Annotated in this window: 52 protein-coding genes (1 of these 52 running past the window's edge); 19 read left to right on the top strand and 33 right to left on the bottom strand. The window is 60.7% G+C overall.

Annotated elements, in window-relative coordinates; genetic code table 11:
* Positions 1-159: 159 nt before the first annotated feature.
* Complete coding sequence (locus AC1DVF_RS01990; RefSeq protein ID WP_034152971.1) at positions 160-582, top strand: phasin family protein; 423 nt, start codon at positions 160-162, stop codon at positions 580-582.
* 10 nt (positions 583-592) lie between these two features.
* On the top strand, positions 593-1516 hold the full coding sequence (locus tag AC1DVF_RS01995) for a phasin family protein (RefSeq protein WP_320335958.1): 924 nt from the start codon (positions 593-595) through the stop codon (positions 1514-1516).
* A gap of 272 nt (positions 1517-1788) precedes the next feature.
* Here AC1DVF_RS01995 and AC1DVF_RS02000 read toward each other — a convergent pair whose 3' ends face one another.
* The 9 genes from AC1DVF_RS02000 to argS all read right to left on the bottom strand — a co-directional run bounded on the left by AC1DVF_RS02000 (position 1789) and on the right by argS (position 12341).
* On the bottom strand, positions 1789-2409 hold the full coding sequence (locus AC1DVF_RS02000; RefSeq protein WP_095187463.1) for a TetR/AcrR family transcriptional regulator: 621 nt from the start codon (positions 2407-2409) through the stop codon (positions 1789-1791).
* Positions 2410-2439: 30 nt separating this feature from the next.
* Entirely contained in the window at positions 2440-4122 is a 1683-nt protein-coding gene (gene phaC, locus AC1DVF_RS02005) for a class II poly(R)-hydroxyalkanoic acid synthase (RefSeq protein WP_257356858.1), read from the bottom strand.
* 139 nt (positions 4123-4261) lie between these two features.
* Positions 4262-5116, bottom strand: coding sequence for a poly(3-hydroxyalkanoate) depolymerase (gene phaZ / locus AC1DVF_RS02010; RefSeq protein ID WP_034152967.1), 855 nt, complete (start codon positions 5114-5116; stop codon positions 4262-4264).
* A gap of 146 nt (positions 5117-5262) precedes the next feature.
* Complete coding sequence (phaC, locus tag AC1DVF_RS02015; RefSeq protein ID WP_099757773.1) at positions 5263-6942, bottom strand: class II poly(R)-hydroxyalkanoic acid synthase; 1680 nt, start codon at positions 6940-6942, stop codon at positions 5263-5265.
* A gap of 258 nt (positions 6943-7200) precedes the next feature.
* The gene (locus AC1DVF_RS02020) at positions 7201-7578 is read right to left on the bottom strand and encodes a gamma-butyrobetaine hydroxylase family protein (RefSeq protein WP_093430072.1); all 378 of its coding nucleotides are present in this window, start codon (positions 7576-7578) and stop codon (positions 7201-7203) included.
* A 153-nt stretch (positions 7579-7731) separates the two neighbouring features.
* Complete coding sequence (gene hslU, locus AC1DVF_RS02025) at positions 7732-9069, bottom strand: ATP-dependent protease ATPase subunit HslU (protein ID WP_477781925.1); 1338 nt, start codon at positions 9067-9069, stop codon at positions 7732-7734.
* A 54-nt stretch (positions 9070-9123) separates the two neighbouring features.
* Entirely contained in the window at positions 9124-9654 is a 531-nt protein-coding gene (gene hslV, locus AC1DVF_RS02030; protein WP_016984593.1) for an ATP-dependent protease subunit HslV, read from the bottom strand.
* 232 nt (positions 9655-9886) lie between these two features.
* Positions 9887-10603: an SPOR domain-containing protein gene (locus tag AC1DVF_RS02035; RefSeq protein ID WP_007909385.1), complete on the bottom strand. Its 717-nt coding sequence runs from the start codon at positions 10601-10603 to the stop codon at positions 9887-9889.
* Between the two features lies 1 nt (position 10604).
* Complete coding sequence (argS, locus tag AC1DVF_RS02040) at positions 10605-12341, bottom strand: arginine--tRNA ligase (RefSeq protein WP_477781926.1); 1737 nt, start codon at positions 12339-12341, stop codon at positions 10605-10607.
* On the opposite strand from argS, the gene AC1DVF_RS02045 reads away from it, so the two are divergent.
* Positions 12340-12462 carry a hypothetical protein gene (locus AC1DVF_RS02045; RefSeq protein ID WP_256579857.1) on the top strand — a complete coding sequence of 41 codons (123 nt, stop codon included), beginning with the start codon at positions 12340-12342 and terminating at the stop codon, positions 12460-12462. The two genes, argS and AC1DVF_RS02045, sit on opposite strands and share 2 nt — an antisense overlap.
* Positions 12463-12555: 93 nt before the next feature.
* Here AC1DVF_RS02045 and AC1DVF_RS02050 read toward each other — a convergent pair whose 3' ends face one another.
* On the bottom strand, positions 12556-14775 hold the full coding sequence (locus tag AC1DVF_RS02050) for a primosomal protein N' (protein ID WP_093430074.1): 2220 nt from the start codon (positions 14773-14775) through the stop codon (positions 12556-12558).
* Positions 14776-15062: 287 nt separating this feature from the next.
* Between AC1DVF_RS02050 and rpmE the strand changes: the two genes are divergently transcribed.
* The 3 genes from rpmE to AC1DVF_RS02065 all read left to right on the top strand — a co-directional run bounded on the left by rpmE (position 15063) and on the right by AC1DVF_RS02065 (position 17557).
* Entirely contained in the window at positions 15063-15290 is a 228-nt protein-coding gene (gene rpmE, locus AC1DVF_RS02055) for a 50S ribosomal protein L31 (RefSeq protein ID WP_016984589.1), read from the top strand.
* A gap of 14 nt (positions 15291-15304) precedes the next feature.
* Positions 15305-16105 carry a thermonuclease family protein gene (locus tag AC1DVF_RS02060; RefSeq protein WP_186621298.1) on the top strand — a complete coding sequence of 267 codons (801 nt, stop codon included), beginning with the start codon at positions 15305-15307 and terminating at the stop codon, positions 16103-16105.
* A gap of 183 nt (positions 16106-16288) precedes the next feature.
* The gene (locus AC1DVF_RS02065; RefSeq protein ID WP_090280412.1) at positions 16289-17557 is read left to right on the top strand and encodes a malic enzyme-like NAD(P)-binding protein; all 1269 of its coding nucleotides are present in this window, start codon (positions 16289-16291) and stop codon (positions 17555-17557) included.
* A gap of 326 nt (positions 17558-17883) precedes the next feature.
* On the opposite strand, the gene AC1DVF_RS02070 is transcribed toward AC1DVF_RS02065, so the two are convergent.
* A complete protein-coding gene (locus AC1DVF_RS02070; RefSeq protein WP_427120006.1) occupies positions 17884-20328 on the bottom strand; it encodes a penicillin-binding protein 1A in 2445 nt (814 codons plus the stop codon).
* Positions 20329-20547: 219 nt separating this feature from the next.
* Between AC1DVF_RS02070 and AC1DVF_RS02075 the strand changes: the two genes are divergently transcribed.
* From AC1DVF_RS02075 to hemE, 11 genes are all read left to right on the top strand, one after another.
* On the top strand, positions 20548-21612 hold the full coding sequence (locus AC1DVF_RS02075) for a pilus assembly protein PilM (protein WP_093430076.1): 1065 nt from the start codon (positions 20548-20550) through the stop codon (positions 21610-21612).
* Positions 21612-22178, top strand: coding sequence for a PilN domain-containing protein (locus AC1DVF_RS02080; protein ID WP_095047205.1), 567 nt, complete (start codon positions 21612-21614; stop codon positions 22176-22178). Before AC1DVF_RS02075 ends, AC1DVF_RS02080 begins: the two co-directional genes overlap by 1 nt.
* Positions 22175-22798, top strand: a complete 624-nt coding sequence (pilO, locus tag AC1DVF_RS02085) for a type 4a pilus biogenesis protein PilO (RefSeq protein ID WP_095047206.1) — start codon at positions 22175-22177, stop codon at positions 22796-22798. The genes AC1DVF_RS02080 and pilO overlap by 4 nt, the downstream gene beginning before the upstream one ends.
* The gene (locus AC1DVF_RS02090; RefSeq protein ID WP_257356863.1) at positions 22795-23322 is read left to right on the top strand and encodes a pilus assembly protein PilP; all 528 of its coding nucleotides are present in this window, start codon (positions 22795-22797) and stop codon (positions 23320-23322) included. The genes pilO and AC1DVF_RS02090 overlap by 4 nt, the downstream gene beginning before the upstream one ends.
* Positions 23323-23335: 13 nt before the next feature.
* Positions 23336-25417: a type IV pilus secretin PilQ gene (locus tag AC1DVF_RS02095; RefSeq protein ID WP_477781927.1), complete on the top strand. Its 2082-nt coding sequence runs from the start codon at positions 23336-23338 to the stop codon at positions 25415-25417.
* A 4-nt stretch (positions 25418-25421) separates the two neighbouring features.
* The gene (aroK, locus tag AC1DVF_RS02100; protein WP_011332081.1) at positions 25422-25940 is read left to right on the top strand and encodes a shikimate kinase AroK; all 519 of its coding nucleotides are present in this window, start codon (positions 25422-25424) and stop codon (positions 25938-25940) included.
* Between the two features lie 152 nt (positions 25941-26092).
* On the top strand, positions 26093-27193 hold the full coding sequence (gene aroB / locus AC1DVF_RS02105; protein WP_093430081.1) for a 3-dehydroquinate synthase: 1101 nt from the start codon (positions 26093-26095) through the stop codon (positions 27191-27193).
* Between the two features lie 10 nt (positions 27194-27203).
* Entirely contained in the window at positions 27204-28793 is a 1590-nt protein-coding gene (locus tag AC1DVF_RS02110) for an AAA family ATPase (protein ID WP_186621287.1), read from the top strand.
* A gap of 350 nt (positions 28794-29143) precedes the next feature.
* Complete coding sequence (gltB, locus tag AC1DVF_RS02115; protein ID WP_093430083.1) at positions 29144-33589, top strand: glutamate synthase large subunit; 4446 nt, start codon at positions 29144-29146, stop codon at positions 33587-33589.
* Between the two features lie 33 nt (positions 33590-33622).
* On the top strand, positions 33623-35041 hold the full coding sequence (locus tag AC1DVF_RS02120) for an FAD-dependent oxidoreductase (protein ID WP_007909438.1): 1419 nt from the start codon (positions 33623-33625) through the stop codon (positions 35039-35041).
* 252 nt (positions 35042-35293) lie between these two features.
* The gene (gene hemE, locus AC1DVF_RS02125; protein ID WP_460130609.1) at positions 35294-36361 is read left to right on the top strand and encodes a uroporphyrinogen decarboxylase; all 1068 of its coding nucleotides are present in this window, start codon (positions 35294-35296) and stop codon (positions 36359-36361) included.
* Positions 36362-36538: 177 nt separating this feature from the next.
* Here hemE and AC1DVF_RS02130 read toward each other — a convergent pair whose 3' ends face one another.
* On the bottom strand, positions 36539-37813 hold the full coding sequence (locus AC1DVF_RS02130; RefSeq protein ID WP_460130610.1) for an MFS transporter: 1275 nt from the start codon (positions 37811-37813) through the stop codon (positions 36539-36541).
* A 118-nt stretch (positions 37814-37931) separates the two neighbouring features.
* Between AC1DVF_RS02130 and AC1DVF_RS02135 the strand changes: the two genes are divergently transcribed.
* On the top strand, positions 37932-38834 hold the full coding sequence (locus AC1DVF_RS02135) for a LysR family transcriptional regulator (RefSeq protein WP_460089584.1): 903 nt from the start codon (positions 37932-37934) through the stop codon (positions 38832-38834).
* Between the two features lie 104 nt (positions 38835-38938).
* Here the strand turns inward: AC1DVF_RS02135 and AC1DVF_RS02140 are convergent, their stop codons facing one another.
* Positions 38939-39376, bottom strand: a complete 438-nt coding sequence (locus AC1DVF_RS02140; RefSeq protein ID WP_093430086.1) for an excinuclease — start codon at positions 39374-39376, stop codon at positions 38939-38941.
* Between the two features lie 295 nt (positions 39377-39671).
* Between AC1DVF_RS02140 and AC1DVF_RS02145 the strand changes: the two genes are divergently transcribed.
* A complete protein-coding gene (locus AC1DVF_RS02145) occupies positions 39672-39875 on the top strand; it encodes a helix-turn-helix domain-containing transcriptional regulator (protein WP_093430087.1) in 204 nt (67 codons plus the stop codon).
* A gap of 110 nt (positions 39876-39985) precedes the next feature.
* Here AC1DVF_RS02145 and AC1DVF_RS02150 read toward each other — a convergent pair whose 3' ends face one another.
* The 20 genes from AC1DVF_RS02150 to AC1DVF_RS02245 form a co-directional block, all read right to left on the bottom strand.
* The gene (locus tag AC1DVF_RS02150; protein ID WP_093430088.1) at positions 39986-40789 is read right to left on the bottom strand and encodes a hypothetical protein; all 804 of its coding nucleotides are present in this window, start codon (positions 40787-40789) and stop codon (positions 39986-39988) included.
* 25 nt (positions 40790-40814) lie between these two features.
* Positions 40815-42041 carry a beta-ketoacyl-ACP synthase gene (locus tag AC1DVF_RS02155; RefSeq protein WP_477781928.1) on the bottom strand — a complete coding sequence of 409 codons (1227 nt, stop codon included), beginning with the start codon at positions 42039-42041 and terminating at the stop codon, positions 40815-40817.
* Entirely contained in the window at positions 42041-42769 is a 729-nt protein-coding gene (gene fabG, locus AC1DVF_RS02160; protein ID WP_099757785.1) for a 3-oxoacyl-ACP reductase FabG, read from the bottom strand. The genes AC1DVF_RS02155 and fabG overlap by 1 nt, the downstream gene beginning before the upstream one ends.
* Positions 42762-43226, bottom strand: a complete 465-nt coding sequence (locus AC1DVF_RS02165) for a hotdog family protein (RefSeq protein WP_257356868.1) — start codon at positions 43224-43226, stop codon at positions 42762-42764. The genes fabG and AC1DVF_RS02165 overlap by 8 nt, the downstream gene beginning before the upstream one ends.
* The gene (locus AC1DVF_RS02170) at positions 43223-44419 is read right to left on the bottom strand and encodes a beta-ketoacyl-[acyl-carrier-protein] synthase family protein (RefSeq protein ID WP_477781929.1); all 1197 of its coding nucleotides are present in this window, start codon (positions 44417-44419) and stop codon (positions 43223-43225) included. Before AC1DVF_RS02170 ends, AC1DVF_RS02165 begins: the two co-directional genes overlap by 4 nt.
* On the bottom strand, positions 44416-44883 hold the full coding sequence (locus AC1DVF_RS02175; protein ID WP_437182483.1) for a hypothetical protein: 468 nt from the start codon (positions 44881-44883) through the stop codon (positions 44416-44418). Before AC1DVF_RS02175 ends, AC1DVF_RS02170 begins: the two co-directional genes overlap by 4 nt.
* 93 nt (positions 44884-44976) lie before the next feature.
* A complete protein-coding gene (locus tag AC1DVF_RS02180) occupies positions 44977-45702 on the bottom strand; it encodes a class I SAM-dependent methyltransferase (RefSeq protein WP_477781930.1) in 726 nt (241 codons plus the stop codon).
* Positions 45699-46946 carry an NAD(P)/FAD-dependent oxidoreductase gene (locus tag AC1DVF_RS02185; protein WP_477781931.1) on the bottom strand — a complete coding sequence of 416 codons (1248 nt, stop codon included), beginning with the start codon at positions 46944-46946 and terminating at the stop codon, positions 45699-45701. The genes AC1DVF_RS02180 and AC1DVF_RS02185 overlap by 4 nt, the downstream gene beginning before the upstream one ends.
* Positions 46933-48096, bottom strand: coding sequence for a cation:proton antiporter (locus AC1DVF_RS02190; protein ID WP_477781932.1), 1164 nt, complete (start codon positions 48094-48096; stop codon positions 46933-46935). The genes AC1DVF_RS02185 and AC1DVF_RS02190 overlap by 14 nt, the downstream gene beginning before the upstream one ends.
* Positions 48093-50432: an MMPL family transporter gene (locus AC1DVF_RS02195; RefSeq protein ID WP_460130616.1), complete on the bottom strand. Its 2340-nt coding sequence runs from the start codon at positions 50430-50432 to the stop codon at positions 48093-48095. Before AC1DVF_RS02195 ends, AC1DVF_RS02190 begins: the two co-directional genes overlap by 4 nt.
* Complete coding sequence (locus AC1DVF_RS02200; protein WP_477781933.1) at positions 50416-51018, bottom strand: outer membrane lipoprotein carrier protein LolA; 603 nt, start codon at positions 51016-51018, stop codon at positions 50416-50418. The genes AC1DVF_RS02195 and AC1DVF_RS02200 overlap by 17 nt, the downstream gene beginning before the upstream one ends.
* A complete protein-coding gene (locus AC1DVF_RS02205; RefSeq protein ID WP_095047227.1) occupies positions 51015-51440 on the bottom strand; it encodes an acyl-CoA thioesterase in 426 nt (141 codons plus the stop codon). The genes AC1DVF_RS02200 and AC1DVF_RS02205 overlap by 4 nt, the downstream gene beginning before the upstream one ends.
* Positions 51433-52977 carry an HAL/PAL/TAL family ammonia-lyase gene (locus tag AC1DVF_RS02210; RefSeq protein WP_186621263.1) on the bottom strand — a complete coding sequence of 515 codons (1545 nt, stop codon included), beginning with the start codon at positions 52975-52977 and terminating at the stop codon, positions 51433-51435. Before AC1DVF_RS02210 ends, AC1DVF_RS02205 begins: the two co-directional genes overlap by 8 nt.
* Positions 52958-53905, bottom strand: coding sequence for an LpxL/LpxP family acyltransferase (locus AC1DVF_RS02215; protein WP_093430100.1), 948 nt, complete (start codon positions 53903-53905; stop codon positions 52958-52960). The genes AC1DVF_RS02210 and AC1DVF_RS02215 overlap by 20 nt, the downstream gene beginning before the upstream one ends.
* Positions 53902-54636, bottom strand: a complete 735-nt coding sequence (locus AC1DVF_RS02220; RefSeq protein ID WP_116255747.1) for a glycosyltransferase family 2 protein — start codon at positions 54634-54636, stop codon at positions 53902-53904. The genes AC1DVF_RS02215 and AC1DVF_RS02220 overlap by 4 nt, the downstream gene beginning before the upstream one ends.
* Positions 54637-54713: 77 nt before the next feature.
* A complete protein-coding gene (locus AC1DVF_RS02225) occupies positions 54714-56393 on the bottom strand; it encodes an ApeI family dehydratase (protein ID WP_477781934.1) in 1680 nt (559 codons plus the stop codon).
* Positions 56390-56935 carry a COG4648 family protein gene (locus AC1DVF_RS02230; protein WP_093430103.1) on the bottom strand — a complete coding sequence of 182 codons (546 nt, stop codon included), beginning with the start codon at positions 56933-56935 and terminating at the stop codon, positions 56390-56392. The genes AC1DVF_RS02225 and AC1DVF_RS02230 overlap by 4 nt, the downstream gene beginning before the upstream one ends.
* Positions 56932-57186 (bottom strand): acyl carrier protein, encoded by a 255-nt coding sequence (locus tag AC1DVF_RS02235; protein WP_064388843.1) that lies wholly within the window; start codon positions 57184-57186, stop codon positions 56932-56934. Before AC1DVF_RS02235 ends, AC1DVF_RS02230 begins: the two co-directional genes overlap by 4 nt.
* A 9-nt stretch (positions 57187-57195) precedes the next feature.
* Complete coding sequence (locus AC1DVF_RS02240; RefSeq protein WP_093430104.1) at positions 57196-57471, bottom strand: phosphopantetheine-binding protein; 276 nt, start codon at positions 57469-57471, stop codon at positions 57196-57198.
* Positions 57449-57671, bottom strand: partial view of a lysophospholipid acyltransferase family protein gene (locus tag AC1DVF_RS02245; protein ID WP_477781935.1) — the final stretch only. 590 nt of this gene lie beyond the right edge of the window; the window shows 223 of its 813 coding nt (coding positions 591-813); the start codon falls outside the window, past its right edge — the gene reads right to left on this strand; the stop codon is at positions 57449-57451. The genes AC1DVF_RS02240 and AC1DVF_RS02245 overlap by 23 nt, the downstream gene beginning before the upstream one ends.

The following is a 57671-nucleotide window of genomic DNA, read 5'->3' on the forward strand; positions in this document are numbered from 1 at the left end:
CCGCTATCGCGAGCAGGCTCACTCCTACATTTTTTTGCGCTGCACCCAAGCTTTTATGTCAGTTGTTAGGGTGCCGTTTCTAATTTATCTCCTTACTTTGTGCCTGAGCCCGACACTTTCGCGGGCAGTTCCTCAAACCTTCTGCGCGTGAGGTGCACCATGGCCAAAGTCATTTTGAAGAAAAAAATCGACGCTTCGACTTCTGCTCTGAGCGACGTCAAATCCTATGCCCGCAAGATCTGGCTGGCAGGCCTGGGTGCCTACGCCAAGGTCGGCCAAGAGGGCAGCGACTACTTTCAAGAGCTGATCAAGGCTGGTCAAACTGTTGAAAAGAAAGGCAAAAAAGCCGTCACCGAAAAACTCGAAGCGGCCAACGCCGAGATCGATGAAGCCAAGAGCGAAGTCAGCTCGTTCAAAGGTCGTGTCGAAGTTCAGCTCGACAAGGTCGAGAAGGCGTTCGACTCCCGTGTAGCAAGCGCCTTGAATCGTATCGGCATTCCGTCTAAACATGACGTTGAGACACTCTCTGCTAAGCTCGATGAGCTGACGGCATTGCTCGAACGCGTCGCGCGTAAATCTTAAGGAGAACGGGATGGCTGGTAAAAAGAACACCGATAAAGAAGGCAGCTCGTGGATCGGGAAAGTCGAAGACTACTCCCGCAAAATCTGGCTGGCTGGTTTAGGCGTGTACTCGAAGATCGACACTGACGGCAGCAAGCTCTTCGATACATTGGTCAAAGACGGCGAGAAAGCCGAGAAGCTCACCAAATCCGCAGTCGGCAAAAAAGTCGACGCTGCCAAGGATTCCGCTTCTTCGGCCAAGTCGCGCATCAGCGGCGTGAAAGATCGCGCACTGGGCAAATGGGACGAGCTGGAAGGGGCTTTCGACAAGCGCCTGAACAGCGCAATTTCGCGCCTGGGTGTACCGAGCCGCAATGAGGTCAAAGCACTGCATAGCAAGGTGGAAACCTTGACCAAGCAGATCGAAAAACTCACCGGTCTGAAAACCCAACCGGTGGCGGCGAAAACCGCTGCGGCAAAACCGGCCGCGAAAACGGCTGCGGCCAAACCAGCGGCCAAGTCGGCAGCCAAGCCACTGGCCAAAGCGGCAGCTAAACCTGCTGCTAAAGCCGCGGCCAAGCCAGCAGCGAAAACCGCAGCCGCCAAGCCTGCAGCCAAAGCCGCAGCCAAACCGGTTGCCGCCAAAGCCGCTGCCAAGCCGGCAGCTAAACCTGCGGCCAAAACTGCAGCGAAACCCGCCGCCAAGCCAGCAGCGAAAACTGCTGCCGCCAAACCGGCTGCCAAGCCTGCAGCGAAACCTGCTGCGGCGAAGAAACCGGCAGTGAAAAAACCGGCCGCGCCGAAAGCCGCTGCGCCGAAACCGGCCGCACCTGCTGCAGCCAAACCTGCCGCTCCGGCAGCTCCGGTGAGTGCGTCGAATTCCGCCGCAGCACCGACTCCGGCGGCCACCCCGACTGCTGCATCGACCCCGTCGACGCCAACCAGTCAGTCCTGATTTTTCAGGGCAAAACAAAACGCCCGGCCTGTTAAGGTCGGGCGTTTTTGTTTGTGTTTTTTAAAAGCTTACCCTCACCCCAGCCCTCTCCCGGAGGGAGAGGGAGCCGACCGAGGTGTCTTGCGTCGTACGTCGACCTGAACGATCGAGTCGATTATGGATTCAACAAAACCCTTTCAGGTCGGTGTAGCTCATCAGCATCCCCCAATCAGTCCCCTCTCCCTCCGGGCGGTCCGACGTTTCGGGAGGGCTAGGGTGAGGGGCTTTTGATCTCAGTCGTGATCTTCAAGGTACTGCAGGGCCATCCGCTCCGTGGCGACCTTAACCGGCGGCAGCAAATGCGGCGCTACCAGCATCATGATCTGGTAAACCACCAACCTGACCTCACCCTCACGATCCAGAATCCGCTGATAATCCAGCGAAAACAGCAACGTCATGGTGATCTGCTCCACCAGTTGCCCCAACGCCTGCGTATCACTGACCAGTTGCCCCGAAGCCTTTAACCGCGCGAGCAACGACGCCAGTGTGCGCTTCAGTGCATTGAGCAAATGGCGAATGCCCTTGGCCAGTTTTGGCAAGCGCCCGGCGAGGTTCGACAGGTCCTGGAACAGAAAGCGGTACTGCGCCAACCGCTCGACGATCAAATGCAAAAACAGCCAGTAATCTTCCGGCGCCAGTTCCACATCCGAGGGTGGATCGAGCAGTGGCGCCAGTTCATTCTGAAAGCGTTCGAACAAGCCGAGAATCAGCGGTTCCTTGCCATGGAAATGGTAGTAGAGATTGCCCGGGCTGATCCCCATTTCGTTGGCCACCTCCATGGTGGAGACGTTCGGCTCGCCCTTTTCGTTGAACAGTTGCAAAGCACATTCGAGAATCCGGTCGCGGGTTTTCATCCAGTCTTCTTAGAAAAGTTCGGTTAAGCGTCAGCGCACACGCACGTAAGTACCGGGCGCTGCCTCCATCGGTGGATAGTTCGGGTTGCCGAGGGTAAACGTGGTTTCGTGCTGGGCGCCGGAGCGCTGTTGAATCCACTCCAGCCACTGCGGCCACCAACTGCCATCGACGTGTTTACCATCGTAGTACCAGGCACGCGGGTCGCTGCTCATCTTGCCGTTCTCGATATAGGCAGCTTTCGGGTTACTCGGCGGGTTGAGAATGCTCTGCACGTGGCCGCTGTTGGACAGCACGAAACGCCGTTCGCCACCGAGCAGCAGGGTTGAGCGATACACCGCATCCCACGGCGTGATGTGGTCGTTCATGCCGGCGACGCTGAAGCTGTCCACGGTGACTTTCTGCAGGTCGATCGGCGTGCCGCACACTTCCAGCCCGCCCGGATGGGTCAGCGGGTTGTGCTTGAAGAAGTCCAGCAGGTCGCCGTGAAACGCGGCGGGCAAGCGCGTGTTGTCGTTGTTCCAGTAGAGGATGTCGAAGGCCGGCGGCTCTTTGCCCAGCAGGTAATTGTTGACGAAGTAGCTCCAGATCAAATCGTTGGGGCGCATCCAGGCGAAGACCTTGGCCATGTCGCGACCGTCGAGCACGCCTTTCTGGTACGAGCGGCGCTTGGCGGCTTCGAGGGTTTGTTCATCAGCGAAGAGGGTGGCCGGAGTTTCGATCTGGCTGTCGAGCAGGCTGACCAGGTAGGTCGCACTGGAGACGCGGCGCAGTTGCCGCTTGGCCTGCAAATGCCCTTGCAGGGCGGCGATGGTCAGGCCGCCAGCGCAGGCGCCCATCAGGTTGACTTCGCGGGCGCCGGTGATCGCCCGGCAGATGTTCATCGCCTCTTCCACCGCCTCGACATACGTCGACAGGCCCCATTCGCGATGGCGTACATCCGGGTTGCGCCAACTGATCATGAAGGTCTGCAGGCCGTTTTTCAGTGCGTACTGGACGAAGCTGTTATGTGGGCTGAGGTCGAAAATGTAGTACTTGTTGATTTGCGGCGGCACCACCAGCAGCGGCTTGGCGTACTGCTTTTCGCTCATCGGTCGATACTGGATCAGCTCAAGCAAATCGTTGCGAAACACCACCGAGCCGGTGGTGGTGGCCACGGTCTTGCCGACCTCGAAAGCCTGTTTGGTCACCTGACGTGGCAGGCCGTCGTTGTGCAGCAAGTCATCGAACAAATGGCTGAGGCCGCGTACCAGACTGTGCCCGCCGGAGTTGAACAGCTCCTTGACCGCCAGCGGGTTGAGCAAGGTGTTCGATGGCGCCACGGCGTCGTTGAGCAAGGTGAAGGCGAAGTGCGCGCGGGCGCGATCGTCATCGTTCATGTTGCTTTCGTCGATCCAGCTTTTGACCTGTTTCTGCCAGGCCAGATAGGCCTGCAGGCTGCGCCGGTAGAACGGATTGAGGCTCCACGCCGGGTCAGCGAAACGGCTGTCGTTCGGATTGGTCGGGTGCAGGGTTTCGCCGAGCAGCACGCGGCCCAATTGACCGCCGAGTTTCAACGCGTGCTTCGCACTGTGGATCGGGTTACGCAGGCCATGGGCTGCCACACTGCGCAAGGTCGAGATCAGGTCCCGGCCACGCAGGCCGGTGATCGCACTTTGTGCATTGATGAACACGGCGGGGCTGGGCACTACGCCCGTCGCTGGTTTGTCGCGCATGACTCAACACTCCTTCGTCTTCAGGCCAAAAACAAACTCACCGAACCAGAACACCATAGACGCTGTTACGGGTTGCTGCCTGCGCGGCGTCCTGCCGCGCACTCTTTACTAAAGGCCTGCATAAAGCCTGCCGCCGGGGTTAGCCGCCGAGCGGTGTCGGATGCGGGTGCATCACCGCCCGCTGACGTTCCTCCTGGAGGAATTTCATGATGATCGGCGCCACAGCTTCGGCGCGGGTAATCAGGAACAGGTGGCCGTCGTCGATGATGTGCAGTTGCGCGTTGGGAATGCGCCAGGCGAGCATGCGCATGTTGATCAGCGGGATCAGCGGATCGTCGTCGCCGGCCAGCACCAGCGTCGGCTGATGGATCTTGTGCAGCCAGTGAATGCTGGTCCAGCCGAGGCCGGCGAACAGTTGCCAGTAATAACCGAGCTTGCCCGCCGAACGCACTTTCGCCGCGTGGCTGGCCGCCAGCGTCGGGTCGCGACGGAACGAGCCACCATAGATCAGCGGGGCGATACGGATCACGTGGGACGGCTGAATGTAGCGCCGCGGACTGGCCATCATCCACAGCACTTTTGGCTTGCCCGGCACCATTACTGCGCCGGCCGCGGTCGCCGCCAGCACCAACTTCTTGCAGCGCTCGGGGTAGTCGTAGGCGAACTGCTGCGCGAGTGCGCCGCCCCACGACACGCCGATGACGTTGACCTGCCCGTAGTCGAGATAATCGAGCATGCGCGACGTCAGCTTGGCCAGACCGGGAAAACGATATGGCCGGTTCGGCGTCGAGGAGCCGCCGACACCGGGCACGTCAAAGGCGATCACTTCCAGATCCGGGTCCAGCGCCGCGACAAACGGAAACACCAGCTCCAGGTTGGCGCCGATGCCGTTGAAAATCAGCAAGGGCGTCAAGTGAGGCTTGCCGGGGCGCACCGCCGTGCGGAGGGTTTGACCATCCAGATCGACGGTACGGAATATGAACGGTTGCGGCATGCGTCAGGCCCTGTGGATTTCAAGTACACCCCGCCCCCTGTGGGAGCGAGCCTGCTCGCGAAGGCGTCGTGTCAGCCAACATCGATGTTGATTGAATGAGCGCTTTCGCGAGCAGGCTCGCTCCCACAATGACGGGGTGGTGTCAGTTACCGCTCATGTACATAAGTGCCCGGCGAAGCTTCACCCGCCGGGTACGCTTTGTTGCCCAGTTTCAGCGGGGCCTTTTTCAGGTTGCCCGAGCGCTCGGCCTGCCACGCCTGCCAGTACAGCCACCAGGAATCGGTGTGCTTGGTCGAGTTCTCTTGCCACTCATCGGCATTGGCGGCCATCTCCTCGCCGGTCATGTAGCGCGATTTCGGGTTGCCCGGCGGGTTCAGAATGCTCTGGATATGCCCGCTGCTCGACAACACGAACTCGACCTTGCCGCCAAACAGCTGCGCCGACTTGTAGCAGGACTTCCACGGGGTGATGTGGTCGTTGGTGCCGGCCAGCGAGAAGATATCGGCGGTGACCTGCTTGAGGTCGATCGGCGTGCCGCACACTTCCAGTGCATTCGGGCGAATCAGTGGGTTGTTTTTGAACATCTCGATCAGGTCACCGTGGAACGCGGCGGGCAACCGGGTGGTGTCGTTGTTCCAGAACAGGATGTCGAACACCGGCGGCTCGTTGCCGAGCAGGTAGTTGTTGACCCAGTAGTTCCAGATCAGATCATTGGGGCGCATCCAGGCGAAGACCTTGGCCATGTCTTTGCCTTCAAGCACGCCGGCCTGATACGAGTGGCGCTTGGCGGTCTCCAGGGTCTGCTCGTCGACGAACAGCGCGACGTCGCTGTCCAGCGTCGTGTCGAGCACGCTGACCAGCAGCGTGAGGGCATTGACCTTCTTCTCGCCGATCGCCGCGTAGTGGCCGAGCAGGGCGGTGCAGGTGATGCCGCCGGAGCAGGCGCCGAGCATGTTCACGTCTTTGCTGCCGGTGATCGCGGTGACCACATCGACCGCTTCTTTCAGCGCATCGATATATGTCGACAGGCCCCACTCACGCTGGGCCTTGGTCGGGTTGCGCCAGCTGACGATGAACGTCTGCACGTTATTGCGCAGGCAAAAGCGCGCCAGACTCTTGTCCGGGCTCAAATCGAATACGTAGAACTTGTTGATCTGCGGCGGCACCACCAGCAATGGACGCTCGTGGACTTGCTCGGTGATCGGCTTGTACTGGATCAGCTCCAGCACGTCGTTGCGAAACACCACCGCGCCGTCGGTGACGCCGAGGCTCTTGCCGACCTCGAACGCGCCCATGTTGACCTGACTCGGCATGCCGCCGTTGTGCACCAGATCCTTGGCCAGATGCGAGAGGCCGTCGAGCAGGCTTTTGCCGCCGGTTTCGAAGAAGCGTTTGACTGCTGCGGGGTTGGCCGCCGTGTTGGTCGGGGCCATGGCTTCAGTCATCAGGTTGATGACGAAGTGGCCGCGCGCGATGTCTTTGGGTGAGAGGCTGCTGTCATCGATCCAGGCATGGAGTTCCTTGCGCCACGCCAGGTAAGTTTGCAGATAACGTTTGTAGAGCGGGTTCTGGCTCCACGCAGGATCAGCGAAGCGACGGTCATCGCCTGCCGGTTGCAGTTCGGATTTGCCGAACAGCACGTTCTTCAGTTCGAGGCCGAAATGGGTGACGTGCCTGACGCTATGGATCGGTTGTTTGATGGCCTGTTTCAGCACCATACGAGCAGAGGCCAGCAGATCCTTTCCGCGTAGCCCAACGACGGGATTAAGCCCCAGGGTGTTTTCCGAGGCTTGGTACTTCAGGTCATCGTTATTCTTGTTACTCATCTACGACGCTCCATTGTCCTGAGACGAGTACCCGGTTTTCTGCTGTGCAGTTCCACAGCCAATGCCAGGTACTACTGCTCGGGTGACCGTTAATTCTGCATAGCTGCTTTACAGTCGTAGAGCACTGCAGGGAACTTGCCAGCTCCATTGGTTACCCGAGTTTAATTTTTTTCGCAAGCAGGCCGATCCTCGGCCACACAGCAGAGCATTCAAACAGATGAATTTAGAAAATGCCCTCTAATGAGCGCAAGGCTCGGACTAGAGCATCAGCTTGACGATCGACTCGCTCGGGTCGCGGGTTTTTCCGGCGGCTTTGAGCTCGGCCAGATAATCGGCCCAGAGTGCGTCATAACGTCGCCCCAGCTCGTAGAGATAATCCCAGGTGAACAAGCCACTGTCGTGACCATCGTCGAAGGTCAGTTTCAGTGCGTAGTGACCGGCCGGTTCCAGCTTGCTCAGACCGACGTTGATCTTGCCAAATTGCAGGATCGGTTTGCCGTGGCCCTGGACCTCGGCGGAGGGGGAGTGCACGCGCAGGAATTCGGCGGGCAGGGTGTATTCCTCGCCGGACGCGTAGGTGAGCGTCAGGGTCTTCGAGGCTTTGTGCAGTTTGATGTCGGTGGGGATTTGAGTCATGGGCTGGCGTCCGAAGTGTGGGCGACCCTTGAGCAAATGTGGGAGCGAGCTTGCTCGCGAAAGCGGTGTGTCAGACAACATTGATGTCGACTGACACGGCCTCTTCGCGAGCAAGCTCGCTCCCACAGGGTCCGCTACCGCTGTAAGTATGGCTTACAGGATATAACGGGACAGGTCTTCGTTCTGCGCCAATTCACCGAGGTGGCTGTTGACGTATTCGGCGTCGATCAGAATCGGCTTCTCATCGTGGGTGCTGGCCAGATCGCCGGCACTGAACGACACCTCTTCGAGCAGACGCTCAAGCAGCGTGTGCAGACGACGGGCACCGATGTTTTCGGTTTTCTCGTTGACCTGCCAGGCGATCTCCGCCAGACGCTTGATGCCTTCCGGCTGGAACTGGATATTCAGGCCTTCGGTTTTCAACAGCGCGCAATATTGCTCGGTCAGGGAGGCATGCGGTTCGCTGAGGATGCGTTCGAAGTCCGACGGGCTCAGCGCTTTGAGTTCGACGCGAATCGGCAGACGACCTTGCAACTCAGGCACCAGATCGCTCGGCTTGCTCAGGTGGAACGCACCGGAGGCGATAAACAGGATGTGGTCAGTCTTGACCATGCCCAGTTTGGTGTTGACGGTGCAGCCTTCGATCAGCGGCAGCAGGTCGCGCTGTACGCCTTCACGGGACACATCAGCGCCACCGACGTTACCGCGCTTGGCGACTTTGTCGATTTCGTCGATGAACACGATGCCGTGCTGTTCAACGGCTTCCAGCGCCTTAGCCTTCAGCTCTTCTTCGTTAACCAGACGCCCGGCTTCTTCGTCGCGCACCAGCTTCAGCGCTTCTTTGACCTTGAGCTTGGGCGCTTTCTTTTTGCCCTTGCCCATGTTGGCGAACAGCGACTGCAACTGGTTGGTCATCTCTTCCATGCCAGGCGGCGTGGCGATCTCGATGCCGGCAACTTCGGCGACTTCGATTTCGATTTCCTTGTCATCCAGCTGACCTTCGCGCAGGCGCTTGCGGAACAGCTGACGGGTGTTGGAATCGGAGCTCGGCGCTTCTTCATTGCTGAAGCCCATGCGGGCCGGCGGCAGTAGTGCGTCGAGGATACGATCCTCGGCAGCGTCTTCGGCGCGGTGGCGAACGCGGGTCATTTCCTGCTCGCGGAGCATCTTGATCGCGGCGTCGGCCAGATCACGGATGATCGATTCGACGTCACGACCGACGTAGCCGACTTCGGTGAACTTGGTCGCTTCGACCTTGATGAACGGTGCGTTGGCCAGTTTCGCCAGGCGACGGGCGATCTCGGTTTTACCGACACCGGTCGGACCGATCATCAGGATGTTCTTCGGGGTCACTTCAACGCGCAGCTCTTCAGGCAGCTGCATGCGGCGCCAGCGGTTGCGCAGGGCAATCGCGACGGCGCGCTTGGCATCGTCCTGGCCGATGATATGGCGGTTGAGTTCGTGGACGATTTCGCGGGGAGTCATGGACATAATAATTGACGGTCCTCAAGCAGAAAAAAGCCGTGGCACAGGGCCGCGTCAGGCTTATTCAGCGAGATCCTGCTCCTCAATGGTCTGAGTGTGGTTGGTGAATACACAGATGTCGCCGGCGATACCGAGGGCGGTTTCGACGATTTCACGGGCCGACAGATCGGTCTTTTTCAGCAGGGCGCTGGCCGCGGCTTGCGCGTAGCCGCCGCCGGAACCCATGGCGATCAGGCCATCTTCGGGCTCGACCACATCACCGTTGCCGGTAATGATCAGCGAGGCGTCCTTGTTGGCGACCGCGAGCATGGCTTCGAGGCGGCTCAGGGAGCGGTCGGTGCGCCATTCTTTGGCGAGTTCGACAGCGGCGCGCACCAGGTGGCCCTGATGTTTTTCAAGTTGGCCTTCGAAACGTTCGAAGAGGGTAAAGGCGTCGGCGGTGGCACCGGCAAAACCGGCGATGACCTGGCCGTGGTACAGGCGACGAACTTTTTTCGCGTTGCCTTTCATCACGGTATTGCCGAGAGAAACCTGGCCGTCGCCGCCCATGACGACTTTGCCGTGACGGCGGACTGAAACGATGGTGGTCAAGGGAAGAGTCTCCACACAGCGGGGCGAAAGTGCCTTATGCCCATTCATATGGGGGTGCTGGAGAGGATTTCAACCGTAGCGCGGCAGAGGGGACGAGCGGCGTGTTGCACCTGATCGTTCCCACGCTCTGCGTGGGAATGCAGCCCGGGGACGCTCCGCGTCCCTTCACTGCTGGGACGCAGAGCGTCCCTTGAGGCGTTCCCACGCAGAGCGTGGGAACGATCGGCGGTGATCAGCGGCTCTGGCGTTGTTGTAACAACAGGTTGCTGAAGCCGGCGCCAGCCAGTTGTTTCTGTGCAGTAGTCAGTTGCTCACGGTTGCTGAACGGCCCGACCAAAACGCGATACCAGGTTTCATCCTTCACCGTGCCGGACTCAACCGCCACCGCCTGACCGAGCAGAATGATCTGCGCGCGGACCTTGTCGGCATCGGTTTCCTTGCGGAACGATCCGGCCTGCAAGAAGAACTTGGTTACCGGCGCCGCTTTGCTCACCGGTGGTGCTGGCGGCGGGGTAATCCCGGCCAGTGCTGCCTGCGCGCGTGCGGTGTCGATCTTCGCTGCTTCCGCCGGAGTAACTGGCGTGGTCGGGATGGCCGGCACTTGTGGCGTCGGCAAAGTCTTCTCCGGCACGGCGTCTGGCGGCACGATCACTTCCGATTCCGGCAGCAGGGTGTAGAAGTCGTACTTCGGCTTCACCGGTTGCGTCGGGCTCGGCGGGGTCTTGTTGGCCTCGGCGATCTTCGACGCTTTCTGCTGTTGCGCCTGTTCGACTTTCTCGCGCTTGACCGTGTCGCTGCCCTTGCCCGGCTCCAGCTTCATCAGAAACACGATGAACGCGCCGACCGTGAGGCCGATGGCCATCCACAGCCAACCCGGAATCGGTTGCTTCGCAGGAGCTTGGTAACGGCTGGCGCCACGCTTGGGTGCAGGTTTTTTCTTGGCAGCCAACTTACATACGCTCCAGAGTTTCCAGACCCAACAGCTCCAGGCCTTGCTTGAGGGTGCGACCGGTCAGCGCGGCCAGACGCAGACGGCTCTGCATCTGGGCCGGGGTTTCGGCGGCGAGGATCGGGCAGTTCTCGTAGAAGCTGGAGAACAGACCGGCAACGTCGTACAGATAAGTGCAGAGAATGTGCGGCGTGCCTTTGTCGGACACGTTGTTCAGCACTTCGCCGAACTGCGCCAGTTTCGCCGCCAGCTCAAGTTCGTGCTCGGCTTCGAGAACGATCTGACCGTCGACTTCGCTGAAATCCTTGCCCAGCTTGCGGAACACACCGGCCACGCGGGTGTAAGCGTAAAGCAGGTACGGCGCGGTGTTGCCTTCGAAATTCAGCATCAGGTCGAAGTTGAAGCTGTAGTCGCTGGTGCGGTGCTTCGACAGGTCGGCGTATTTCACCGCGCCGATGCCGACGACTTTGGCGATGTTGCGCAGCTCGTCTTCGGCCAGTTGCGGGTTCTTCTCTTTCACCAGGTTGTAGGCGCGTTCCTGCGCTTCGGTGAGCAGGTCGATCAGCTTCACGGTGCCGCCGTCGCGGGTCTTGAACGGACGGCCATCGGCGCCGTTCATGGTGCCGAAGCCCATGTGCTCCATTTCCATCGGATGGGTGACGAAACCGGCCTTGCGCGCCACAGCGAACACTTGCTGGAAGTGCAGGGCCTGACGCTGGTCGACGAAATACAGTGCGCGGTCGGCTTTCAGCTTGCCACTGCGGTAGCGCACGGCGGCGAGGTCAGTGGTGGCGTACAGGTAACCGCCGTCAGCCTTGACGATGATTACCGGCAACGGATCGCCGTCAGCATTCTTGAATTCGTCGAGGAACACGCACTGGGCGCCGTTGCTCTCGACCAGCATGCCAGCGGCTTTCAGATCGTTGACCACGTTGATCAGGTCGTCGTTGTAGGCGCTTTCGCCCATCACGTCGGCCATGGTCAGCTTGACGTTGAGCAGTTCGTAGATCTTCTGGCAGTGCGACAGCGAGATGTCCTTGAACCTGGTCCACAGCGCCAGGCACTCGGCATCGCCGGCCTGCAACTTGACCACCAGGCCACGGGCGCGGTCGGCGAATTCTGCGGATTCGTCGAAACGCTGCTTGGCGGCGCGGTAGAAGTTTTCCAGGTCCGACAGCTCATCGCTGGTGATCGGGTTTTCCTGCAGATACGCCATCAGCATGCCGAACTGGGTGCCCCAGTCGCCCACGTGGTTCTGACGGATCACTTCGTCGCCAAGGAATTCCAGCACGCGCGCCACGCCGTCACCGATGATGGTCGAGCGCAAGTGGCCGACGTGCATCTCTTTGGCCAGATTCGGTGCCGACAGGTCGACCACGGTGCGCTGCGCCGGGCCAGCCTTGCGCACGCCAATGTGAGCATCAGCCAGTGCGGCATCGAGGCGGTTGGCCAAGGCCTGGGTGTTCTGGAAGAAATTGATGAAGCCCGGGCCGGCGATTTCGGCCTTGGTGACGTTCTCGTCGGTAGGCAGTGCGGCAATGATTTTTTCCGCCAGGTCGCGCGGCTTCATGCCCGCAGGCTTGGCCAGCATCATGGCGATGTTGCTGGCGAAGTCGCCGTGGGTCTTGTCACGGGCGTTCTCCACCTGGATCGCCGGCGACAGGCCTTCAGGCAACACACCTTCGTTGACGAGTTGGGTGAGGGCTTGTTGGATCAGCTGGCGAATGGTGTCTTTCATGGTCTTCTCTTTCGACCGCAAGCGCGGCGGGCGCATCGATGCGCGGGTGGAAAAACTGGGCATTATCCGTTGCGAAGACGGGCTTGCCAACCTTAGCAGGCAGCTTATGGATATGTGGTGACATTCAGATCAAAAGATCGCCGCCTGCGGCGGCTCCTACAAGGGGATAGGCGTTTTCCTGCAAGAGTTGCCGCAGGCGGCGATCTTTTGATCTTCAATACAAATCGACGGGATCGACATCCAGCGACCAGCGCACCGCGCGTCCGCTCGGCATCTGCTCCAGCACCAGCAACCAACTGGCCAGCAACCGATGCAGCGGCGCCCGTGCTGTCGCCTGCAACAGCAGCTGCGCGCGATAACGCCCGGCGCGGCGTTCCATCGGTGCTGGCACTGGCCCGAGCAATTCGATCCCGCTCAGGTTCTGCTCAGCCAGCAAACGCTCGGCTTCGCTACACGCCTCATCGAGAAAACCTTCCGCTTGCCCGGGCTTGTGCGCTTCGGCACGCAACAGCGCCAGATGCGCAAACGGCGGCAATCCGGCGGCGCGGCGCTCGCTCAAGGCCTGTTCGGCAAAGGCGAAATAGCCCTGTTCGGTGAGTTGCACCAATAAAGGATGGTCAGCGAGGTGTGTCTGGATAATCACCTTGCCCGGTTCCTCCGCTCGCCCGGCACGACCTGCGACCTGCACGATCAACTGCGCCATGCGCTCGCTGGCGCGGAAGTCGCCGGAGAACAGACCGCCGTCAGCATCCAGAATCGACACCAGCGTCACCCTTGGAAAATGGTGACCCTTGGCCAACATCTGCGTGCCGACCAGAATGCACGGCTGGCCCTTCTGAATCGTTGCGAACAACTGATTCATCGCGTCCTTGCGCGAGGTACTGTCGCGGTCGACGCGCAGCACAGGGTAGTCAGGGAATAGAATCGCCAGCCGTTCTTCGGCGCGCTCAGTACCCGCGCCGACCGGTCGCAGATCGACCTTGTTGCACTTCGGACATTGGCGCGGCGTGCGCTCGACGTAGCCACAGTGGTGGCAGCGCAGTTCGCCGTAACGCTGGTGCACGGTCATCCGCGCATCGCAGCGCGAACACTCGGACATCCAGCCGCAGTCGTGGCAGAGCAACGTCGGTGCGAAGCCGCGCCGGTTGAGGAACACCAGCACCTGTTGGCCATTGGCGAGGGTCTGGCCGATGGCTTGTTGCATCGGCCCGGAAATACCGCTGTCCAGTGGACGGCTTTTCACATCCAGCCGCAGGAAGCGTGGCTGCTTGGCACCGCCAGCACGTTCATTCAGGCGTAGGAGGCCGTAACGGCCGGTGTAGGCGTTGTGCAGGCTTTCCAGTGATGGCGTCGCGGAACCGAGAACGATCGGGATGTTTTCCTGCCGTGCACGCACCAGCGCCAGATCACGGGCGTGGTAGCGCAAACCTTCCTGCTGTTTATAAGAGCCGTCGTGCTCTTCATCGATGATGATCAGTCCGGGATTCTTCATCGGCGTAAACAGCGCCGAGCGGGTGCCGATAATAATGTCGGCCTCGCCATCACGTGCGGCGAGCCAGGCTTCGAGGCGCTCGCGATCATTGACCGCCGAGTGCAGCAGGGCGATGCGCGCATTGAAGCGCTGCTCGAAACGCGCCAGGGTCTGCGGGCCGAGGTTGATCTCCGGGATCAGCACCAGCGCCTGTTTGCCGGCTTCGAGGGTTTCGCGGATCAGTTGCAAATAGACTTCGGTCTTGCCACTGCCGGTGACCCCGGCCAGCAGGAACGCGTGATAACTGTCGAAGCCGGCGCGGATCGCCTCGTAGGCGGCGCGCTGTTCGGCGTTCAGCGGCAATTCCGGCTGCGCCAGCCAATGCTCATGGCGCACGCCGGGTGCATGCCGGCGGATTTCCACTTGCACCAGATTTTTCGCCAGCAGCAGATCAAGGCTGTCCTTGCTCAGCATCAGTTTGCTCAGCAACTGATGGGCGACGCCGTGCGGGTGTTGAGCGAGGGTGGCGAGTGCTTCCCGCTGGCGCGGGGCGCGGGCGATGCGCGGATCATCAAGGCTGGCGCCCGGGACGATCGACCAGAAACGTTCCTGTCGCGCCTCTGCCAGCTCGCCTTGGCGCAACAGGACTGGCAGCGCCCAGCTCAGGGTGTCGCCGAGGCTGTGCTGATAATACTGCGACGTCCACAGGCACAGCTTGAACAGCGCCGGTGGCAGTGGCGCTGTGGCGTCGAGCAGGGCCAGCGCTGGTTTCAGTTTCTCCACCGGCACTTCGCTGGTGTCCGTGACCTCGACCAGAATCCCGATCATCTCGCGTCGACCGAACGGTACTCGCAGGCGCATGCCCGGCTGCAATTGCTCACGCAGCACGCCGGCCGGCGCTCGATAGTCGAACAGGCGGCGCAAGGGTGAAGGCAGGGCTAGGCGCAGAATGGCGTCGGGCACGCGGGGGGATCTCTATAAACGCAAAATAAGGGACGAGTGCAGATCAATTGTGGGAGCGAGCTTGCTCGCGAAGGCGGTGTATCAGGCGCTTAAGGATTGACTGACACAACGCATTCGCGAGCAGGCTCGCTCCCACTGGGAATCGCGTATTGGGCCGGGAGCCTAGCAGACGGTCGGTCTCGGTGACAGCTTGCGTGTTTGAAAAGGTCTGGTAGAATCCGCGGCCTAATTACGTGCGGTATTCAACAATAGTGTTGGGTGGCGGCACGCTAGCTGAGGAAGACACCATGAAAGCTGATATCCACCCGAATTACCCAGTCATCGCTGTTACCTGCAGCTGTGGCAACAAGTTCGAAACCCGTTCGACTTTCGGCAAAGCTCTGCCAATCGACGTTTGCAACGAATGCCACCCGTTCTACACCGGTAAGCAGAAGACTCTGGACACTGGCGGCCGCGTTCAGCGCTTCGCAGACCGTTTCGGTGCTTTCGGCAAGAAACCTGCTGCTGCAGAGTAAGGTTGAAGGGCCCGGTGGGCTTTTCCTCGTTGCTGAAAAAGGCGTCCCTCGCGGGCGCCTTTTTTGTGTCTGCGATTTGGCTATCCGGCGCGCAGGCCTTCTGTCCGGCGCCTGCGGGACTGGCCAGCGTCACCGTGCAGCGCGTGGTCGATGGCGACACGCTGCGCCTGAGCGACGGTCGCAGCGTACGCATGATCGGCCTCAACACGCCTGAGCTGGGCAGGCAGGGCCGCAGCGACGACCCCTTCGCCGTGGCGGCACGCAAACGCCTGCAAGCGCTGGTCGATGCCAGCGGCGGACGTGTCGGTTTGCGCCCCGGCAAGCAAGCCAAAGACCATTACGGGCGTACACTCGCGCATATTTACAGCACCAGCGGCGCCAATCTCGAAGCGCAAATGCTCGCCGATGGCCTCGGTTTCCAGGTCGCGGTTGCGCCGAATGTTGATCTTGTTGCCTGTCAGCAAGCCGCCGAACGTAGTGCGCGAAAGGCCGGGCTGGGCCTCTGGCGGCAATCACCTGTACTGAAAGCGGAGCAGATCCAGCGCTCGGGTTTCGCCGTGATCAGTGGACGTGTGAGCAAGGTTCAGCGCAATCGAGGCGGAATCTGGATCGAGTTGCAGGACTCGCTTGTATTGCGCGTTGCTCCCAATCTGGTCAGACAATTTGACAATGCCCGGTTGCAGGCGTTGAAAGGCAAGCAGATCGAGGCTCGCGGCTGGATCGTTGATCGTTCCAGGCGCGGTGGATTGCAATCCGGCCAGTCGCGCTGGCTGCTTCCGTTGACGGATCCTTCGATGTTGCAAACGCCGCGTTGAAGAAAAATTGTAGACATTTTTTCTGTCGATTGTGAACAGTCCGGCCCTTGTGCGCCGTGGCTCTTGGCCCAAAGTCGTAGGGCAGGGCGCTTGACAGGGGTGACCGCTCAGTCTTGTGGGGACTTTGCGAGGCGCGTATCCTCGCTGACCAGTCTGTCCAACAGTAAAAAGCGGAATGCCAAAATGTCTGATCTGAAAACTGCCGCTCTCGAATATCATGCCAATCCTCGTCCAGGGAAGCTGAGTGTCGAGCTCACCAAGGCCACTGCTACCGCTCGCGACTTGTCGCTGGCCTACAGCCCCGGCGTAGCTGAACCAGTGCGTGAGATCGCTCGCGATCCTGAACTGGCCTACAAATACACCGGCAAGGGCAACCTGGTTGCAGTCATTTCCGATGGCACCGCGATTCTCGGTCTGGGCAACCTCGGCCCATTGGCTTCCAAGCCAGTAATGGAAGGTAAAGGCGTACTGTTCAAGCGCTTCGCCGGCATCGACGTTTTCGACATCGAAGTCGACTCCGAAAGCCCGCAAGCCTTCATCGATACCGTAAAACGCATCTCCATCACTTTCGGTGGTATCAACCTGGAAGACATCAAGGCACCCGAGTGCTTTGAGATCGAACGTGCTCTGATTGAGCAGTGCGACATTCCGGTATTCCACGATGACCAGCACGGCACCGCGATCGTGACCGCTGCGGGCATGATCAACGCCCTGGAAATCGCTGGCAAAACCCTGCCAGAAGCGAAAATCGTCTGCCTGGGCGCCGGCGCTGCTGCCATCTCCTGCATGAAACTGCTGGTGAGCATGGGCGCACGCATCGAAAACATCTTCATGGTTGACCGTACCGGTGTGATCCACTCCGGCCGTGACGACCTGAACCAGTACAAAGCGGTATTCGCTCACGCCACCGAGAAGCGCAGCCTGGCTGACGCACTGGCAGGCGCTGACGTGTTTGTCGGTCTGTCCGGCCCGAACCTGCTGAGCGCAGAAGGCCTGCTGTCGATGGCGGCCAACCCGATCGTGTTCGCCTGCTCGAACCCGGATCCGGAAATCTCCCCGGAGCTGGCGCACGCTACCCGTAGCGACGTGATCATGGCCACCGGCCGTTCGGACTACCCGAACCAGGTCAACAACGTGCTGGGCTTCCCGTTCATCTTCCGTGGTGCTCTGGACGTTCGCGCCAAGCGCATCAACGAAGAAATGAAAGTGGCTGCGGCCAACGCCCTGCGTGAACTGGCCAAGCTGCCTGTTCCACAGGACGTGTGCGATGCCTACGGCGGTGCGCCGCTGGAATTCGGCCGTGAGTACATCATTCCGAAGCCAATGGACAAGCGCCTGATCACCCTGATCTCCGACGCTGTGGCCAAGGCCGCGATCGAGACTGGTGTGGCGACGCTGCCGTATCCGAAGAACTACCCGCTGAAAAGCGTGGATGACGTGTTCAACGGCTAAGCCGTTGTAGCGCTTCAAACAGAAGCCCCGGCTCGTGAGAGTCGGGGCTTTTTATTGCCTGAAGATCAAGAACCCCCTCACCCTAGCCCTCTCCCAGGGGGAGAGGGGACTGATTGGAGGATGTTCGGGAGTTACGCCTACGCCGACTTGAACGTATTGTTTTGAATCCATAATCGACACAGCTCTCTCAGGTCGATGTAGAGCGCTAGACAACTCGGTCAGTCCCCTCTCCCTCCGGGAGAGGGCTAGGGTGAGGGGCTCTAGATCTTCAGCCATAAAAAAGCCCCGCACATCTCACGAAGGCGGGGCTTTTTGCTGCTTCAGGATTAGAACAGATCGATCGGCGCCTGCTCATCCGCTGGCAGCGGGCTGCCCGGTACGGCGCCATTACCCAGTTCATTCACCGACGGCGGCGTGTCTTCAGACTTGAACAGCTCGAAATACGCGCCTGGCGTGCTCGGCGTCGCCGCTCGGCCACTGACCGGGTCCACGCGCAGGCTCAGCAAACCTTCCGGCTCAGGCTGCACGTGCGGCGGTTTGTCCTTCAGTGCAGCCGACATGTAGTTCATCCAGATCGGCAGCGCCACAGTACCGCCGAACTCGCGACGACCGAGGCTTTCCGGCTGGTCAAAGCCAGTCCACACGGTGGTCACGTAATCGGCGTTGTAACCGGAGAACCAGGCATCTTTCGATTCGTTGGTGGTACCGGTTTTACCGGCGATATCGCTGCGGCCCATGGCCAACGCGCGACGGCCGGTGCCGAGCTTGATCACGTCCTGCAACATGCTGTTGAGGATGTAGGTGGTGCGGCCATCGACAATTCGCTCGGCCACTGCCGGTGTTTGCGGCACGGCCGCGCTGCCCGGCACTTCGCCCGCAACCGGTGTGGCGTTGACCGTAAACGAATCGGTGTGCGGCGCCGCGATACCGTCCGTCGCCGAACCGCCCTGAGGCACGGTTGGCGGGTTGGCGACGAACAGCGTGTCGCCATTACGGCTTTCGATCTTGTCGATGATGTACGGGGTGATCTTGTAACCGCCGTTGGCGAACGTACTCCAACCGGTCGCAATTTCCATCGGCGTCAGCGTTGCAGTACCCAGCGCCAGCGACAGGTTGGGCGGCAGATCCTGCTTGTTGAAGCCGAAACGGGTGATGTAGTCGATGGTCTTGCCTACGCCCATCGCCTGCAGCAAGCGGATCGACACCAGGTTACGCGACTTGTACAGCGCCTCACGCAGGCGGATCGGGCCGAGGAAGGTGTTGGTGTCGTTCTTCGGGCGCCAGACCTTGTCCAGATATTCGTCGACAAACACGATCGGCGCATCGTTGACCAGCGTGGCAGCGGTGTAGCCGCTATCCAGCGCGGCGCTGTAGACGAACGGCTTGAAGCTCGAGCCCGGCTGACGCTTGGCCTGCATCGCACGGTTGTAGTTGCTCTGTTCGAAGGCGAAACCGCCGACCAGCGAGCGAATCGCGCCGTTCTGCGGATCCAGCGACACCAGCGCACCTTGCGCCTGCGGGATCTGGCTGAACTTCAGTGAATTGTCTTTCTGACGCTGCACGCGAACCAGATCACCGACAGCCGCGACATCCGACGGCTGGCGCGGATTGGCACCCATGCTGTTGGTGTTGAGGAACGGTCGTGCCCATTTCATGGTGTCCCAGGCGACGTGCTCTTCGCCGGTACGGGTCAGCACTTGCAGGCCGTTCTTGTCGACCTGGGTGACGATGGCCGGCTCCAGGCTACTGATGGTGCGCTGCTTGGTCAGTTCGCTTGCCCAGGCCTCACGGGTCTTGCCCGGCAGACGCGATTCGGGGCCACGGTAGCCGTGACGCTGGTCGTAGGTCATCAAACCTTCGTGCAGCGCGGTGTTGGCCATTTCCTGCAGGTTGCTCGGCACCGTGGTGGTGACGCGGAAACCTTCGGTGTAAGCGTCGCTGCCATAACGGCCGACCATCTCGGCACGGGCCATTTCAGCGATATACGGTGCATTCACTTCCGGGGTCGGCACGTGATAGCTGGCGTTCAGCGGTTCGTTGATCGCAGCGGTGTAGTCCGCTTCGCTGATCTTGCCAAGCTTGTACATGCGCCCGAGGATCCAGTCGCGGCGTTCTTTGCTGCGCGCCGGGTTGGCCAGCGGGTTGAAACGCGACGGGGCTTTCGGCAGGCCGGCGATCATCGCCATCTGCGCCAGGCTGACATCACGGATAGACTTGCCGTAATACACCTGCGCCGCCGCTTCGATGCCATAGGCGCGGTTGCCCAGATAGATCTTGTTCACGTACAGCTCAAGGATTTCATCCTTGGTCAGCTGTCGCTCGATCTGCAGGGCCAGAAGAATTTCGGTGGTTTTGCGCGAGAAGCTGCGTTCGCTGGTCAGGAAGAAGTTCTTCGCTACCTGCATGGTGATGGTGCTGCCGCCGGACTGAATGTGTCCGCTTTTGACCAGTTGGGTCGCGGCGCGCATCAGGCTGCTCGGATCGACGCCATAGTGGTTGGCGAAATTGTCGTCTTCAGCACTTAGTAACGCATTAATGAAATTGGGGGGAATGTCGGCGAAACGGATCGGTGTGCGGCGCATTTCGCCAAATTCGGCGATCAACTTGTTGTCGCTGGAGTAGACCCGCAGCGGAATCTGCAACTGAATGCTTCGCAGAGCCTCCACAGACGGCAAACCCGGACTAAGGTAAAGAAACGCGCCGCTGAGACCTAAAAGCAGTCCGCAGAAAACGGCGACGATGGACCAACCGAAAAATTTCAGCAGACGAATCAAGGCTTTTGGACATCCAGTGCAAAGAATGAATTTGGCGACGGGGCTCCGGCTACACACAGAACCATCCGCGCTTGCAGTAAAAAGCGGAAAAAAACGCTGGGCATTATAAGCACTTTTCTGCTGGGGGCGTCATTTGCGCTTCTGTCAAGACGGGGTGAAGGAACGCAATGCGTATTACAGAGTCCGTAACTCACGGAAAGTCATAGGGAATTGGTAGTGCTGGGACTCTTCAATAAAAAGGCCAATACGTTACTGGGGATCGACATCAGTTCCACGTCAGTGAAGCTGCTGGAACTGAGCCGTCAGGGTGATCGCTACCGGGTCGAGGCGTATGCGGTAGAGCCATTGCCAGTCAACGCCGTGGTCGAAAAGAACATCGCCGAACTTGAAGGCGTCGGTCAGGCCCTGAGCCGTTTACTGGTCAAGGCGCGCACCGGGCTCAAGAGCGTGGCAGTCGCAGTGGCCGGTTCCGCCGTGATCACCAAGATCATCGAGATGGACGCCGGGCTGTCCGACGACGAGCTGGAAAACCAGCTCAAGATCGAGGCCGATCAGTACATTCCCTACCCGCTGGACGAGGTCGCCATCGATTTCGAAGTCCAGGGCGTGTCACCGCGCAACCCTGAGCGGGTCAACGTGTTGCTCGCTGCCTGTCGCAAGGAAAACGTCGAAGTCCGCGAAGCGGCGCTGGCTCTGGCCGGGCTGACCGCACGGGTAGTCGACGTCGAAGCCTATGCGCTGGAGCGCTCGTTCGGCTTGCTGGCCACGCAACTGGCGGCGTCTCAGGAGCGTCTGACTGTCGCTGTTGTCGACATCGGCGCGACCATGACCACGCTCAGCGTCCTGCACAATGGCAAGATCATCTATACCCGCGAGCAATTGTTCGGCGGCCGGCAACTGACCGAGGAAATCCAGCGCCGCTATGGCCTGACCCTCGAACAAGCGGGGCTGGCGAAAAAGCAGGGCGGTCTGCCCGATGATTACATCAGCGAGGTCTTGCAACCGTTTCGCGAGGCGCTGGTGCAGCAAGTGTCGCGCTCGCTGCAGTTCTTCTTCGCCTCCGGGCAATACAACGCGGTCGATCACATTCTGCTGGCCGGCGGCACGGCTTCAGTGCCCGGGCTGGATCGGCTGATCGAGCAGCGCCTGAGCACACCGACACAAGTAGCCAACCCGTTTGCCAACATGGCCCTGAGCAGCAAAGTCAACGCCGGGGCTTTGGCCAGCGACGCGCCAGCGCTGATGATCGCCTGCGGGCTCGCGCTCAGGAGTTTCGACTGATGGCGCGGATCAACCTCCTACCCTGGCGCGAGGAACGTCGCGAAGAGCGGCGCAAGCGCTTTCTGCTGGCCTTGATCGGCGTGGTGGTCGGCTCGGTCGGTGCGGTGCTGATTGCCGATCAGGTCATCAGCACCGCCATTGCACGACAAGTGGCGCGCAATGATTACATCGGCAAGCAGATTGCTGTGGTCGACGAACGGATCAAACAGATCAGCGATCTCAAGGCGCGTCGTCAGCAACTGGTCGAGCGCATGCGCATCATCCAGGACTTGCAGGGCAACCGGCAGATCAGTGGGCGAATCTTCGATCAACTGGCGCGCACGCTGCCGGACGGTGTGTATTTCACCGACGTGAAGATGGTTGGCAAAACCCTGTCGATCAGCGGTGCAGCCGAATCGAACAACCGGGTCTCCGAATTGATGCGCAATCTGGATGCTTCCGACTGGTTCGACGCGCCCAGTCTCAACGAGGTGAAGGCGACGACGGCGGGCCAGGTGGATCAGGCCAACACGTTCGAGTTGACCGTACGGCAGACCCAGCCCCGCACCGTGGAGGACGAGCAATGAAGCCGTCCGAATGGCTGGAAAGTCTGCGCGACATCGATTTCAACGACCTCGATACCAGCAACATCGGCTCATGGCCGGCAGCAGTGAAAGCCATCGCCGGGGCGCTGTTGATGGTGTTGGTCCTGGCGCTCGGTTATAACTTTTTCATCAGTGACCTGGAAAACCAACTCGAAGCCAAGCGCGAGGAAGAAGCCACGCTCAAGGAGCAGTTCGCCAGCAAGGCACGTCTTTCGGCCAACCTTGAGTTGTACACCCAACAAATGAAGGCGATGGAAAACACCTTTGGCGTGCTGTTGCGCCAATTGCCCAGTGACACCGAAGTGCCGGGCCTGCTCGAAGACATCACCCGCACGGGGCTGGGCAGCGGCCTGGAGTTCGAAGAGATCAAACTGCTGCCGGAGGTCACCCAGCAGTTTTACATCGAGCTGCCGATCCAGATCACCGTCACCGGTGCCTATCACGACCTTGCGACCTTCGTCAGTGGCGTGGCCGGGCTGCCACGCATTGTCACTTTGCACGATTTCGAACTCGCCCCTGCCGATAAAGAGGGCGGGCCGAAGCTGCGCATGAGCATCCTTGCCAAGACCTACCGGTATAACGACAAGGGGCTGCAGAAATGAGCCCGACTCGTTACATCGCGTTGTCGATGACGCTGCTCGCGTTGAACGGTTGTGGTGGCAGCAATGACTTCAGTGATCTTGATGCCTACCTGAATGAAGTACGCCTGCGCCCGGCAGGCAAGATTGAACCAACCCCGACATTCCGGTCTTACCCAACATTCACTTACAGCGCGGCCAACCTGCGCAGTCCGTTCTCGCGCCAGGTGCGGGTTGATCTGGCCGGGCAGAAACATGGCTCACGCAACGTCAAGCCCGATCCCAATCGGGTCAAGCAGTACCTCGAAGGTTTCAACATCGAGCAGTTCGAGATGGTCGGCACGATCTCCAATGTGTCCGGCTCCTTTGCGCTGTTGCGCGGCGCTGGCGGCGTGCATCGTTTGAAGGTCGGCGATTACCTGGGGCGCAATGACGGTCGCATCGTCGCCATCAGCGCTACCCAGGTCGATGTCGTCGAAATCGTCCCCGACGGCGAAGGCGCCTGGCTGGAGCGTCCGCGCACCATTCCTTTGAAAGAGCACTCATAGTGGAAGTCGAACAATGAACAGGATTTTCTCCACCCTCGGTTTTTCGCTATGGATAGCGCTGATGTCGCCGATGGTACTCGCGTCCAATCTGAAGATGCTGGACGTGGCGGCGTTGCCGGGTGATCGCGTCGAGCTGAAGTTGTCGTTCGACGGCCCGCCGCCACAACCCAAGGGCTACACCACCGAATCGCCGGCGCGGATTGCCCTGGACCTGCCCGGTGTCGCCAGTCAGTTGGCCAGCAAGAACCTCGATCTGGGCAGTGGCAATGCGCGCACCGCTACTGTGGTTGAGGCCAAGGAACGCACGCGGCTGATTGTCAGCCTGACGCAATTGGCGCCGTACACCACGCGGGTTGAGGGCAATAACCTGTTCGTGGTGGTCGGTCAGGGCGCACCGGCCACCGCGCCGCGTCCCGCTGCCGCTGCACCTCGTGCTACCGCTAAAGCTGCTGCGTCCGCCAAGGCTTTTGTGCCGAAAAGCCGGGCGATTCGCGGTGTGGACTTCCAGCGTGGTACGGCGGGGGAAGGCAATGTGGTTATCGACCTGTCCGACCCGACCATTGCTCCGGATATCCAGGAGCATGACGGCAAGATCATCCTCACCTTCGCGCGCACGCAGTTGCCGGACAAGTTGCGGGTACGCCTCGACGTCAAGGATTTCGCCACCCCGGTGCAGTTCGTCAATGCCGGAGTAACCGCTGATCGGACAGTTATTACGGTTGAACCCAGTGGCACCTACGAGTACTCCACCTTCCAGACTGACAACAAACTGACCGTCAGCATCCGCCCGATGACCGTCGATGACCTGCAAAAGCGTAACGCTGACCGCCAGGCGTACGTCGGCGAAAAGCTCTCGCTGAACTTCCAGGACATTGATGTGCGCTCGGTGCTGCAACTGATCGCCGACTTCACCAACCTCAATCTGGTTGCCAGCGACACGGTGCAGGGTGGCATCACCTTGCGCCTGCAAAATGTGCCGTGGGATCAGGCCCTGGATCTGGTGTTGAAAACCAAGGGCCTGGATAAGCGCAAGATCGGCAATGTGCTGCTGGTGGCGCCGGCCGATGAAATCGCTGCCCGCGAGCGTCAGGAACTGGAGTCGCAGAAGCAGATCGCCGAACTGGCGCCGTTGCGCCGCGAGCTGCTACAGGTGAACTACGCCAAAGCCGCGGACATCGCCAAGCTGTTCCAGTCGGTGACCAGTGCCGAGGCGAAAATCGATGAACGCGGTTCGATTACCGTTGATGAGCGCACCAACAACATCATTGCCTATCAGACTCAGGATCGCCTCGACGAACTGCGGCGGATCGTGGCGCAACTGGATATTCCGGTGCGTCAGGTGATGATCGAAGCGCGGATTGTCGAGGCCAACGTTGATTACGACAAAAGTCTGGGCGTGCGCTGGGGCGGTTCGATCCAGAACAAGGGCAACTGGAACACCTCGGGCGTGAGCAACGGCACATCGTCGACTATCGGTACGCCGGGCAGCACCAGCACAAACTCGCCGTTCGTCGACATGGGCACTGTGGGTAATACATCGGGGATCGGCATTGCCTTCATTACCGACAATGTCCTGCTTGATCTTGAGCTGACTGCCATGGAGAAGACCGGCAACGGCGAAATCGTCTCGCAGCCGAAGGTTGTCACCTCCGACAAGGAAACCGCAAAAATCCTCAAAGGCACCGAGATTCCGTATCAGGAGGCCAGCTCCAGCGGCGCGACGTCGGTGTCGTTCAAGGAGGCCTCGCTGTCGCTGGAAGTCACCCCGCAGATCACCCCGGACAACCGCATCATCATGGAGGTCAAGGTCACCAAGGACGAACCGGATTACCTGAACAAAGTGCAGGATGTGCCGCCGATCAAGAAAAACGAGGTCAACGCCAAGGTGCTGGTCAATGACGGCGAAACCATCGTGATTGGCGGTGTTTTCTCAAATACTCAAAGCAAGGTCGTAGATAAGGTGCCATTTCTTGGCGATGTGCCGTATCTTGGCCGCCTTTTCCGGCGTGATGTGGTATCGGAGAAAAAATCCGAGCTGCTGGTATTTCTCACACCACGTATCATGAATAACCAGGCGATTGCTGTGAGTCGTTGATTCTGTGCGAAATTTGATTCTTGTAGGACCGATGGGTGCTGGCAAAAGCACCATCGGCCGGTTACTGGCCAAAGAGCTGCGCCTGCCGTTCAAAGATTCCGACAAGGAAATTGAATTGCGCACGGGCGCCAATATCCCGTGGATCTTCGACAAGGAAGGCGAACCCGGCTTTCGTGACCGTGAGCAGGCGATGATCGCTGAGCTGTGCGCGTTCGATGGTGTGGTGTTGGCGACCGGCGGTGGCGCAGTCATGCGCGATGCCAATCGCAAGGCCCTGCATGAGGGTGGGCGAGTGGTGTATCTGCACGCCTCTGTGGAGCAGCAGGTCGGCCGCACGTCGCGCGATCGCAACCGGCCGTTGCTGCGTACTGCCAATCCGGAAAAAACCCTGCGTGACCTGCTGGCGATCCGCGATCCGCTTTATCGGGAAATTGCCGATCTGGTGGTGGAAACCGACGAGCGGCCGCCACGTATGGTGGTGCTCGACATTCTCGATCGTCTGGCGCAGCTTCCTCCCCGTTAAAGCAGCGCTCGAAATGCGCTATCCTCGGCGTCCTGTCACAGTCCGCCGAGGTTGTGGCGGATGGCGTGCAAGCGGCGTCATACCCGCTATAGGCCGCAGATAACCAATAATTCAGGGCAGGACGCCTGCTTCCATCTTCACTGTGGGGACACATGCAGACACTCAAGGTCGATCTAGGCGAGCGCAGCTACCCGATTCATATTGGCGAAGGTTTGTTGGATCAGCCCGAGCTGCTGGCTCCGCATATCCATGGGCGGCAGGTGGCAATCATCTCCAACGAGACCGTTGCGCCGCTCTATCTTGAACGTCTGACCCGCAGCCTGGCGCAGTTCTCGGTGATCTCCGTGGTGTTGCCGGACGGCGAAGCCTTCAAGAACTGGGAAACCCTGCAACTGATCTTCGACGGTCTGCTGACCGCCCGTCATGATCGCCGTACCACCGTGATCGCCCTCGGCGGCGGTGTGATCGGCGACATGGCCGGTTTTGCCGCAGCGTGTTACCAGCGCGGCGTCGACTTCATCCAGATTCCTACCACCTTGCTGTCCCAGGTCGATTCTTCGGTGGGCGGCAAGACCGGTATCAACCATCCACTGGGCAAGAACATGGTCGGCGCGTTCTACCAGCCGAACGTGGTGCTGATAGATACGGCGTCCCTGAAAACCCTGCCAGAGCGCGAGCTGTCTGCCGGTCTGGCCGAAGTCATCAAGTACGGGTTGATCTGCGACGAGCCATTCCTGACCTGGCTCGAAGAAAACGTCGATGCCCTGCGCGCGCTGGACCAGAAAGCCCTGACTTACGCGATCGAGCGCTCTTGCGCGGCCAAGGCTGCGGTGGTTGGCGCCGATGAGAAAGAAACCGGGGTACGTGCCACGCTCAACCTCGGCCACACTTTCGGCCACGCCATCGAGACCCACATGGGCTATGGTGTCTGGTTGCACGGGGAAGCGGTCGCGGCTGGCACCGTGATGGCGCTGGAGATGTCCGCGCGTCTGGGCTGGATCAGTGACGAGGAGCGTGATCGCGGTATTCGTCTGTTCCAGCGCGCCGGCTTGCCAGTGGTGCCGCCGACTGAAATGACCGAAGCCGATTTTCTTCAACACATGGCAATCGACAAAAAAGTGATCGACGGTCGTCTGCGCCTGGTGCTGCTGCGCCGGATGGGCGAAGCGGTAGTGACCGACGATTATCCGAAAGAGGTTCTACAGGCCACGCTGGGAGCGGATTACCGCGCCCTGGCTCAGCTTAAAGGTTGAAAAGATTCCAATGACTAGTTTGCATGCCGACGAGGCGTTCCTCGGCCATTTCCAGTTAAGTCACGACCCGTTCGCGCCACGCGTGCCGGGCTTCAAGTTCTTCCCGGCTCAGCGCAAACCGGTGCTGGGTCAACTGCATCATCTGGCGCGTTACAGCCAGTTGCTGCTGGTGGTCACCGGCCCGCAAGGCAGTGGCAAGACCTTGCTGCGTCAGGCGCTGGTCGCCAGCACCAACAAACAGTCGGTGCAGAGCGTGGTGGTTTCCGCCCGCGGTGCCGGTGATGCTGCCGGTGTGTTGCGCCAGGTGGCGCAGGCGCTGAACGTCGCTCAGGCCGAAGTTGGTGCGATTCTCGATCAAGTGGTGCAACTCGCACTGACCGGCCAGGAAGTCTATCTGTTGGTGGACGACGCTGAGCAGCTCGACGAGTCCGCTCTCGAAGCGCTGATGGCGCTGGGTGCCGGCGCACCGGAAGGTCGCCCGCATGTGTTCCTGTTCGGTGAATCGTCGCTGATCGCTCAGCTCGAGGCGTTGCACCTTGAGGAAGAGCGTTTCCACGTCATCGAGCTGCAGCCGTACACCGAAGAAGAGACCCGCGAATATCTCGACCAACGGCTCGAAGGTGCCGGCCGGGGTGTCGAACTTTTCAGCGCGGATCAGATCTCTGATATTCACGAAAGTGCCGAGGGTTGGCCGGGCAATATCAACCAGGTCGCTCGCGATGCTCTGATCGAAGTCATGATTGCCAGCCGCTCTGCGGTCAAGCGTCCAAGTATGGGGTTCAACATGCCGAAGAAACACGTATTGGCGATTTCCGCCGTCGTTGTGGTCGCGGTCGCCGCCGCCTGGTTGATGCCGGGTCGCAACAAGGCGCCAACCACCGGCGCTCCTGCCAATGAACAGGCACAGTTGCCTTTGGGGCAGGGTGCCAATGGCGGCGCACCGAACGTCGAGTTCGCCGGCAATACGCAACCGATGCCGTTGCCGCTGGTCGGTAACTCGCAACCGGTCATGCGCGGCCCGTTGGCCGAGGCGGCTGGCGGTATTACCGAAGGCGACGATGGCGTGCCGCTGGAAGGTTCCAGTGCGACTCCGCCGACCGTGACCACTTCCGCGCCACCGGCGGGCGTTCCTGCCGGTCCCGCGCCGACACCGGTTCCGTTGCCGGCCGCCAAACCGACTCCTGCTCCTACTCAGGTTGCCACCGCCAAGCCTGCTCCGGCCGCGCCAGTCGCCAAACCGGCCCCAGCGCCGGCCAAGCCAGTCGCCGCTGCAAAACCGGCCGAGAAGCCGGTGACCGTTGCCAAAGCCGCCGGTGGCAGCTGGTATGCCGGTCAGCCGACCGGCAACTACGTGGTGCAGATCCTCGGCACCAGCTCTGAAGCGGCAGCGCAAAACTTCGTCAAAGAGCAGGGCGGTGAGTACCGTTATTTCAAGAAAGTCCTCAACGGCAAACCGCTTTACGTGATCACCTACGGCAACTTCGCCAATCGTGATGCAGCCGTTTCTGCCATCAAGGCCTTGCCAGCGAAGGTTCAGGCTGGTAAACCTTGGCCTCGCACTGTCGCCAGCGTCCAACAGGAACTGGCAACAACTCGCTGAAGATTCGGCGGCCTTACCCAGGCCGCCTCTCCAAGCACCTCAAAATTTCTACGAGTGCGCGCCGCCTTCTCAGGTCGCGTGCCTTGTGGTGTCTGCGTCACAGTAGTCTTTGAGTCGTTGCGGTCAAAATTAAAAAAGTTTTGACTAGCACAGCAGATCGCTTTAAACCTTTCACAAATGCGACATGAATTTGCGACATTTCGTCGTCAAATTTGTGAGCCTCTGTGTCGCTGTGTACAATGACCACCCTTTTGCCCCCGCGAAGCCGGCGTACGTTCGGCGCAGGATGCAAGTGGTTGAATTGAAAAGAAATTTGCCTCGAAAAGAGGCAGCCTGGTGAGAAAGTGTCTATGAAAGCAGGTCTGTACCAACCAGATGAATTCAAGGATAACTGCGGTTTCGGCCTGATAGCCCATATGCAGGGCGAGCCCAGTCATACCCTTTTGCAAACGGCCATCGAGGCCCTGACCTGCATGACCCACCGCGGTGGGATTAATGCCGACGGCAAGACCGGTGACGGTTGCGGTCTGCTGATTCAAAAACCTGATGCGTTCCTGCGCGCCATTGCCCAGGAAACCTTCAGCGTCGAGCTGCCCAAGCAATACGCGGTGGGCATGGTCTTCTTCAACCAGGATCCGGCCAAAGCCGAAGCCGCTCGCGAGAACATGAACCGCGAGATCCTCGCTGAAGGCCTGCAACTGATCGGCTGGCGCAAAGTGCCGATCGACACCAGCGTCCTCGGCCGCCTGGCCCTTGAGCGTCTGCCGCAAATCGAGCAGGTGTACATCGGCGGCGAAGGCCTGAGCGATCAGGACATGGCCGTGAAGCTGTTCAGTGCGCGTCGTCGTTCGTCGGTGGCCAACGCCGTCGACTCCGACCACTACATCTGCAGCTTTTCGCACAAGACCATCATCTATAAAGGCCTGATGATGCCGGCCGATCTGGCCGCATTTTATCCAGACCTGAGTGACGAGCGCCTGCAAACCGCGATCTGCGTGTTCCACCAGCGCTTCTCCACCAACACCCTGCCGAAATGGCCGCTGGCCCAGCCATTCCGCTTCCTCGCCCACAACGGCGAGATCAACACCATCACCGGTAACCGTAACTGGGCGCAGGCCCGTCGGACCAAGTTCACCAATGATCTGATGGATCTGGAAGAACTCGGCCCGCTGGTCAACCGTGTCGGTTCCGACTCCTCGAGCATGGACAACATGCTCGAGCTGATGGTCACCGGTGGCATCGACCTGTTCCGTGGTGTGCGGATGATCATTCCGCCAGCGTGGCAGAACGTTGAAACCATGGACCCGGATCTGCGTGCGTTCTACGAGTACAACTCGATGCACATGGAGCCGTGGGACGGCCCGGCTGGTGTAGTAATGACCGACGGTCGCTACGCGGTGTGCCTGCTCGACCGTAACGGTCTGCGTCCGGCACGCTGGGTCACCACCACCAACGGTTTCATCACCCTCGCCTCGGAAATCGGCGTGTGGGACTACAAACCGGAAGACGTGATTGCCAAGGGCCGTGTCGGCCCAGGCCAGATCTTCGCCGTGGACACCGAAACCGGGCAGATCCTCGACACCGATGCGATCGACAACCGTCTGAAGTCCCGTCATCCGTACAAGCAATGGCTGCGCAAGAATGCCCTACGCATTCAGGCGACCATGGAAGACAACGACCACGGTTCGGCGTTTTACGACGTTGATCAACTCAAGCAATACATGAAGATGTATCAGGTCACGTTCGAAGAGCGCGATCAGGTCCTGCGTCCGCTCGGCGAGCAAGGCTACGAAGCCGTTGGCTCGATGGGCGATGACACGCCGATGGCCGTGCTCTCGCAGCGTGTGCGCACGCCGTACGACTATTTCCGCCAGCAGTTCGCGCAGGTCACCAACCCGCCGATCGACCCGCTGCGTGAAGCGATCGTGATGTCGCTGGAAATCTGCCTCGGTGCCGAGCGCAACATTTTCCAGGAGTCGCCGGAACACGCTTCGCGCGTGATCCTCAGCTCGCCGGTGATCTCGCCGGCCAAGTGGCGCTCGCTGATGAACCTCGACCGCCCGGGTTTCGAGCGGCAGATCATCGACCTCAACTACGACGAAAGCGTTGGCCTCGAAGCGGCGATCCGCAACGTTGCCGATCAGGCTGAGGAAGCCGTGCGCGCCGGGCGGACTCAGATCGTTCTGAGCGACCGCCATATTGCCCCGGGCAAACTGCCAATCCACGCATCCCTGGCGACCGGTGCCGTACACCACCGCCTGACCGAAAAAGGCCTGCGCTGCGATTCCAACATCCTCGTTGAAACCGCAACCGCGCGCGATCCGCATCACTTTGCGGTGCTGATCGGCTTCGGCGCCTCGGCGGTCTATCCGTTCCTGGCCTATGAAGTGCTGGGCGACCTGATCCGCACCGGTGAAGTGCTGGGCGACCTCTATGAGGTGTTCAAGAACTACCGCAAAGGCATCACCAAAGGTCTGCTGAAAATTCTGTCGAAGATGGGCATTTCGACCATCGCTTCGTACCGTGGTGCGCAGCTGTTCGAAGCCATCGGTCTGTCCGAAGAAGTGTGCGACCTGAGCTTCCGTGGCGTGCCGAGCCGCATCAAGGGTGCGCGTTTCGTCGACATCGAAGCCGAACAGAAAGCGCTCGCCAGCGAAGCCTGGAGTCCGCGCAAGCCGATCCAGCAGGGCGGTCTGCTGAAGTTCGTCCACGGTGGCGAATACCACGCGTACAACCCGGACGTGGTCAACACCCTGCAAGCTGCCGTGCAGCAGGGCGACTACGCCAAGTTCAAGGAATACACCTCGCTGGTGGACAACCGTCCGGTGTCGATGATCCGCGACCTGTTCAAGGTCAAGACCCTCGACAAGCCGCTGGACATCAGTGAAATCGAACCACTGGAATCGGTGCTCAAGCGCTTCGACTCCGCCGGTATCTCGCTGGGCGCCTTGTCGCCGGAAGCTCACGAAGCCCTGGCCGAAGCCATGAACCGCCTCGGTGCGCGTTCCAACTCCGGCGAAGGTGGTGAAGATCCGGCGCGTTACGGCACCATCAAGAGCTCGAAAATCAAGCAAGTCGCGACTGGCCGTTTCGGGGTAACCCCGGAATACCTGGTCAACGCTGAAGTGCTGCAGATCAAGGTCGCGCAAGGCGCCAAGCCGGGTGAGGGCGGGCAACTGCCGGGCGGTAAAGTGAACGGGCTGATCGCCAAACTGCGTTATGCAGTGCCGGGCGTGACCTTGATTTCGCCGCCGCCGCACCACGACATCTATTCGATCGAAGACTTGTCGCAGCTGATTTTTGACCTGAAGCAGGTCAACCCAAAAGCACTGGTTTCGGTCAAATTGGTAGCCGAAGCAGGCGTCGGCACCATCGCCGCCGGTGTGGCCAAGGCCTATGCGGACTTGATCACCATCTCCGGCTACGACGGTGGCACCGGTGCTTCGCCGCTGACTTCGATCAAATACGCCGGCGCACCGTGGGAACTCGGCCTCGCTGAAACCCACCAGACCCTGCGCGGTAATGACCTGCGCGGCAAGGTCCGGGTGCAGACCGACGGCGGCCTGAAAACCGGCCTCGACGTGATCAAGGCAGCGATTCTCGGCGCCGAAAGCTTCGGCTTCGGTACTGCGCCGATGATCGCGCTGGGCTGCAAATACCTGCGTATCTGCCACCTGAACAACTGCGCCACCGGCGTCGCGACGCAGAACGAGAAGCTGCGCAAGGATCACTACATCGGTACCGTCGATATGGTGGTGAATTTCTTCACCTACGTCGCCGAAGAAACCCGTGAGTGGCTGGCCAAGCTCGGCGTGCGCTCCCTCGAAGAGCTGATCGGTCGTACCGATCTGCTGGAAGTCCTCGAAGGCCAGACCGCCAAGCAAAACCACCTGGACCTGACGCCGCTGTTGGGCAGCGATCACATCCCGGCAGACAAACCGCAGTTCTGCGGTGTTGAGCGCAACCCGCCGTTCGACCAAGGTTTGCTGGCCGAGAAAATGGTCGAGATGGCTTCGTCGGCGATCAACGACATGAGCGGCGCCGAGTTCGATCTGGACATCTGCAACTGCGACCGTTCGATCGGCGCGCGGATCTCCGGCGAAATCGCCCGCAAGCATGGCAACCAAGGGATGGCGAAAGCGCCGATCACCTTCCGCTTCAAGGGCACGGCGGGTCAGAGCTTCGGCGTGTGGAACGCCGGCGGTCTGAACATGTACCTCGAAGGCGACGCCAACGACTACGTCGGCAAAGGCATGACCGGTGGCAAGCTGACCATCGTGCCGCCGAAGGGCAGCGTTTACAAAACTCAGGAAAGCGCCATCATCGGCAACACCTGCCTCTATGGCGCCACGGGCGGCAAGCTGTTCGCCGCCGGCACCGCAGGCGAGCGTTTTGCCGTGCGTAACTCCGGTGCCCACACGGTTGTGGAAGGCACTGGCGATCACTGCTGTGAGTACATGACCGGTGGTTTTGTCTGCGTTCTGGGCAAGACCGGTTACAACTTTGGCTCTGGCATGACCGGTGGTTTCGCCTACGTGCTCGATCAGGACAACACCTTCGTTGACCGGGTCAACCACGAACTGGTGGAAATCCAGCGGATCAGCGGCGAGGCGATGGAAGCCTATCGCAGCCACCTGCAAAACGTGCTGAACGAGTACGTCGCGGAAACCGACAGCGAGTGGGGTCGTGAACTCGCTGAAAACCTCGATGACTACCTGCGCCGTTTCTGGCTGGTCAAGCCTAAGGCTGCCAACCTGAAGTCGTTGCTTTCCAGCACTCGTGCCAACCCGCAGTGATATGCGCCTGAAGAGTTTGATGAGGTTTTAACAATGGCTGAACGTCTGAATAACGACTTCCAGTTCATCGATGTCGGGCGCAAAGATCCGAAGAAGAAACTGTTGCGTCAACGCAAGAAAGAGTTCGTCGAAATCTACGAACCGTTCAAACCCCAGCAGTCGGCCGATCAGGCCCACCGCTGCCTGGGTTGCGGCAACCCGTATTGCGAATGGAAGTGCCCGGTGCACAACTTCATTCCCAACTGGCTGAAGCTGGTGGCCGAAGGCAACATCCTTCAGGCCGCCGAGCTGTCGCACCAGACCAACACCCTGCCGGAAGTCTGCGGCCGGGTGTGTCCGCAGGATCGTCTGTGCGAGGGTGCCTGCACCCTTAACGACGGTTTCGGCGCGGTGACCATCGGTTCGGTCGAGAAGTACATCACCGACACCGCGTTCGCCATGGGCTGGCGCCCGGACATGTCCAAGGTCAAACCGACCGGCAAACGTGTCGCCATCATCGGCGCGGGCCCGGCGGGTCTGGGTTGTGCCGACGTGCTGGTACGCGGCGGCGTGACCCCGGTGGTGTTCGACAAGAACCCGGAAATCGGCGGTCTGCTGACCTTCGGCATCCCCGAGTTCAAGCTGGAAAAGACCGTGCTGAGCAATCGTCGCGAAGTCTTCACCGGCATGGGCATCGAGTTCCGTCTGAATACCGAAGTCGGCAAAGACGTGACCATGGAACAACTGCTCGCCGAATACGATGCGGTGTTCATGGGCATGGGCACCTACACCTACATGAAGGGCGGTTTTGCCGGTGAGGATCTGCCGGGCGTTTATGACGCGCTGGACTTCCTGATCGCTAACGTCAATCGCAACCTGGGCTTTGAAAAGTCGCCGGAAGATTTCGTCGACATGAAAGGCAAGAAGGTTGTGGTACTCGGCGGCGGCGACACGGCGATGGACTGCAACCGCACGTCGATCCGTCAGGGCGCCAAGTCGGTGACCTGCGCTTATCGTCGCGACGAAGCGAACATGCCCGGCTCGCGCAAAGAGGTGAAGAACGCCAAGGAAGAAGGCGTGAAATTCCTCTACAACCGCCAGCCGATCGCTATCGTCGGCGAAGACAAGGTTGAAGGCGTGAAAGTGGTCGAGACCCGTCTCGGCGAACCGGACGCCCGTGGCCGTCGCAGCCCAGAGCCGATCCCGGGTTCCGAAGAGATCATCCCGGCTGATGCCGTGGTCATCGCCTTCGGTTTCCGCCCGAGCCCGGCGCCGTGGTTCGAACAGTTCGAAATCCAGACCGACAGCCAGGGCCGCGTTGTTGCGCCTGAGCAAGGTCAGTACAAGCACCAGACCAGCAACCCGAAAATCTTTGCCGGTGGCGACATGGTGCGCGGTTCCGACCTGGTGGTGACGGCGATCTTCGAAGGGCGCAATGCTGCCGAAGGGATCCTCGATTACCTGGGCGTCTGATCCCGGCTCCTGAGCCAAAGCAACACCCCTGTGGGAGCGAGCTTGCTCGCGAAAGCGGTCTGTCAGCCAACTGTAATGTTGGATGTGCCGGCCCTTTCGCGAGCAGGCTCGCTCCCACAGTTGTTTCTCGGTGTTGCTGATAACGCGTTTCCAGCGCAATAAATTGACCCGATAGACAAAAGGCTGACCTGCATCCGTGCCTTTTGCGCCGCGCTCTGAGAAAATGCCCGCACTTTTTTTCCGGATGCCGACATGACTGCCCTGAAGAACGACCGTTTCCTCCGCGCCCTGCTCAAGCAACCCGTTGACGTCACCCCGGTGTGGATGATGCGCCAGGCCGGCCGCTACCTGCCGGAATACCGCGCCAGCCGCGCCCAGGCCGGTGATTTCATGAGCCTGTGCATGAATCCGGAATTCGCCTGCGAAGTCACGATGCAACCGCTCGACCGCTATCCACAACTGGACGCGGCGATCCTGTTTTCCGACATCCTCACCATCCCCGATGCCATGGGCCAAGGCCTGTACTTCGAGACCGGTGAAGGCCCGCGCTTCAAAAAAGTCGTCAGCACCCTCGCCGATATCGAAGCCTTGCCGATCCCGGATCCACACAAAGACCTCGGCTACGTGATGGACGCGGTCAGCACCATCCGTCGCGAGCTGAACGGCCGTGTGCCGCTGATCGGTTTCTCTGGCAGCCCATGGACCCTGGCGACCTATATGGTCGAAGGCGGCTCGTCAAAAGACTTCCGCAAGACCAAAGCCATGCTCTACGACAACCCACAAGCCATGCACCTGCTGCTGGATAAACTGGCGCAATCGGTGACCGCGTACCTCAACGGCCAGATCATGGCTGGCGCGCAAGCGGTGCAGATTTTCGACACCTGGGGCGGCAACCTGTCGGCGGCGGCGTATCAGGAGTTCTCGCTGGCCTACATGAAGAAAATCGTCAGCGGCCTGATCCGCGAACACGACGGTCGCAAGGTGCCGGTGATCCTCTTCACCAAAAACGGCGGCCTGTGGCTGGAAAGCATCGCCGAGGCTGGTGCCGACGCACTGGGCCTGGACTGGACCTGCGACATCGGCAACGCCCGCGCCCGCGTTGGCGACAAGGTTGCACTGCAAGGCAACATGGACCCAACCGTGCTCTACGCCAAACCGGAAGCGATCCGCACTGAAGTCGGACGCATTCTGGCCAGCTATGGCAAGGGCAGTGGCCATGTGTTCAACCTCGGTCACGGCATCACGCCTGAGGTTGATCCGGAGCATGCCGGTGCGTTCCTGCGGGCGGTGCATGAATTGTCGGCGCAGTATCACGAGTGATCGCCACACCATAAAAAACGCCCGGCTAAATGCCGGGCGTTTTTGTTTCCACGATTCAACGTTGTACGCAGATCAATTGTAGGAGTGAGCCTGCTCGCGATAGCGGTGGATCAGCAAACTTTGCATCAACTGACAAAACGCCTTCGCGAGCAGGCTCGCTCTCACATGGGTTTTGTCTCAGGCCTTAACACCCTGCAACGGCGGCAACTTCGCCAGCTTCAACGCCACCAGCAGCGCAATCAGCAACAGCGCACCAATAAACAGGCCTATGCCATTCCAGCCGCCGAGATGCCAGAACACCCCGCCCGCCGTGCCTGCAATGCTCGATCCTGCGTAATAGCTGAACAGGTACAACGACGAGGCCTGCCCCTTTGCCTTCGTCGCGCGTCGACCGATCCAGCTACTAGCCACCGAATGCGCGCCAAAGAAGCCAAAGGTGAAAATCAGCATGCCGATGATCACCAGCAACAACGGCGTAAACATCGTCAACGCTAGACCCGCAAACATCAGCACAATGGTCGCCCACAGCACTTTGCGTCGCCCCAGTTTGTCTGCCAGCGAGCCAATCTTCGCCGAGCTGTAGATCCCCGACAGATACACCACCGACAGCAAGCCCACGAACACCTGATCGAGGTTGTACGGTGCGGCCAGCAAGCGATAGCCGATGTAGTTGAACAGCGTGACGAACGCGCCCATCAGCACGAACGCCTCAAGAAACAGCAGCGGCAGACCGGCATCACGAAAGTGCATGGTGAAACCGTCGAGCAAACTGCGTGGGTGCAGTGAGCGCGAACGGAAGTTGCGCGACTCCGGAAGGATCTTCCAGAACACCGCTGCGGCAATCATCGCCAGACCGCCGATCACCAGCATCGCCGTGTGCCAGCTGACAAAGTCGATCAGTACTCCGGTGATCAAGCGCCCGCTCATCCCGCCAATCGCGTTGCCGCCGATGTACAACCCCATCGCCAGGCCGATGTGCTGTGGATGAATCTCTTCGCTCAGATAAGTCATTGCCACCGCCGCCAGCCCGCTCAGTGATAGCCCGATCAGCGCACGCATGATCAGCACGCCTTCCCAGCTCGGCATCATCGCGCTGGCCATGGTGCACAGCGCTGCTGCGAACAGCGCAGTCACCATCACCGGTTTGCGCCCGACCCGATCGGAAATCGGCCCGGTGATCAGCAGGCCGATGGCGAGCATGCCGGTGGCCACCGAGAGGATCAGGCTGCTCTGCGCGGCGTTGATTCCGTATTCTTGGGACAACAGCGGCATCATTGGCTGCACGCAATACAGCAGGGCAAACGTCGCAAAACCGCCGCTGAACAGCGCCAGCACCGTGCGCATGAACATCGGCGTGCCTTTTTCGATGTAGATCTCTTGCAGCTCGGCGACGACATCGTCCGCAGCGGCGGGCGGGACTTCATGGGCAAGGGGCGCGACAGCAGTTTTCACTTCAGACCTCGGAGGGCACGGCCAGGCAGGCAATGAAAAAATCATATAGCTGGCTAATGTTTCTATCCAATATATTGTTCGACCTGTTTGATAGCTTTAACGACCTAATGAGGTTTCCATGGAATTGCGTCATCTGCGCTACTTCATCGCCGTTGCCGAAGAGCTGCATTTTGGCCGTGCCGCACAAGTGCTGGGGATTTCTCAGCCACCACTGAGCCAGCAGATTCAGGCGCTGGAGCAAGAGGTAGGCGCGCGACTGTTCGAACGGACTAATCGTCGGGTCGAGCTGAGTGAGGCCGGGCGATTGTTTCTGGAGGAGGCGCGGTTGGTGCTGGCGCAGGTTGATAAAGCGGCGGATGTTGCCCGACGTGCGCAACTCGGTGAGCTGGGTGAGTTGAAGATTGGCTTCACCTCGTCGGCACCGTTCAACTCGACCATTCCCCAGGCGATTTTTTCCTTTCGCCAGCGTTTTCCAGCGGTGCACCTCAATCTGCGGGAGATGAGCAGCACGCAAGTCGCCGAGGGTTTGGTGGATGAGTCGATAGAGGTGGGCATCATGCGCCCGCTGGGTTTGCCCGATTCGCTGAGTGTGGTGGAGTTGATGCGTGAGCCGCTGGTCGCCGTGCTCGGTTCCAAGCATCCACTGGCCCAGGGATCGGAGGAGGGCTTGTTCCTCTCGGCGCTGGCGCTGGAGCCGTTCGTGTTCTTTCCGCGCAGCTACGGCAGCGGGCTGTATGCACAATTGCTGAGCCTGGCGCGTGATGCCGGGTTCAGCCCGCATTTCGCCCAAGAGGCGGGGGAAGCCATGACCATCATCGGTCTGGTCGCAGCGGGGCTGGGGGTTTCGGTGCTGCCGGCGTCTTATCAGCGGATGCGTATCGACGGCGTGGTCTACCGCCCGTTGCTCGATCCGGAAGCGGTGTCGGCGGTGTGGCTGGTGCAGCGCAAGGATCAGAAGTCGCCAATGGCCAAGGCGTTCGTCGACCTGCTCACGCAAAAGGTCGAACCTTCAAAGGCGTGATTGCTGCGCAATCAAATCGCGAGCAGGCTCACTCCCACAGGGGAACGCATTCCAAGGTGGGAGCGAGCCTGCTCGCGAAGACGTCCGCTCAATCAACACAATGTTCATGGCAACCGCACCAAATCCCCCTTCAACGCCACCCGCGTGACAAAAATCCCCGCCCGGCACTCGTAGGTATTCAAGTCCTTGCGCACATGCTGGTCGTAGTAACTGACGATATTGACCACTGCATTCGCCCCGACCCGCTTGGCATCGGCCTGCAGCTTGATCAGATTCGACTGCAACACCCACTCGCAGGAGTTGTGGTCGCTCTTGTTGAACCCATTGGTCTTCAAATCACTGACCACCCCCCGGCGCAGTAACTGCTGAGTGCCCTGCGGCCCATTGCCGAGCAAATAGAACTTCACACTGCCATCCAGCCGTCCGGCGCGAATCGCGTCCGACAGCACGGTTTCGAAGGGCATGTACATCAGGTTGGTGGCTTGGCTGGCGCTGGGCAGTAGCGCGAGAAGCGCAGCGGCGATCAGGGCTTTCACTTGCATGGTCATCTCCTTGACGGTGAAAGAGAACCGCGAGTGCAGGGCTGATAGGCTCGCCGTTCCATCAGGCGCGGTGCGACGGCCTGTCCGGACGAGTGTAGAGCTGAAATGAGCAGGGCGCCGAATGGTGCCCTTGTGGCGAGAAAATTTATCTTCGCTTGATCGCGGATTTGAGGTGATTGCGATCTGGACTACACAAGGTCAGTGCATTCCCTACGAAAACTTCAGAAGTGAGTGCCTTGTGTGAATAACCTAAGGACGTTAATTTTCTTAACGCCAGAAATCATCAAGAAAAAACATGATCGAAAAATTCACGAACTGGGACTCAATCGATTATTTGAAAACTGAAGAGGACTTGGTGACCTATCTTGAGATTTGCCTGGATGAAGCAGGGGGAGATCTTCGGTTCATCGCCAAAGTGCATGGGACGATTGCCCGTGCCCGCCTCAGGATGTTGGGCAACGCCCCAAAATGTTCCCGCAAGGGGCTTGTGAGACTCTGAGGATCCTGGGTGACCAGCCATCGCAGAGCCAGACAGGTAATTGGCGATGACAAGCCAACCTGTTTGTGAAAGGGCGCCGAATGGCGCCCTTTGTCGTTTCTACAATCCCATCAATCCACGTGCGCCAAATCCCCGCGCAGCGCCACGCTCGACACCACCAGCCCGGCACGGCACTGGAATTTTTCGGTGTCTTTGTACAGGTCGCGCTGGTCGACGCTGGCGATGTTGATCACCGCATTGGCGTCGGCTTTTTTTGCGGCGTTTTGCAGGGTGGCCAAGGCCGATTGCAAGGCCCAGAAGCAGGCGTCTTCGTCGGATTTGTTCGAGCCGTTGGTCTTGCGGCTGCTGCTCACGGTGTCGAGTTTGCGCACCTGTTTTGGCAGCGTTTCGCCGGCCAGATAGAACTTCACGCTGCCGTCGAGCAGGCCGGCGTCGGTGGCGCGTTTAACGCCTTCGCGGAAGCTCAGGTAAGTCGGCTCGTCGGCGCCCTGTTTGATGATGCCCAAGCTGTTGACGGCTTCGATGTCCGGGTTGATCGACAGCTCTTTGAGCACGTTGTCGCGCAGGCGATTGACCCAGCGGTTGTAGTTGCCGTGGATCTTGCCGTCCTTGGCATCGAGGCCGTAGCTGCTGCGGTAGTCGATTTCAAACGAAGTCGGGGTGAACGGGATGTCGACTTCGGCGTGATGGCGACCGCGCACGGTGATCGCTGCTTTGATCATGCCCGGACGCACCGATTGCACGACCCACTGGCGGTCGTTCAGCGCCGTGACGATGGCGCGGCTCATCTGTTGCTGGGTGAAGCCGAGGTTGGGCGAGAACTCTTCCTTGGCGTTGTAGACCGGTTTGCTGGTGCAACCGCCGAGCACAAAAGCCAGTGCCAACAGAGCGGCGATGCGGTGAAACTGAGTCATTCCCTTCACTCCAAACGTGTTGCGGTCAGTGCCAGCGGCGGAAAATCAACGAGGTGTTGACGCCACCAAAAGCGAAATTGTTGTTCATCACATAGTCGTGATGCATCTGGCGGAATTCGCCGCGCAGGTAATCGAGTTTGCCGCAGTGCGGATCGACCTCGTCGAGGTTGAACGTGTGCACGTACAGGTCGCGGTTCATCATCTCGATGCTGAACCACGACTCCAGCGCACCGCAGGCGCCGAGGGTGTGGCCGAGGAAACTCTTCTGCGAGCTGATCGGCATGCGTTCACCGAACAAACTGCTGGTCGCCAGTGTTTCGGCAATGTCGCCCTGTTCTGTAGCGGTGCCGTGGCCATTTACATAGCCAATGGCCTCCGGCGTCAGGCCGGCGTCTTCCAGCGCCAGTTCCATGGCACGGCGCATGGTCACTTGTTCCGGGCGTGTGGTGTGCTGGCCGTCGGCGTTGCTACCGAAACCGACGATCTCGGCGTGGATATGCGCACCGCGCGCCAGAGCATGTTCCAGCTCTTCAAGGACCAGCATGCCGCCGCCTTCACCGATCACCAGGCCATCGCGGCCCTTGTCGTACGGGCGTGGACTGGTCTGCGGCGCATCGTTTTTCAGGCTGGTGGCGTAGAGCGCGTCGAAGACCATGGCTTCGGTCGGGCACAGCTCTTCGGCGCCGCCGGCGAGCATCAACGGCAGGCGGCCGAATTTGATCGCCTCGTAGGCGTAACCGATGCCCTGGCTGCCGCTGGTGCACGCGCTGGACGTCGGGATCAGCCGCCCGGTGAGACCAAAGAAGATGCTGATGTTGGCGGCGGTAGTGTGCGGCATCATCCGCACGTAGGAGTTGGCGTTGAGGCCTTCGGCCACCGAGTTGAGCAGCATGTTGCCGAACGCTTTGATCTCGTCGGTGCTGCCGGTGGACGAACCACAAGCGACGCCCATGCGCCCATCCTTGATCGACTCATCGCCGAGCAGACCAGCGTCAGCCAGGGCGTTTTCTGCCGCACGAACCGCCAGCCGCGACACCCGGCCCATGCTGCGCAGTTGCTTGCGCGTCCAGTGCGCAGGCACTGCAAAGTCATCGATCGGCCCGGCCAGGCGCGTGTTGAGTTCGCTGAAACGATCCCACTCGTCCATCCGGCGGATGCCGCTGCGATTGGCCGCAAAGTTGCCGGCGATGGTCTGCCAGTCGCTGCCCAGCGAGGTGATGCCGGCCATGCCGGTGACGACGACGCGCTTCATCAGCACAAGCCTCCGTTGACCGCCAGCACCTGGCGGGTGATGTACGAGGCTTCCGCCGACATCAGGAAATTCACCGCACTGGCCACCTCTTCCGGGGTGCCCATGCGTTGCGCGGGGATCATCTTCATCAACTCTTCCACCGGCACGTTTTCATCCAGCATCGCCGTGTCGATCAGGCCCGGTGCGACGCAGTTAACGGTGATTTTGCGCTTGCCCAGCTCGATCGCCAACGCCTTTGCCGCGCCAATCACGCCGGCCTTGGAGGCGCTGTAGTTGACCTGGCCACGGTTGCCGATCAGCCCCGACACCGAGGTGATGCAGACAATACGACCAGCGGCACGGCGGCGGATCATCGGCATCATCACCGGGTGCAGGACGTTGTAGAAACCGTCGAGGTTAGTGCGCAACACCACGTCCCAATCGTCGTCACTCAGAGCTGGAAATGCGCCATCGCGGGTCAGCCCGGCATTCAACACTACGCCGTAATAGGCGCCGTGGCTTTCGACGTCGGCTTCCAGAATGGTTTTGCAGGTTTCGCGATCGGCAACGTCGAATTGCAGGATGCGCGCCTTGCGCCCCAGTGCTTCGATTTCTGCGTGAACGCCTTGCGCTTCGGCTACGCCGCTGCGGCAGTGCAGGACGATGTCGTACCCGGCCTTTGCGAGGCGCAAGGCAATGGCGCGGCCGATGCCACGGCTGGAGCCGGTGACCAGTACGGATTCAGTCATCGTTCGACTCCTGTGTCTGTTGCAGATATTGATTGACCTGAGGCGGACGGAACACGTTCAGGCGTGCGCTGGCGTGAATGCCGGCGCCGTTGATATGGCATTCGAAGACGCCCATGCCGTTGTCATCTTCCAGCGAACGCAGACCATGGATGGTCAGTTCGCTGCCGGCGGGAAACGCTTCGACGTTGCACTCGAACTTGCGCGTACCGAGCAGAAAGCCCAGCTCCACCGGATTGCCTTTCTGCCGCGCGTGGCAACCGGCAAATGCGGCGACGCTCTGCGCCATCAGTTCGATGCCGACCCAGGCCGGCAGGCTGCCGTCGGGCAGGTTGAACAGGCCATCAGGCTGGACCGTGAGACGGGTGTAGATCTGCTCATCGTCAAAACTTGTGATGCTGTCGATCAGAATCATGTCGCCCGCATGGGGCAGCAGTTCTGCGAGCGGCCAGGGGATCATGGGGCGTCTCCGATAATCAGGCTGACGTTGTTGCCGCCGAAGGCAAACGAGTTGCTCATCAGGTAGCGGGGTGCAATGGACGTCAGGCGCTCGCTCGCGGTCACCCACTTCAGCGGTGGCAGCGCAGGATCGGGCTGAGCGTCCCAGACGTGTGGCGGCAAGGCGTGGTCGGGGTTGTCGGTGCTCAGGCTCAACCAGCAAAACGCTGCTTCCAGTGCGCCGGCCGCACCGAGGGTGTGGCCGGTCATCGGTTTGGTCGACGAGCACGCGACGCCTTCGGGAAACAGCGCGGCAACCGCCAGGCTTTCCATGGCGTCGTTGTGTTGGGTAGCGGTGCCGTGCAGGTTCAGGTAGTTGATCTGCGCTGCTTGCAGATGAGCGCGGCTCAAGGCTTTCTGCATCGCTTGCAGGGCGCCGCGCCCGGTCGGTTCAGGGGCAGAAATATGATGGGCGTCGGAGCTGGCGCCGGCGCCGAGCAAGGCAATGGCCGGGCCTTTGCCCTGTTGTTTGCTCATGACAAACAGCACCGCCGCTTCGCCGATATTGATGCCGCTGCGGTTGGCCGAGAACGGATTGCAGCGCTCGTCGGACATCGCTTCAAGTGACGAGAAACCGTTGAGGGTCAGTTTGCACAGGCTGTCGACGCCGCCACACAGCACCGCGTCGCACAGGCCCAGATCGAGCAAACGCTGAGCGCTCATCAAGGCACGGGCGCTGGAAGTGCAAGCGGTGGAAATCACATAGGCCGGGCCGCTCAGTTGCAGCCAGTCGGCGAGGAAGTTGGCCGGGGAGCCGAGTTCCTGTTGACGATAATCGTATTCCGCCGGGAACTGCTGCTCGCGGATGTAGTGCGCCAGACCTCGACTGGCCTCGTCGATGCCCGAGGTGCTGGTGCCGAGCACGACACCAATGCGGTCGCGGCCGTAGGTCTGGATCGCTTGATCAATGTCATCGCGAATCTGCAACGCCGCTTCCAGCAGCAGCTGATTGTTGCGGCTGCGCTGATCGGCGAGTTCTGCCGGGATCGGCGCCAGTTCGCCCTGGACGGCCGCGACGGGCAACTCACGCTCCGCCACCCAGCCGGACTCGCGGCGCATGCCTGAGCAGTCGCCGGCGAACAGCTTGCGCGCGACGGCTTGTTTGTCGCGGCCCAGCGCGCAGATCACGCCGAGGGCATTCAGGTAAGCGGTCATGGCGTCGGTTCACCCAACGGAGAAACGCGGTAGTGCGGGCCTTGAGGCAGGTTCAATTCGAAGCTCAACGGTTGTGAATAACGGATATCCCAGCGCGCCGGCAGGGCGCGTTGCTGGCCCTGTTGCAGTGCGGCGGGGTAATTGCGCAGCAGCTCGCCGGACGGGGTCAGGGCGAACAACAGCGCGGCAAACAGCTCTCGGGCTTCCGGGTTCGGTGGCAGCAGCCCATCGGCCTGCCAGTGGCCGTCGATCAGTTGCTGCCGCGCTTGGGGAATGCCCAGCGGGTCCATCATCGACCAGCGGATACCCGGGCCTTCGCGCTGGATCACCAGCAGCCAGTCCTGGCGTTGTTCGGCTTGTTGGCGTTCGATGTGCAGTTGCAGAGGCAGCGGGAGTGTTGGATTGCCCGCAGGCAACGGCGCCTGGCTGGCGCAGGCACTTAACAGAAATATTGCGCCGACCATCACCAGTCGCAACACAGCGGTCACTGTAGGAGTGAGGCGGGGCTGACCCACCGCTATCGCGAGCAGGCTCACTCCTACAAGGATTTGTGTACATCAGGAAACCTCTGCCAGCGGTTTACGCGCGACAACGTTGACCAACGTCTCTTCGCGCTCGCCAAACGGCTTCGGCTTGCGCAACCCGAACCGTTCCAGCAAGCCAAAATCTTTCGACCGGCTCCACCACAAATACGGGTAGGAAACATTGCCCTCGCCAAATTCGAAACCCTGCCCGCGAATCATCTGCAGATACTGCGCCGCACTCTTTTGCACGTGCATCGGATGACGGAACAGCCAGCGGATCACCCACGTATCAATGTAAGCCTCGGTGGACTCGGCGAACAGCAGATAGCCACCCGGTTTCAGCACTCGATAAAACTCGGCGAGGGCTTTTTCCTGCTCGACCAGATGATGGAAAGTCTGATGACAGAACAGCAGATCAACACTGGCGTCCGCCACATTGAGCGTCGCGCAGTCACTGCCGATCAGTTCCACCTCCAGATCCAGACGCGCCGCTTCTGCGCCGCTCAATTCAAGGCTGTGCGGGTCGGCATCAACGCCGATCAGGCGCTGTGGCGCAAAGGTCTGGTGCAGATGAGCGAACGACTTGCCCTGTCCGCAACCAGCATCCAGCAGCACCGGGCTTTCCGGCAGAGCGTCACTAAACAAACCACGCAAATCATTGATCGCCACGCGCAAGACGTGGTGCTGCCAGGTGTGGCTGCGCAGGAACCAGAAACCGAAGCGGGTTTCCTCGACGTAGCTGTCGCTCAAGTAGTTCATGTGGCGTCCTTTGCACAGAGTTCGGAAATCATCTTCAAGCGGCGACGCGCTTCGCTGACGAACGGGTTGCGCTCATCCCAGGCGTAGCCGGCGAGGATCGAACAGATCATCCGACGGATTTCCGCCTGACTGTCTTCATAAAAAATCACGTCCTGAAAGGTGCCGGCGTACCAGCCCTCGACGTAGCAGCGAAAGGTGTCGACGCCGCGCTTGAGTGGCTCGGCAAATTCGCCTTGCCAGTCGACCGTTTCACCTTGCAACTGACGGTGCAGCACCGCTGCGGCCATGCTCGCCGAGCGCATGGCGATGGTCACGCCGGAGGAGAACACCGGGTCGAGAAATTCTGCCGCGTTGCCGAGCAAGGCAAAGCCCGGCCCGTGCAGGGTTTTCACGTTGGCGGCGTAACCGCCGAGCGTGCGTGCAGGGGTGTCCCACACAGCATTGTTCAGAACGCCGGCGAGGCTCGGGGTTTCGGCGATGAAGCTGCGCAGACAGGCATCCAGATCGCTGTCGCGACCCTTGAAATGTTCCTCGGCGGCGACCACGCCCACCGAGCAGCGTCCATTACTGAACGGGATCGTCCAGAACCAGACATCGCGATGCTCTGGATGGGTGGTGACGAGGATTTTCTCGCGGTCGAACGCCGGGTTGTCGATGTGATCTTCGACGTGGGTGAACACCGCTTGGCGCACCGGGAAGTTCGACGGCGCTTCCAGATCCAGCAGTCGCGACAGCACACGACCGTAGCCGCTGGCATCAAGGACGAAATCCGCTTCGACGCGATAGTCGCCGCCGTTCTCGCGACGTACATTCAGCTGCGGTTTCGTCCGCTCGAAATCGACGCTGACGATGGCGTCACCGTAGCGGATTTCCGCGCCTTGCAGCGCCGCCTGATCAGCCAGCAGTTTGTCAAAATCGGCGCGCTGCACCTGAAACGTGGTCGGTTTGCCGCCGGTAAAGGTGTCACCGAAATCGAAGGCGCTGTAACGCTCGCCCCAGGCGAACGCGGCGCCGGTCTTGCGCTGGAATCCGGCGGCATTGACGGCGTCGAGCATGCCGGCTTCTTCGACGAAATCCAGACAATGGCTGAGCAGGCTTTCACCGATCGAAAAGCGCGGAAAGTGCTGGCGCTCGATCACCAGTACATCGTGGCCCTTGCGCTTGAGCAGCGCGGCGGCGATGGCGCCGGACGGACCGGCGCCGATGATCACGACCTGACGGGATTCCATTTCAACGATTGGCACGTGAGCTCCGGGGCAAAGGATGTTGCAGATTCAATGGCGCGCGATGCAGGCCGATCAGGGCCGGTAGCAGCGTCGCGATCAGGCCCATCAGCATCAGCGCGAAGTACAGCGCCGGGGTGATGAGCTGTTGTTGCAAGAGCAGATTGAGAAAGACGATTTCGCTCAGGCCGCGAATATTCAGCAGCACACTTTCGCGCCAGCGGCTGGCGCCTTCGAACGAGGCGCCGGCCCAGCCGAGGCCGAGCCAGTTGCCGAGCAGTTTACTGGCAATCGGCAACAGCAGCAGCGCCGCCCATTGCAGCGGACCAAGGCTGGAGAGCGCACTGTGCACGTCGATCTGGACGATGCCGAACGTCAGAATCAGCGGGATCGCCAGCCACGTCTGCAAACGGCTCATCCAGCGCGCCGGCAATGGCAGTACCAACGGCACTTTCAGCGCGGCCATGCATAGCAGGTAGCCGATGCCGAAGATCAGTGCGTTGAGTTTGTAGTGCTCGGCCATTACCAACAGCGCAAAGAAACCGAGGCTATAGGTCAGCGGTCGACGCGCACGCAACAGATGCAACAGTAACGGCACCAGGGCGAGAGCCAGCGGCAGCAGCAGACTGCTCAGATGCAGGCTGCCCTGGGCGAGGCCGAACAGCGTCCAGCAGGTCAGATCGATGAGGATCGCGGTCTGCACCAACCGGCGAGTGGCGGCGGGCGGATAATCGATGTGGCGCAGATACAGGTACAGCACCGGGATCGCGGTAATCGCGAACACCAGACCGATGGCCAGCGAGTTGAGCCACGGTTGCGCCGGCAGCAGCCAATAGGCAGCGGCCAGGCCACAGGCAAACGGCACGAGGAAACTCGGCACGGCGATTTTCACGCTCTGGCGATCGAGTTTCAGATCGATCACATCACTGAGGATATGCCCGAGCAGTAGGGCAAAACTCAGGCTGTAGAGGTTTTTCAGCCGGTCAGGCGCAATCAGTTGCGCGCCGCTGAGCTGCCAGCCCGGCTCGATCCAGAAGTACATCAGCAGCGGCAAGCCGAAGCTCGCCAGCAGCAATTGGCTGACGATCGGGATCAGGCCGAAGTGGCGCCCGATGCGCGTGGCCACAGCGAACAACGCCAGGGCCAGCAGCCAGAAAGCGGCGACCATCATGCCGCTGGCTCCGCGACGGCTGCCGTGTGTTCGTGGCGCCCGGCCCACGGTGCGAGCAGGAAACTGAACGCCAGACCGAGGCTCACCGACAGCCCGAAGTTGCTCACCGCCGGGGTGCTGGAAACCGCCAGCAAACCGAACGACAACCATGTCGTCACAGCGGCCAGCAAGGTACCGAGCAGGCTCACCGCCGCACCGCCGACCTGTTCGCGCATGAGAATCGCGTAGTCGACGCTGATCGCTGTGACCAGCAGCAGGCCGAACAGGCTGAACAGGGTCAGCGGCTGACCGAGCCAGCCGAGACTGGCGAGGCTGCACAACGCGGCGAGCAACGGCAGGGCAACGATGCGCAACGCACCGCCGAGACCGAACGGCAGCATCAGCACCAGCACGATCAACGCGCAGGAAGCGAGTTTCAGTTCAGCGGCGCTGATCTGCGTCGCGGCGAATACCTCGTTCAACTCACCGAGGCGATCGACCAGCGTCACCCCCGGCAAATCCAGCGCCTGCACGCGCAACAGTGCCGGGTTGTTCAGGCCTTGCAGGCTGGTCATTGCCGCTACGCCGTCTTCGCTGGGGCCGAGCCAGAGCGTGCGATAAGGTTCGCCGAGCGGGCCGGCCAGAGCCGCGTCGATGTCTTCGGCGGGCACGGTCTGCAATTGCTGTAGTTCGGTTTGCAGCGCGGCGAGCGGCACGCCGAGGTCGAGCAGTGGCTGCCAGTATTGCGGCAGTTTGTTCAGCGCCTGACGTACCTGTTCTTGCTGGTTCGGCGGGCTGAGCAGTTGATCGAGGGCCAGATAGCCTTGCAGCTTGTCGAGGTTGACCAGTTGCTGCAGACGCTCGCTCAGCGCGGCCTGACGCTCGAGCAATTGCTGCTGATTGTCGGCGCGCACGAGGAAAAACTGGCTGGTCGGCTGATAGCCGGTGATGCGCGCGATGGTCTGCGCTTCGTCGGTCAGCTGTTGCGGTGCGCCGACCCATTGGCGAATGTCATTCTTGCTTTGCAGTTGTACTAGACCGCCTACGCAGAAGGCGATCAGCAGCGCCAGCAACACCGGCGTGCGCACGTGCTCGAGCAGTTTTTCACGCAGCGCAACCATGCGCTCGGCCAGCTGCAGCGGCCATTGCGCGGGGCGCAGTTCGACGTTTTTCAGCAACGCCGGCAACAGGCACACCGCCGACAAATAGGCACCGAGCAAGCCAGCGGCGGAGAACACCGCGATTTGCGTCAGCGCCGGGAACGGCGTCCACGCCAGTGCCAGATAACCGATGGCGCTGGTGATCAGGCTCAGGGTCAGCCCGGACAGCGTCAAACGCAACGCCGGCCAACTGCGCCAAGGCTTCAGGCTCCAGCTCTTCGACAAATAGTGCAGTGGGTAATCCACGGCCACGCCGATCAGGCTGGAGCCGAGCACCAGCGTCATCACGTGCATATGGCCGAACAGCGCCACACACGCCACCGCGCCGAACAACATGCCGACCAGCACCGGCACGAAAGCCAGCAACACGCGCCAGCGGCGGAAAGCGAGCAACAGCAGCAAGAGAATGCCGACCGTCGCACCACCACCGACCCAGGTCATTTCGCGCGTGGCTTGCTGCTGACCGTTGGCCGCGTAGAGCAAGCCGCTGGCGGCCAGCAATTGCACGTCGGATTTCGCCGCCTGCTCGCGGCTGGCTTGCAGCAGTGCCGCGACTTGCAGCGGCAAGTTCATATCGAAAGCATTGCCGGTGGTGCGTGCACGCAGCAGCACCCAGCTCTTGCCGTCCGCATCGGCAATCAACGCGCCGCTGCCGATGTCCAGTTGCACCGAACCGTGCTGCGGCTGGCTGTTCTGAATGCGCCCGGTCAGGCCCAGCCAGTCATCCTGACTCGGCACCAGACTGAAACCGCTGAACGGATCGAACAGGGCCTGCACGCGTTGTTGAATGAATGCGTCGGGGTGTTCGATCAGCAGTTGCCGGTCATCCGCCGAGAGCATCGCCAGTCGCCCTTGCAGCAGTTGCGTGCGCAGCGCTGGCAGATCCGCCTGCAGGTTCCACTGCACTTTCTCGAACAGACCGCTGGCCTGCCATTGCTCGCCCAGCGTCTGCGCCATGGCCACCGCGTGCTGGCGATCGGCGTGGCCGACCAGCACCAGCATTTCGCGGTTGAGCGGTTCCTGCATGCGCTGCTCGGCGCGCTGTTCGAGGGCATCGGGGTGGGTGCCGGGCACCAGTTCCATCAGGTTCGCCGACAATGGCGCACCGTCACGCCACTGCCAACCGGCCAGAGCGACGACCGCCAGCAGCAGAATCAGAAACAGCCAGGGCAGCCTGCGTTCACTCGGCAAAGTCATGTTGCTCCGCGTCGTTCAACGGTTGCCCGGCGGTGCTGTCCTGCATGCGCAGCACGGTGCTGTCGCCCTGGGTTTCCAGCAGTTCGATGGTTTGCACCAGCGTGCCGCCGTCGATATTGATCTGGTTGAACACTTGCTTGAGCAGCAGCGAGCGCGGGGTCAGCGTGAGTTTCCACTGCTGTGCATCGCCGCTCAGGGCCAGTTCGAAATCGCGCTGCAGGCCACTGCTGTCGCCTTGCAGCACGGCGAGGAACAAGCGGTTCTGCTCGGCCCCGGCGCTCTTGTTCGGCAGCAGTTGCCAGCCGTTGCCGTCACGCCGGGCGATGCCCTTGGCGGTGATGCGGTAGTCCTGGTGCAGCGGGGTCTTCAGCAGCCAGAGCAGGCCGTGGTTTTTCGCCAGAACAAAACTGCCCTTGCTGATCAGCGGCTGCGGTAATGCACGCAGGTGTTTTTCCTGAATGAACTGACCGTGGATCACGTCCGGTTTCGCCAGTTGCTCGCTCAGTTGTTGCAGGTCGAAGGCGTTGGCCAGAGAGGACATCACCAGTAGCGCCAGTACACTCAAGCCTTTAACAAAAGCATTCATCGCAGCATCCTTTCCACGGCATCGGTGAAGACCTTCGGCGAAGCCAGTTGCATCTCGCGGCTGCTGACTTCCACTGCCACTTGCACCGAGCTGGCACGGGTGAGGCGTTCGCCGCTGTGCAGGTCGGTGATCAGGTAATTGATCTTCAGACGGTTTTCCCATTCGACCAGACTGGCGCGCACATTCAGGCGCTGACCGAACACCGCGCCACGCACGTAGCGCAGTTGCAGGTCGATGATCGGCCAGGCATAACCGGCCTCGACCATGTGCGTGTAGTTGTGGCCGATCTTGTCGAGCAGCGCGCAACGCGCCACTTCGAGGTATTTGACGTAATGGCCGTGCCAGACGACGTGCATGGTGTCGACGTCGAAAAACGGTACGAGGATTTCCGTGTCGGCGTGAAGCACTCCGGCGCTACGCATGCAGCCTCCAGTGTTGAGCGGCGATGCGTTGCAGGCACAGACGCAGCTCGCCTTCCAGGGCGCGGTCTTCGATCACCGGCGGGAAATCCTTGGCCAGTTCTACGTGCATCGCCGCCAGCGATGGCGGCAACGGTCGCGCGTCTTCGGCCTGAGCGCGCAGCCACACGCCTTGGTTGGCGGCGAGCAGGGTGGCGGCGGCGACTTGCTCGGTCAGCTCCAGCACACGGATCGCATCGCGGGCGGCGATGGTGCCCATGCTGACTTTGTCCTGGTTGTGGCACTCGGTGGAGCGCGAGAACACGCTGGCCGGCATGGTGTTTTTCAATGCTTCGGCGGTCCAGGCGCTGGTGCCGATCTGCACGGCTTTGAAGCCATGATTGATCATGGCGCGATCCGCCGGAGCACCGGAGAGGTTGCTCGGCAGACCGTGGTTGTAACGCTCATCCACCAGCAAGGCGAGTTGCCGATCGAGCAGATCGGCGACGTTGGCCACCAGATTTTTCAGGCTGTCCATGGCGAACGCGATATGCCCGCCGTAGAAGTGCCCACCGTGCAGCACGCGCTCGGCTTCGGCGTCGATGATCGGGTTGTCGTTGGCGCTGTTCAGTTCGGTTTCGATGAATGAACGCAGCCAGTTCAGGCTATCGGCCAATACGCCGAGCACGTGCGGGGCGCAGCGCAGCGAGTAGCGATCCTGCAGGCGATGCAGCGGCGCGGTCGGCGCGTCGATCGCCAGATCCTTGCGCAGCCACGCGGCGACCTGCATTTGCCCTGGATGTGGTTTGGCGGCGAACAGACGTTCGTCGAAGTGCTCCGGATTGCCTTGCAGCGCGACCACATTGAGCGCGGTGATGCGCGTGGCCAGTTGCAACAGATAGTCGGCACGGGCGAAAGCGAGGCAGGCGAGACCGGTCATTACGGCGGTGCCGTTCATCAGCGCCAGCGCTTCTTTCGGGCGCAGCACCAGCGGTGTCCAGCCGAGTTCACGATGCACATCGGCAGACTGGCGACGTTCGCTACGGAACATTACTTCACGTTCACCGGACAGCGTTGCGGCGACGTAGGACAGCGGCGTCAGATCACCGCTGGCGCCGACCGAGCCTTCTTCAGGGATCAGCGGCAGGATGTCGTATTCGAGGAACGCGTGCAGACGCTCCAGCAATTCCACGCGCACCCCGGAGACGCCGTGACACAACGACTGCAAACGCGCCGCCAACACCGCGCGGGTGGCTTGCGCGTCGAGCAGTTTACCCAGCCCGCAACCGTGGAAGGTGTAGAGGTGACGCGGCAGCGCCTCTACGTGATGCAGCGGCACCGCGACCACGCAGGAGTCGCCGTAACCGGTGGTTACGCCGTAGATCACGCCTTCCTTGTCCAGCAGCGAATCGAGGAACCGCGCGCCCTTGGCGATGCGCTCGCGATAGTCGGCGTCGCTCTGCAACTGCACGGGCGCCTGACGGTTGGCCAGGGCCAGCACGTCTTCGATGCGCAAAGGGCGTTCGCCGAAGGTTACCGGCTCATGGGTTGGCGTCGTCATCGGTCTTCCAGAAAGGGTAAAAGTTGAACCATTGTTGCGGCGCTTCGAGGCAATAGTGACTCAGGCGCTGCGCATAGCGGGTGGCCCACTGATGAATGACCTGCTCGCGCTCGCTGCGCTTCCACACCACGGCGTCGGCGAAGGGCTCGAGAGTCAGGCGATAGTGACCGTCCGGTTGCTTGAGGCACATCAGCAGATTGACCGGGCATTTGAGCAGGCCGGCGAGCAGCCACGGGCCTTGCGGGAACGGCGCCGGATGGCCGAGAAAGTCCACGGTTACGCTGCGCCCGCCATGCAGGGGGACGCGGTCGCCGGCAATCGCCAGCCACTCACCGCGCTCCAGGCGTTCGTGCAGTTGCAGCATGATCACCGGGTCCAGTTCGCTGACTTGAATCAGGCGCAGATTGGTCGCCCCAGCCTCACCCAGCAAACGGTTGAATTGTTCGGCGTGCTTGGTGTGCACCAGCACGTTCATGGTGACCTTTTCGCCGATTTCCGCCAGTGCGCGACAGACTTCCAGATTGCCCAGGTGCGCGCCGACCAGCAGTTGTCCGCGACTGCCGCGCAGCTGATTGCGCAGCAGGGCCGGGTCGATGATTTCGATCTGTTCGATGCGCAGCTTGCCGTTCCACACGTCGAGCTTGTCGAGCATCGAATCGGCGAATGCCATGAACTGACCGAACACCCGCCAATGAGTGGGGTGTAAATCTTCGCGCTGACTCCACGCCGCCAAACGCTGCTGATATTGCCAGGCGCTGCGCCGTGCGGTGCGGCCGAAGAGGAAAAAGTACAGGACGATGCCGTACAGCAACGGACTGAGCAGGCGTCGGCCAAGGACCTTGGCGGCGAACGCGGTGAATTTCATCAACAGAAAGCTGCCGCGTTCTTCGCGGTCGGCCCAGTGCTGCTTGTCGGCTTCACCGCTCATGCGCGCCACCGCCGCCAGAGGATCACCGGGAAGCGCAGCAACATGCCGAGAAACAGCCGCGTGTGCATGCTGGAAATCAGTGCGTTGTCATGGAACAGACGGAAGTGCGACACACCGTCCAGCGGATAATGCACGCTGGTTTGCAGCCAGCGCATCGGCTGATTGCGCCACGACAGGCGCACGAGAATGTCCGAGTCGAAATCCATGCGCTTGCCGACTTTCGCCGAATCGATCACCGCCAGCGTCGGGGCCAGCGGATAGACGCGGAAACCACACATTGAATCGCGGATCTGCAGCGACAGCGTGTTGATCCAGACCATCACGTGGGTCAGGTAGCGCGCGTACAAACGACCTTTCGGCACGCTTTCGTCGAACAGCGGATAACCGCAGATCATCGCCTCGGGATGAGCGCGAGACTCGGCGACAAAACGCTCCACATCGTGCAAGTCGTGCTGGCCGTCGGCATCGACCTGCAGCGCATGGCTGAAACCCAATAACGAGGCTTCGCGCAAACCGGTCATCACCGCGCCGCCCTTGCCCTGATTCGCGGTCAGGCGTACCAGATGCACGTTGTCGCGCTCGGCCAGTGCGTCGAGCACTCTGGCGCAAGATGGCGTGCTGGCGTCGTCCACCAGAATGCACGGCAGGCTTTGCGCGAGCAGAGCCTCGACCACGGTGCCGATCGCAGTTTCGTGGTTATAAACCGGGATCACGGCGCAAGGGTTATGCATACGTTTTCTCCACTGGAAGACCGCGATCCCTGTAGGAGTGAGCCTGCTCGCGATTGAGTGCGCAGCACTCACCAAGGTCAACCATGCTCTACACCCAAAAGAATCCGCCCACTGGAACAGGTCGCCGTGTCATTGCGATAAGCGAAATACAATTTGCCGCGCTCCGGATCAAAGCGCAGGTGCAGCTGAATTTCATCCCCAGGCCGCACCAATTGCTGGAACTTCAGCACTTCCATCCCGGCAAACGGACCGGTCAGATTGAGCAGTTGGCGACCGAGGTTCAGTGCCCATTCCACCTGCACCACGCCGGGCAGGACCGGGGCTTTGGGGAAGTGGCCGCTGAAGTAGGCCAGGTCCGGGGGCACGCTCAGTTGCAGGCTCCACTCGCCAGTGGTCTCGACTTGTTCCAGCACTTCGGGCGCTTTCGCTCGCGGCGCCATCAGCAGCGCTTCGATATCGGCCTGAGGCAGCTTGCCTTGGCTGTTCAACGGTAATTGCCGCACCAGTCGCCAACGTCGCGGTAAAGCCAGGGCTTCACAGTGTTGGCGCAAATGCTGGCGCAGGGTTTCGGTCAGGCTGCGGCGACCGTGCTCACGCAAGGCAAACAGGCCGGCCTCGCTGAGCACCAGTAGAGCACCGAGAGAGGCGCGATTTTCCTGGACCACGCCCAAGCGCGCTTCGGCGGCCCAGTCGTGGACAACCAAGGCTTGCTCAAGCATGGGCAGCGAGATGCGTTTTTCTTCCAGTTTGACGATCCGGTCCAGCCGTCCGAGCAGTTCGAAGCGGCCATCGATGCCGATGCGCGCGGCGTCAGCGGTGTGCTCGACGTGTCCGGCAGGCAAGTAAGGTGAGGCGATCAGCAGGGCGCCGTCGCTGTCCTGGCTCAGTTGGACACCGGCGAACGGTTGCCACAGTAGTTGGCCCTGACGCCAGGCAATGCCGCCGGTTTCCGAGCTGCCGAGGATTTCCGTCGGCCATTGCTGCAAGCGTTGCTGCAGACTTTGCGCAGCTTCGACCGGCAACGCACCGCCGGAGGAAAACACCCGGCGCACGGCGCTCAGGGCCGGCCAGTCGAGGTTGTCGCCCATGCGTTTGAGCAACGCCGGGCTGGCCACCCACGCAAAGGCTGGATATTTGCGGCTGGCACGCTGCAAGTCTTCGGGGAACGCCAGTTGCTTGCGCACAAACGGGCGCCCGGCACACAGCGGCCACAGCACGCGAAACAGCAAACCGTAAATATGCTGGGTGGCGACGCTGCCGATGATGCAGGCCTCACCGAGATCCGCGCCCCACAACTGTTCCAGTGCTTCGACCTCGTTGGCCAGTTGGCGCAGGGTTTTGTCGATGCGCTTGGGCTCGCCGCTGGAGCCGGACGTGCACAGGCTCAGACGGCACTGGTCGAGGTCCAGTGCGGCGCCGGCTAGCGGCGGCTGCTGAACGTCGCTCAGTTGCGCGTCATCGGTTTGATCCGTCAGCCACAGATCGACCTCAGCCGACCAGCGCTGGCGGGTTTGCGCTTGCAGGTCCGAGGGCAGCAGAACACTCACGCCTGCACGCCATGCACCCAGCAAGGCGATGGCCAGTTCGGCAGCATCTTCCAGGTGCACAGCCAGGCGCTTCACGCCCTGAGCTTGCAGGCCGGCGGCAACGCTCAGCGCCTGCTCGCACAGTTGCGCATGTTCGAGGGCCGGTGCGTGGCTGATGGCCCGCGCCGGCACAGGCTTGAGCAACAACTGCTCAAGTTTTATCCAGTTCATGTACGGCCTCTTACCCGTTGTCGTATCAGCCATTCAATGGCAAACATCAGGCCGATCAATCCATAGGAGATCAGGCCGGTGTACAACATCCACCAATTCAGCGGCGCCCACAGGGTCAGCAGGGCGGCGCATAAACCGTTGCAGAAGAAAAACACGCTCCAGGCCACGGTGACCTTGCGTGTATAGCGGATCGCGATGTCCGGCAGCTCTGGCTCACGCAAGCGCGCCAGGCGCTCGACCATCGGCGGGCCGTATTTCAGGCTCAGGCTGAACAGCACCAGCATGAAGCCGCTGATCAGCACCGGGTACCAACGCAGCAACAGCGGACTGTCGAACAGCGCCAGCAGCAGGCAAAAGGCGATCGCCACACAGGCCATCCACAGGCTGCCGGGTTTGCGCTCGCCAGTCAGTGCCCGCGCCAGCCAAAGGCTGCCCAGCAGCAGACCGAACTGCCACGGGGCAAAATGCTCCATGCCGAAATACACCGCAAAGGGGTACAGCAGACCGGCCAGCAGCAGGCCCAGGCCGATCAATCGGCTCATGCGGCCGGTTGAACCAGACGGTAGACCGCCTCGACCACGTCGCCGACGGTGCGCACCGATTTGAATTCTTCGGCGGCGATTTTCTTGCCGGTCTGGCGTTTGATGTGATCGATCAGATCGACCGCGTCGATGCTGTCGATTTCCAGATCCTGATACAGGTTGGAGTCCAGGCTCACACGGGCCGGATCCAGTTCGAACAGCTCGACCAAGGCATCGCGCAGGGTGTTGAAAATATCGTCACGAGTTTGCATGGTCCGGTCTCAAGCTGCCTGTTTTGCCGTGACGAACGCCGCAAGGCTGGCCACGTTGGTGAAATGGTTACGGGTGTCTTTGGCGTCGGCGTCGATCTTGATGCCGTATTTTTTCTGGATGGCCAGACCCAGTTCCAGCGCGTCGACGGAATCCAGGCCCAGGCCTTCGCCGAACAGTGTTTGCTCGTCTTCGATGTCGTCGACGCTGATGTCTTCGAGGCCGAGGGCGTCGATGATCAGCAGTTTGATGTCACGCACCAGGCTAGGGGTGTTCAGATCGCTCATCTTCGGCGAGCTCCTTAATGAAATATGAGTGCAAATAATCGTTGAGCTTGCGCGAGGCTTGCGGTGCAGGGCCTTGCGCGGCGAAGGCTTGTGGGTCTATATCGGCCCCGACGCGAAAACTGAAGTGCACACGGCGGCTGGGGATCCGGTACCACGGTTCGGCTTTGGTCAATGTGGTCGGGCTGACCTTGATAATCACT

It is taken from the genome of Pseudomonas sp. P4_D7, assembly GCF_056401755.1.

Excerpts from the sequence above, each read along its gene's own strand:
- AC1DVF_RS01990 (WP_034152971.1), top strand. The coding sequence starts at position 160 with ATGGCCAAAGTCATTTTGAAGAAAAAAATCGACGCTTCGACTTCTGCT.
- AC1DVF_RS01995 (WP_320335958.1), top strand. The coding sequence starts at position 593 with ATGGCTGGTAAAAAGAACACCGATAAAGAAGGCAGCTCGTGGATCGGG.
- AC1DVF_RS02000 (WP_095187463.1), bottom strand. The coding sequence starts at position 2,409 with ATGAAAACCCGCGACCGGATTCTCGAATGTGCTTTGCAACTGTTCAAC.
- phaC (WP_257356858.1), bottom strand. The coding sequence starts at position 4,122 with ATGCGCGACAAACCAGCGACGGGCGTAGTGCCCAGCCCCGCCGTGTTC.
- phaZ (WP_034152967.1), bottom strand. The coding sequence starts at position 5,116 with ATGCCGCAACCGTTCATATTCCGTACCGTCGATCTGGATGGTCAAACC.
- phaC (WP_099757773.1), bottom strand. The coding sequence starts at position 6,942 with ATGAGTAACAAGAATAACGATGACCTGAAGTACCAAGCCTCGGAAAAC.
- AC1DVF_RS02020 (WP_093430072.1), bottom strand. The coding sequence starts at position 7,578 with ATGACTCAAATCCCCACCGACATCAAACTGCACAAAGCCTCGAAGACC.
- hslU (WP_477781925.1), bottom strand. The coding sequence starts at position 9,069 with ATGTCCATGACTCCCCGCGAAATCGTCCACGAACTCAACCGCCATATC.
- AC1DVF_RS02045 (WP_256579857.1), top strand. The coding sequence starts at position 12,340 with ATGGTCTTCTCTTTCGACCGCAAGCGCGGCGGGCGCATCGATGCGCGG.
- argS (WP_477781926.1), bottom strand. The coding sequence starts at position 12,341 with ATGAAAGACACCATTCGCCAGCTGATCCAACAAGCCCTCACCCAACTC.
- rpmE (WP_016984589.1), top strand. The coding sequence starts at position 15,063 with ATGAAAGCTGATATCCACCCGAATTACCCAGTCATCGCTGTTACCTGC.
- AC1DVF_RS02065 (WP_090280412.1), top strand. The coding sequence starts at position 16,289 with ATGTCTGATCTGAAAACTGCCGCTCTCGAATATCATGCCAATCCTCGT.
- AC1DVF_RS02080 (WP_095047205.1), top strand. The coding sequence starts at position 21,612 with ATGGCGCGGATCAACCTCCTACCCTGGCGCGAGGAACGTCGCGAAGAG.
- pilO (WP_095047206.1), top strand. The coding sequence starts at position 22,175 with ATGAAGCCGTCCGAATGGCTGGAAAGTCTGCGCGACATCGATTTCAAC.
- AC1DVF_RS02090 (WP_257356863.1), top strand. The coding sequence starts at position 22,795 with ATGAGCCCGACTCGTTACATCGCGTTGTCGATGACGCTGCTCGCGTTG.
- AC1DVF_RS02095 (WP_477781927.1), top strand. The coding sequence starts at position 23,336 with ATGAACAGGATTTTCTCCACCCTCGGTTTTTCGCTATGGATAGCGCTG.
- aroB (WP_093430081.1), top strand. The coding sequence starts at position 26,093 with ATGCAGACACTCAAGGTCGATCTAGGCGAGCGCAGCTACCCGATTCAT.
- AC1DVF_RS02110 (WP_186621287.1), top strand. The coding sequence starts at position 27,204 with ATGACTAGTTTGCATGCCGACGAGGCGTTCCTCGGCCATTTCCAGTTA.
- gltB (WP_093430083.1), top strand. The coding sequence starts at position 29,144 with ATGAAAGCAGGTCTGTACCAACCAGATGAATTCAAGGATAACTGCGGT.
- AC1DVF_RS02120 (WP_007909438.1), top strand. The coding sequence starts at position 33,623 with ATGGCTGAACGTCTGAATAACGACTTCCAGTTCATCGATGTCGGGCGC.
- hemE (WP_460130609.1), top strand. The coding sequence starts at position 35,294 with ATGACTGCCCTGAAGAACGACCGTTTCCTCCGCGCCCTGCTCAAGCAA.
- AC1DVF_RS02135 (WP_460089584.1), top strand. The coding sequence starts at position 37,932 with ATGGAATTGCGTCATCTGCGCTACTTCATCGCCGTTGCCGAAGAGCTG.
- AC1DVF_RS02140 (WP_093430086.1), bottom strand. The coding sequence starts at position 39,376 with ATGCAAGTGAAAGCCCTGATCGCCGCTGCGCTTCTCGCGCTACTGCCC.
- AC1DVF_RS02145 (WP_093430087.1), top strand. The coding sequence starts at position 39,672 with ATGATCGAAAAATTCACGAACTGGGACTCAATCGATTATTTGAAAACT.
- AC1DVF_RS02150 (WP_093430088.1), bottom strand. The coding sequence starts at position 40,789 with ATGACTCAGTTTCACCGCATCGCCGCTCTGTTGGCACTGGCTTTTGTG.
- AC1DVF_RS02155 (WP_477781928.1), bottom strand. The coding sequence starts at position 42,041 with ATGAAGCGCGTCGTCGTCACCGGCATGGCCGGCATCACCTCGCTGGGC.
- fabG (WP_099757785.1), bottom strand. The coding sequence starts at position 42,769 with ATGACTGAATCCGTACTGGTCACCGGCTCCAGCCGTGGCATCGGCCGC.
- AC1DVF_RS02165 (WP_257356868.1), bottom strand. The coding sequence starts at position 43,226 with ATGATCCCCTGGCCGCTCGCAGAACTGCTGCCCCATGCGGGCGACATG.
- AC1DVF_RS02170 (WP_477781929.1), bottom strand. The coding sequence starts at position 44,419 with ATGACCGCTTACCTGAATGCCCTCGGCGTGATCTGCGCGCTGGGCCGC.
- AC1DVF_RS02175 (WP_437182483.1), bottom strand. The coding sequence starts at position 44,883 with ATGGTCGGCGCAATATTTCTGTTAAGTGCCTGCGCCAGCCAGGCGCCG.
- AC1DVF_RS02180 (WP_477781930.1), bottom strand. The coding sequence starts at position 45,702 with ATGAACTACTTGAGCGACAGCTACGTCGAGGAAACCCGCTTCGGTTTC.
- AC1DVF_RS02190 (WP_477781932.1), bottom strand. The coding sequence starts at position 48,096 with ATGATGGTCGCCGCTTTCTGGCTGCTGGCCCTGGCGTTGTTCGCTGTG.
- AC1DVF_RS02195 (WP_460130616.1), bottom strand. The coding sequence starts at position 50,432 with ATGACTTTGCCGAGTGAACGCAGGCTGCCCTGGCTGTTTCTGATTCTG.
- AC1DVF_RS02200 (WP_477781933.1), bottom strand. The coding sequence starts at position 51,018 with ATGAATGCTTTTGTTAAAGGCTTGAGTGTACTGGCGCTACTGGTGATG.
- AC1DVF_RS02205 (WP_095047227.1), bottom strand. The coding sequence starts at position 51,440 with ATGCGTAGCGCCGGAGTGCTTCACGCCGACACGGAAATCCTCGTACCG.
- AC1DVF_RS02210 (WP_186621263.1), bottom strand. The coding sequence starts at position 52,977 with ATGACGACGCCAACCCATGAGCCGGTAACCTTCGGCGAACGCCCTTTG.
- AC1DVF_RS02215 (WP_093430100.1), bottom strand. The coding sequence starts at position 53,905 with ATGAGCGGTGAAGCCGACAAGCAGCACTGGGCCGACCGCGAAGAACGC.
- AC1DVF_RS02220 (WP_116255747.1), bottom strand. The coding sequence starts at position 54,636 with ATGCATAACCCTTGCGCCGTGATCCCGGTTTATAACCACGAAACTGCG.
- AC1DVF_RS02225 (WP_477781934.1), bottom strand. The coding sequence starts at position 56,393 with ATGAACTGGATAAAACTTGAGCAGTTGTTGCTCAAGCCTGTGCCGGCG.
- AC1DVF_RS02230 (WP_093430103.1), bottom strand. The coding sequence starts at position 56,935 with ATGAGCCGATTGATCGGCCTGGGCCTGCTGCTGGCCGGTCTGCTGTAC.
- AC1DVF_RS02235 (WP_064388843.1), bottom strand. The coding sequence starts at position 57,186 with ATGCAAACTCGTGACGATATTTTCAACACCCTGCGCGATGCCTTGGTC.
- AC1DVF_RS02240 (WP_093430104.1), bottom strand. The coding sequence starts at position 57,471 with ATGAGCGATCTGAACACCCCTAGCCTGGTGCGTGACATCAAACTGCTG.